This is a genomic window from Arenibacter sp. S6351L (assembly GCF_023016025.1).
GTDB classification, from domain to species: domain Bacteria; phylum Bacteroidota; class Bacteroidia; order Flavobacteriales; family Flavobacteriaceae; genus Arenibacter; species Arenibacter algicola_B.
Map to the genome: position 1 here is coordinate 230687 of NZ_JALKBB010000001.1, position 57671 is coordinate 288357.

The 57671-nt window shown below is 40.6% G+C and carries 50 protein-coding genes (2 of these 50 running past the window's edge); 23 read left to right on the forward strand and 27 right to left on the reverse strand.

Features of this window, described 5'->3' with window-relative positions:
• The 3 genes from MWU82_RS00940 to MWU82_RS00950 form a co-directional block, all read right to left on the reverse strand.
• Positions 1-600 carry the 5' portion of a TIM barrel protein gene (locus MWU82_RS00940; RefSeq protein ID WP_247094915.1) on the reverse strand. 315 nt of this gene lie to the left of the window's left edge, so the window shows 600 of its 915 coding nt (coding positions 1-600); it begins with the start codon at positions 598-600; the stop codon falls past the left edge of the window.
• Positions 601-715: 115 nt separating this feature from the next.
• Positions 716-1363 carry a gluconate 2-dehydrogenase subunit 3 family protein gene (locus MWU82_RS00945; RefSeq protein ID WP_247094916.1) on the reverse strand — a complete coding sequence of 216 codons (648 nt, stop codon included), beginning with the start codon at positions 1361-1363 and terminating at the stop codon, positions 716-718.
• Positions 1363-3075, reverse strand: coding sequence for a GMC family oxidoreductase (locus MWU82_RS00950; protein ID WP_215947695.1), 1713 nt, complete (start codon positions 3073-3075; stop codon positions 1363-1365). Before MWU82_RS00950 ends, MWU82_RS00945 begins: the two co-directional genes overlap by 1 nt.
• A gap of 136 nt (positions 3076-3211) precedes the next feature.
• On the opposite strand from MWU82_RS00950, the gene MWU82_RS00955 reads away from it, so the two are divergent.
• Genes MWU82_RS00955 through MWU82_RS00970 form a run of 4 tightly spaced genes read left to right on the forward strand, consistent with a single transcriptional unit; the run spans position 3212 to position 7057 of the window.
• Positions 3212-4201 carry a sugar phosphate isomerase/epimerase family protein gene (locus MWU82_RS00955; protein WP_215947696.1) on the forward strand — a complete coding sequence of 330 codons (990 nt, stop codon included), beginning with the start codon at positions 3212-3214 and terminating at the stop codon, positions 4199-4201.
• A gap of 11 nt (positions 4202-4212) precedes the next feature.
• Positions 4213-4656 (forward strand): DinB family protein, encoded by a 444-nt coding sequence (locus MWU82_RS00960; protein WP_215947697.1) that lies wholly within the window; start codon positions 4213-4215, stop codon positions 4654-4656.
• A 16-nt stretch (positions 4657-4672) separates the two neighbouring features.
• On the forward strand, positions 4673-5902 hold the full coding sequence (locus tag MWU82_RS00965; RefSeq protein ID WP_215947698.1) for a nucleoside permease: 1230 nt from the start codon (positions 4673-4675) through the stop codon (positions 5900-5902).
• A gap of 18 nt (positions 5903-5920) precedes the next feature.
• The gene (locus MWU82_RS00970) at positions 5921-7057 is read left to right on the forward strand and encodes a Gfo/Idh/MocA family oxidoreductase (protein WP_215947699.1); all 1137 of its coding nucleotides are present in this window, start codon (positions 5921-5923) and stop codon (positions 7055-7057) included.
• Positions 7058-7130: 73 nt separating this feature from the next.
• Here MWU82_RS00970 and MWU82_RS00975 read toward each other — a convergent pair whose 3' ends face one another.
• Together MWU82_RS00975 and MWU82_RS00980 are read right to left on the reverse strand one after the other, a co-directional pair.
• A complete protein-coding gene (locus tag MWU82_RS00975; protein WP_215947700.1) occupies positions 7131-7592 on the reverse strand; it encodes an ASCH domain-containing protein in 462 nt (153 codons plus the stop codon).
• 61 nt (positions 7593-7653) lie between these two features.
• A complete protein-coding gene (locus tag MWU82_RS00980) occupies positions 7654-9357 on the reverse strand; it encodes a GMC family oxidoreductase (RefSeq protein ID WP_247094917.1) in 1704 nt (567 codons plus the stop codon).
• Between the two features lie 144 nt (positions 9358-9501).
• On the opposite strand from MWU82_RS00980, the gene MWU82_RS00985 reads away from it, so the two are divergent.
• The 7 genes from MWU82_RS00985 to nadD all read left to right on the forward strand — a co-directional run bounded on the left by MWU82_RS00985 (position 9502) and on the right by nadD (position 14802).
• Positions 9502-10554, forward strand: coding sequence for a sugar phosphate isomerase/epimerase (locus MWU82_RS00985; RefSeq protein WP_031446297.1), 1053 nt, complete (start codon positions 9502-9504; stop codon positions 10552-10554).
• Positions 10555-10571: 17 nt separating this feature from the next.
• Positions 10572-11348, forward strand: coding sequence for a DUF1080 domain-containing protein (locus tag MWU82_RS00990; protein WP_247094918.1), 777 nt, complete (start codon positions 10572-10574; stop codon positions 11346-11348).
• A gap of 25 nt (positions 11349-11373) precedes the next feature.
• Positions 11374-12198, forward strand: coding sequence for a DUF1080 domain-containing protein (locus MWU82_RS00995; protein ID WP_247095027.1), 825 nt, complete (start codon positions 11374-11376; stop codon positions 12196-12198).
• Positions 12199-12570 carry an SdpI family protein gene (locus MWU82_RS01000; RefSeq protein ID WP_215947703.1) on the forward strand — a complete coding sequence of 124 codons (372 nt, stop codon included), beginning with the start codon at positions 12199-12201 and terminating at the stop codon, positions 12568-12570.
• A 114-nt stretch (positions 12571-12684) separates the two neighbouring features.
• A complete protein-coding gene (locus MWU82_RS01005; RefSeq protein WP_215947704.1) occupies positions 12685-13542 on the forward strand; it encodes a YicC/YloC family endoribonuclease in 858 nt (285 codons plus the stop codon).
• A complete protein-coding gene (gene gmk, locus MWU82_RS01010) occupies positions 13542-14132 on the forward strand; it encodes a guanylate kinase (RefSeq protein WP_215947705.1) in 591 nt (196 codons plus the stop codon). The genes MWU82_RS01005 and gmk overlap by 1 nt, the downstream gene beginning before the upstream one ends.
• Positions 14133-14214: 82 nt before the next feature.
• Positions 14215-14802 carry a nicotinate (nicotinamide) nucleotide adenylyltransferase gene (gene nadD, locus MWU82_RS01015; protein ID WP_247094919.1) on the forward strand — a complete coding sequence of 196 codons (588 nt, stop codon included), beginning with the start codon at positions 14215-14217 and terminating at the stop codon, positions 14800-14802.
• Position 14803: 1 nt separating this feature from the next.
• On the opposite strand, the gene MWU82_RS01020 is transcribed toward nadD, so the two are convergent.
• From MWU82_RS01020 to MWU82_RS01030, 3 genes are all read right to left on the reverse strand, one after another.
• On the reverse strand, positions 14804-15517 hold the full coding sequence (locus MWU82_RS01020) for a DUF6503 family protein (RefSeq protein WP_247094920.1): 714 nt from the start codon (positions 15515-15517) through the stop codon (positions 14804-14806).
• A 24-nt stretch (positions 15518-15541) separates the two neighbouring features.
• A complete protein-coding gene (locus MWU82_RS01025; protein WP_247094921.1) occupies positions 15542-17812 on the reverse strand; it encodes an inorganic phosphate transporter in 2271 nt (756 codons plus the stop codon).
• A gap of 73 nt (positions 17813-17885) precedes the next feature.
• Positions 17886-19091 carry a porin gene (locus MWU82_RS01030; RefSeq protein WP_247094922.1) on the reverse strand — a complete coding sequence of 402 codons (1206 nt, stop codon included), beginning with the start codon at positions 19089-19091 and terminating at the stop codon, positions 17886-17888.
• Positions 19092-19421: 330 nt separating this feature from the next.
• Between MWU82_RS01030 and dgt the strand changes: the two genes are divergently transcribed.
• Positions 19422-20765 (forward strand): dGTP triphosphohydrolase, encoded by a 1344-nt coding sequence (gene dgt, locus MWU82_RS01035; RefSeq protein WP_247094923.1) that lies wholly within the window; start codon positions 19422-19424, stop codon positions 20763-20765.
• Here dgt and MWU82_RS01040 read toward each other — a convergent pair.
• Positions 20762-21874, reverse strand: a complete 1113-nt coding sequence (locus tag MWU82_RS01040) for a DUF3078 domain-containing protein (protein ID WP_215947711.1) — start codon at positions 21872-21874, stop codon at positions 20762-20764. The genes dgt and MWU82_RS01040 overlap by 4 nt on opposite strands.
• 1 nt (position 21875) lies before the next feature.
• Positions 21876-23654, reverse strand: a complete 1779-nt coding sequence (locus tag MWU82_RS01045; protein ID WP_247095028.1) for a 1-deoxy-D-xylulose-5-phosphate synthase — start codon at positions 23652-23654, stop codon at positions 21876-21878.
• A 151-nt stretch (positions 23655-23805) separates the two neighbouring features.
• On the opposite strand from MWU82_RS01045, the gene MWU82_RS01050 reads away from it, so the two are divergent.
• Both MWU82_RS01050 and MWU82_RS01055 read left to right on the forward strand, forming a co-directional pair.
• Entirely contained in the window at positions 23806-24255 is a 450-nt protein-coding gene (locus tag MWU82_RS01050; RefSeq protein WP_215947712.1) for a nucleoside deaminase, read from the forward strand.
• A gap of 82 nt (positions 24256-24337) precedes the next feature.
• Positions 24338-24757 carry a hypothetical protein gene (locus tag MWU82_RS01055; protein ID WP_215947713.1) on the forward strand — a complete coding sequence of 140 codons (420 nt, stop codon included), beginning with the start codon at positions 24338-24340 and terminating at the stop codon, positions 24755-24757.
• Positions 24758-24838: 81 nt separating this feature from the next.
• On the opposite strand, the gene MWU82_RS01060 is transcribed toward MWU82_RS01055, so the two are convergent.
• From MWU82_RS01060 to aspS, 4 genes are all read right to left on the reverse strand, one after another.
• Positions 24839-25033: a cold shock domain-containing protein gene (locus MWU82_RS01060; protein WP_215947714.1), complete on the reverse strand. Its 195-nt coding sequence runs from the start codon at positions 25031-25033 to the stop codon at positions 24839-24841.
• Between the two features lie 90 nt (positions 25034-25123).
• On the reverse strand, positions 25124-25375 hold the full coding sequence (locus tag MWU82_RS01065; protein ID WP_215947715.1) for a hypothetical protein: 252 nt from the start codon (positions 25373-25375) through the stop codon (positions 25124-25126).
• Positions 25376-25389: 14 nt separating this feature from the next.
• The gene (locus MWU82_RS01070; protein ID WP_215947716.1) at positions 25390-27183 is read right to left on the reverse strand and encodes a chloride channel protein; all 1794 of its coding nucleotides are present in this window, start codon (positions 27181-27183) and stop codon (positions 25390-25392) included.
• A gap of 54 nt (positions 27184-27237) precedes the next feature.
• A complete protein-coding gene (gene aspS, locus MWU82_RS01075) occupies positions 27238-28986 on the reverse strand; it encodes an aspartate--tRNA ligase (protein ID WP_247094924.1) in 1749 nt (582 codons plus the stop codon).
• A gap of 175 nt (positions 28987-29161) precedes the next feature.
• Between aspS and MWU82_RS01080 the strand changes: the two genes are divergently transcribed.
• From MWU82_RS01080 to MWU82_RS01090, 3 genes are all read left to right on the forward strand, one after another.
• On the forward strand, positions 29162-32134 hold the full coding sequence (locus tag MWU82_RS01080; RefSeq protein WP_215947718.1) for a SusC/RagA family TonB-linked outer membrane protein: 2973 nt from the start codon (positions 29162-29164) through the stop codon (positions 32132-32134).
• An 18-nt stretch (positions 32135-32152) separates the two neighbouring features.
• Positions 32153-33433 (forward strand): RagB/SusD family nutrient uptake outer membrane protein, encoded by a 1281-nt coding sequence (locus tag MWU82_RS01085; protein WP_247094925.1) that lies wholly within the window; start codon positions 32153-32155, stop codon positions 33431-33433.
• Positions 33434-33634: 201 nt separating this feature from the next.
• Positions 33635-33985 carry a nicotinic acid mononucleotide adenyltransferase gene (locus MWU82_RS01090; protein WP_247094926.1) on the forward strand — a complete coding sequence of 117 codons (351 nt, stop codon included), beginning with the start codon at positions 33635-33637 and terminating at the stop codon, positions 33983-33985.
• Between the two features lie 318 nt (positions 33986-34303).
• Here MWU82_RS01090 and MWU82_RS01095 read toward each other — a convergent pair whose 3' ends face one another.
• The 4 genes from MWU82_RS01095 to MWU82_RS01110 are packed head-to-tail and all read right to left on the reverse strand — an operon-like array spanning position 34304 to position 40989.
• Positions 34304-37798: an efflux RND transporter permease subunit gene (locus MWU82_RS01095; protein ID WP_247094927.1), complete on the reverse strand. Its 3495-nt coding sequence runs from the start codon at positions 37796-37798 to the stop codon at positions 34304-34306.
• Between the two features lie 7 nt (positions 37799-37805).
• Positions 37806-38975 carry an efflux RND transporter periplasmic adaptor subunit gene (locus MWU82_RS01100; protein ID WP_215947722.1) on the reverse strand — a complete coding sequence of 390 codons (1170 nt, stop codon included), beginning with the start codon at positions 38973-38975 and terminating at the stop codon, positions 37806-37808.
• Between the two features lie 22 nt (positions 38976-38997).
• Positions 38998-40338, reverse strand: coding sequence for a TolC family protein (locus MWU82_RS01105; protein ID WP_215947723.1), 1341 nt, complete (start codon positions 40336-40338; stop codon positions 38998-39000).
• A 45-nt stretch (positions 40339-40383) separates the two neighbouring features.
• Positions 40384-40989 (reverse strand): TetR/AcrR family transcriptional regulator, encoded by a 606-nt coding sequence (locus MWU82_RS01110; RefSeq protein WP_215947724.1) that lies wholly within the window; start codon positions 40987-40989, stop codon positions 40384-40386.
• 160 nt (positions 40990-41149) lie between these two features.
• Between MWU82_RS01110 and MWU82_RS01115 the strand changes: the two genes are divergently transcribed.
• Positions 41150-42124, forward strand: coding sequence for a polyprenyl synthetase family protein (locus MWU82_RS01115; RefSeq protein ID WP_247094928.1), 975 nt, complete (start codon positions 41150-41152; stop codon positions 42122-42124).
• 40 nt (positions 42125-42164) lie between these two features.
• Here MWU82_RS01115 and MWU82_RS01120 read toward each other — a convergent pair whose 3' ends face one another.
• From MWU82_RS01120 to MWU82_RS01135, 4 genes are all read right to left on the reverse strand, one after another.
• Positions 42165-45575: a HEAT repeat domain-containing protein gene (locus MWU82_RS01120; protein ID WP_247094929.1), complete on the reverse strand. Its 3411-nt coding sequence runs from the start codon at positions 45573-45575 to the stop codon at positions 42165-42167.
• Between the two features lie 72 nt (positions 45576-45647).
• Positions 45648-46790, reverse strand: a complete 1143-nt coding sequence (locus MWU82_RS01125) for a lycopene cyclase family protein (protein WP_247094930.1) — start codon at positions 46788-46790, stop codon at positions 45648-45650.
• A gap of 135 nt (positions 46791-46925) precedes the next feature.
• Positions 46926-47414: a thioredoxin family protein gene (locus MWU82_RS01130; protein ID WP_247094931.1), complete on the reverse strand. Its 489-nt coding sequence runs from the start codon at positions 47412-47414 to the stop codon at positions 46926-46928.
• Between the two features lie 5 nt (positions 47415-47419).
• Positions 47420-49723 (reverse strand): TonB-dependent receptor, encoded by a 2304-nt coding sequence (locus MWU82_RS01135; RefSeq protein WP_247094932.1) that lies wholly within the window; start codon positions 49721-49723, stop codon positions 47420-47422.
• A 79-nt stretch (positions 49724-49802) separates the two neighbouring features.
• Between MWU82_RS01135 and MWU82_RS01140 the strand changes: the two genes are divergently transcribed.
• From MWU82_RS01140 to MWU82_RS01160, 5 genes are read left to right on the forward strand one after another with little or no spacing between them, the layout of a single operon-like run.
• Positions 49803-50465, forward strand: a complete 663-nt coding sequence (locus tag MWU82_RS01140; protein WP_215947730.1) for a metal-dependent transcriptional regulator — start codon at positions 49803-49805, stop codon at positions 50463-50465.
• A complete protein-coding gene (locus MWU82_RS01145; protein WP_142190254.1) occupies positions 50462-51283 on the forward strand; it encodes a ZIP family metal transporter in 822 nt (273 codons plus the stop codon). Before MWU82_RS01140 ends, MWU82_RS01145 begins: the two co-directional genes overlap by 4 nt.
• A 45-nt stretch (positions 51284-51328) precedes the next feature.
• Positions 51329-51760 (forward strand): hypothetical protein, encoded by a 432-nt coding sequence (locus tag MWU82_RS01150; protein ID WP_215947731.1) that lies wholly within the window; start codon positions 51329-51331, stop codon positions 51758-51760.
• 33 nt (positions 51761-51793) lie between these two features.
• Complete coding sequence (locus MWU82_RS01155) at positions 51794-52207, forward strand: DUF2141 domain-containing protein (RefSeq protein WP_215947732.1); 414 nt, start codon at positions 51794-51796, stop codon at positions 52205-52207.
• Positions 52208-52241: 34 nt separating this feature from the next.
• Positions 52242-52628: a DUF423 domain-containing protein gene (locus tag MWU82_RS01160; protein WP_215947733.1), complete on the forward strand. Its 387-nt coding sequence runs from the start codon at positions 52242-52244 to the stop codon at positions 52626-52628.
• Positions 52629-52631: 3 nt separating this feature from the next.
• Here the strand turns inward: MWU82_RS01160 and MWU82_RS01165 are convergent, their stop codons facing one another.
• The 5 genes from MWU82_RS01165 to MWU82_RS01185 form a co-directional block, all read right to left on the reverse strand.
• Complete coding sequence (locus MWU82_RS01165; RefSeq protein ID WP_215947734.1) at positions 52632-54164, reverse strand: carboxypeptidase-like regulatory domain-containing protein; 1533 nt, start codon at positions 54162-54164, stop codon at positions 52632-52634.
• Between the two features lie 138 nt (positions 54165-54302).
• On the reverse strand, positions 54303-54452 hold the full coding sequence (locus MWU82_RS01170) for a hypothetical protein (protein ID WP_178346947.1): 150 nt from the start codon (positions 54450-54452) through the stop codon (positions 54303-54305).
• A 105-nt stretch (positions 54453-54557) separates the two neighbouring features.
• Positions 54558-56795, reverse strand: coding sequence for a ferrous iron transport protein B (gene feoB / locus MWU82_RS01175; RefSeq protein WP_215947735.1), 2238 nt, complete (start codon positions 56793-56795; stop codon positions 54558-54560).
• The gene (locus tag MWU82_RS01180) at positions 56792-57034 is read right to left on the reverse strand and encodes a FeoA family protein (protein WP_103438986.1); all 243 of its coding nucleotides are present in this window, start codon (positions 57032-57034) and stop codon (positions 56792-56794) included. The genes feoB and MWU82_RS01180 overlap by 4 nt, the downstream gene beginning before the upstream one ends.
• 218 nt (positions 57035-57252) lie before the next feature.
• Positions 57253-57671 carry the 3' portion of an SCO family protein gene (locus MWU82_RS01185; RefSeq protein ID WP_215947736.1) on the reverse strand. 256 nt of this gene lie beyond the right edge of the window, so 419 of the gene's 675 nt are visible here — the last part of the coding sequence; its start codon lies off the right edge, out of view; it ends in the stop codon at positions 57253-57255.

The window sequence follows — 57671 nt, forward strand, 5'->3', positions numbered from 1 at the left end:
GGTCTGATCGGAATTCTGTAAATACAGATCGGGAGAGTCCGATAAAGGTTCAAGTACCATTACCAAGCCGTGCGGTTCCAGAATTTCGGCACCCCTTTTTAATGCTTCTATAACATTGCCATCCTGGATACCTATCGGCAGTTTCCTTTCGAATCCGCCAGGTACTACGGTCATCCATTTGGCGTTGACGCGCTTGGCCACGTCTACGGCTCTTCTACATCCGTCCAAAAAGATATCAATGTATTCCTGTTTGCCTGCCGCTAAGGTGTTGGCCATATTGCCTCCTTTGTCTATCACAAAAACCCCCATGGTCATATTGCGTTTGGCCAATACTTCTCCTATTTTGGTTTGGGTTGCTACATCCCTGCCCATCATACCGTTATCTTCAAATGCTGTAAACCCTTGGTCGGCCATGAAATTTATTTGGTCAATAAGGTCATCGCCTGCTAGGTTCTTGAACATTCCAAAATGCGGGGCATATTTTAAGTTGAACGTATGTTTCATATCTAAATTAGTGCTGGTCCCATATGCTAAAGAACCTCCTAAGGTAACCGCACCCCCGGTAAGGGCTGTTTTTTGTATAAAATCTCTTCTTTTCATTTTCATTTTTGGATATGGTTGGAATTTTGTAATAAAATAATGCTAAAAGAACCGAATTGCCAGTGGCTATCCCAGTCCTTTTAGCTTATTCTTAATTTAATATTAATATTATTCTTTATAGTGACCAGGCCTTTCCCCCTGTTAATTCCTGAAGGTCACCACAGGCAATATATTCACCAGGTACAGGTAAATAGGACAATACATTTTCTCCTACAAATTCGGATGATTTATATCCCCAGATCACCAGACCTCTTAAATTATTGGCGAAGGCAAATCTTGACACCTCTTCATCCAAGGTGGCTGTTTGGCCAGTCTTAACGGCTTCCGTATAAGTGTTTATTACCTTAAAATTTTTGGCCTGATCCTCTTTGGAAATTTTGAGGGCACTGGCAAGGACCGGTTCCAAATCTTCGGGGGTCAGGTCTGCAATTTCCTTTTTGCCGGAATCCTGTAAGGCCTTGTCCGTGAATTTCCCCATGGTCATCTTTAAAAGATCTTGCTGTTCTTTTTCCATTACCTGATCGGCAAAACGGTCTATGAAGATATGGACCTGTACTTCGGAGGCTGAAGGTGTATCCGTCTTAGGCATAATAATATCTACCAAATGGGTTAGTACAGATCCTTCGGCTGATGTTAAAAAATCCGGGGTCCATACTATTGCAGCATCTTTTTTACAACTCTGTACTATGCTGATCAAGGTTGGGGTGGCTACAGTGTATCCTAATGCCAGCCCCATATTTTTAAGTGCTTTTCTTCTATCCATTATATATTTCCTTTTTTAAGTTCTTTAACCGCATGGTCGGCGGCCCTAGCGGTGAAGGCCATGTAAGTCAATGATGGGTTAACACAACTTGCCGAGGTCATAAATGCCCCATCGGTAACATATACATTGGGTACATCGTGTATTTGGTTGTTGCCATTTAATACGGAGGTTTTTCTGTTTCGTCCCATTCTGGCCGTACCCATTTCATGAATGCCCAGTCCTAAACCGGTTGGACCATCATGTCCTTTAACATCTCGTAATCCGGCCTTTTCCAACATTTCTACTGCAGATTGCTGCATGTCCTTGCGCATGTTGAATTCGTTTTCCTGTAGATCGGCGTCAAAGGTTACTGTGGGCAATCCCCAGCTATCCAGTTTGTCGTAATCCAAGGTCATTCTGTTATCTTCATAAGGGAGTACTTCACCAAAACCGCCGATGCCCATTCTCCAACCGCCGGGTTTAAGCATACTTTCCTTAAAATCTTTGCCGTAAGAGAGTTCAGCAACCGTTTCCTCCCAATTACCTCTACTGGCGCCACCTTGATAACCGAAGCCACGCTTGTAGTCTTTTCTATCGGAAGCACCTCCTAGGTTCCTAAATCTAGGAATATATATCCCATTAGGTCTTCGGCCTTTGTAATATTTGTCCTCGAAGCCATCGAATTTACCGGAAGCGCCTACCCCCAAATGGTGGTCCATAATATTACGGCCCAATTGATCGGAGTCGTTGCCCATACCATTTGGGAAACGATCGGATTTGGATTGCATTAAAATAGCGGTAGAGGCTATGGCCGAGGCACACAAGAAAATGACTTTTGCCTTAAATTCATGTGTTTCCTTGGTCAACCTGTCTATAACCTTTACCCCTGTAGCTTTCTTGGTATTGGGATCGTACATTACTTCATGAACAATGGAGTCTGTACGCAACGTCATATTTCCTGTTGCTTCCGCAGCCGGAAGGGTAGATGACAAACTACTAAAATAGCCTCCAAAAGGACATCCTCTGATACATCTGTTTCTATACTGACATTTGGTACGTCCGTCAAAATTTTTGGTCCCCGTTATATGGGCAACCCGACCTATGGTAACGGCACGGTCGTCAAAACCTTCAGTTACTTTGTTCTTAAAATGTTCTTCCACACAATTCATTTCCATGGCAGGTAGAAAATCGCTATCAGGCAACTGTGGTAGGTTAAGTGCCTCCCCACTAACGCCGATAAAGTTTTCCACTTTTGAATACCACGGTGCAATATCCTTATACCGGACGGGCCAATCAACTGCAATGCCATCCTTTAGGTTGGCAGTAAAATCGATGTCGCTCCAACGGTAACTTTGACGTCCCCATTGTAAGGAACGCCCGCCCAAGTGGTAACCTCTCATCCAATCAAATCGTCTTATTTCATTATATGGATGTTCCAAATCATTTACAAACCACATTTTACTTGCGGCATTGGTGGTATATCCTGTTCTATTCTGTTTAGGCTGTTTTTCAATATCTTCCCTGGTAGGTTCACCGGCATTTGGAAAATCCCAAGGATCTAGATTGGCCGTCTCGTAATCTTCGATGTGTTTCACCATCCTTCCACGCTCCAGCACTAGGGTTTTGAGTCCTTTTTCGCATAATTCTTTGGCGGCCCATCCTCCGCTAATGCCTGTACCTACGACAATTGCATCATAAGAATCCTGCATTTCATTGTTATTGAACTTGCTCATTTATGAAATTGTTTATTTAATAAATTTATTAAATATAAAATTAATTTTTTACATTTAAACCCTATATACATTAATACTATGGCACTATAACGTTATAGTAATTGTTAATTCTTGGATTTAATCTCAAAACTTAAAAATGAATCAAAAAAATTTAAAAACCAAAGGGATCAAGGTGGTTTTGGTTTCCTTATTAATGGGTGTACTGTCTTGTAAAGAAGCCCCCAAGGAGCAGCCCAAAAATGTGGAGACCTCTGAAGTAAGCATGAAAGCCACGGAACCTTTTTTTAAATTGTCTTTGGCCCAATGGTCAATGCATAGAATGGTGCGTGAAGATGGCGTGGATCCTTACACATTTGCTGAAAAGGCCAAAAATTGGGGTTTTACAGGATTGGAGTATGTAAGTGGTTTGTATTATAAGGAATTGCAGGCTGCAAATTTTTCCAAGGAAGCTATGGCCGCTTTCGTGGAAAAAAGTAATGCGGAAAGCAAAAAACATGGTATGCAAAATGTGTTGATCATGATCGATGGTCAAGGAGATCTTGCTACCACGGATGCTAAAAAGAGAAAGGAAGCAGTTGAAAATCATTTTAAATGGGTAGATGCTGCTGCCGATATGGGGTGCCACGCTATTAGGGTAAACCTATCAGGAAGCAAGGTTCCCAATGAATGGGTTGCCAGTTCTGTGGATGGTCTAACCCAGTTGGCCACCTATGCCAAGGGAAAAAATATTGAAATTTTGGTAGAGAACCATGGGGGCTTGTCGTCCAATGCCGTTATGTTGGCAGAGGTTATGACCAAGGTAAATATGGATAATTGTGGTACCCTTCCAGATTTTGGCAACTTTTGTATAGAAAGAACCAAGGATGGCTGTGCCGAGGAATATGATATCTACAAAGGGATTAGCGAACTAATGCCACATGCCTTGGCCGTAAGTGCCAAATCTTACGATTTTGATGCCGACGGAAATGAAACCAAACTGGACTACCCTAGAATACTTAAAATAGTTAAGGATGCAGGTTATACCGGTTTTATAGGTGTGGAATACGAAGGTAGTCGTTTAAGTGAGGAGGAAGGAATTCTTGCCACTAGGGATCTATTGATAAAAGCTGGTAAGGAACTTAATTAGCACTATATTTTATGAAGGCTTTTTTCAATCAGCTGTTCGATTATAACTTTTACTGCAATAAGAAATTGATTGAAGAGTGCCAAAAGCTGGAAAATGTTCCAGAAAGGACTACGGAACTCTTCAGTCATATTTTAAATGCGCACCATATATGGAATGCCAGAATTCTTGGTAAAAAAGTGGAGTACGGTGTTTTTCAGTTGCAATCGTTAAAAGATTGGGGCGACCTGCATTATGAAAATCAAAGAAGTTCTTTTGAAATAATCACCAATGTGGATAGTTTTGAAAAGCGCTTGGATTATGAGAATTCCCAGGGTAGGTTGTTTACCAATACCATTCAGGATATGTTATTTCATATCATAAACCACTCAACCCATCACAGGGCTCAGATTTCCGTTGATTTTAGAAACAACTCCATTGAACCCTTGGTCTTGGATTATGCCACTTATAAGCGATAAATATACCTGCTAGACCGTGAATGTAAAGACCAAAGTTCAGTTGTCCTTAATGATGTTCCTCGAATTTTTTATTTGGGGAGGTTGGTTTGTAACACTTGGTACTTTTTTGGGACAGAATCTCAAGGCCACGGGAGCAGAATCGGCTATGGCATATTCAACCCAATCCTGGGGAGCCATAATTGCGCCTTTTATAATAGGTTTAATTGCGGACAGGTATTTCAACGCAGAGCGAATTTTAGGAGTTTTGCATCTTCTTGGTGCTATAATGATGTATCAAATGTATATGGCATTGGACTTTGCTGGTTTCTACCCATATGTACTTGGATACATGATTCTTTATATGCCAACTTTGGCCTTGGTGAATTCAATTTCCTTTAGCCAAATGAAAAATCCTGCCAAGGAGTTTTCTTTTGTGAGGGTTTTTGGCACTATAGGTTGGATAGTGGCCGGACTAGTAATTAGTTTTGTGTTCCTATGGGATTCCGAAAGCTCTAGGGAACAAGGCCTCTTGAAAAATACTTTTTTAATGGTGGCTATTGCATCAGCTGTTTTGGGGATTTTTAGTTTTACCTTGCCCAAAACACCACCAAAGGTAAGAACGGATGAAAAGGTATCCATTTCAGGCATTTTGGGGTTGGATGCCCTAAAACTCCTAAAGGATAGAAATTTCCTTATTTTCTTTCTTTCATCCATTCTAATTTGCATACCATTGGCCTTTTATTACCAAAATGCAAATCCATTTTTGTCAGAGATCGGAATGGAAAACCCCACAGGTAAAATGACCATTGGCCAAGGTTCGGAAGTTTTGTTTATGTTGTTATTGCCATATTTCTTCAAGAAATTTGGATTTAAGAATACCTTGATTGCCGGGATGCTCGCATGGACCATTAGATATCTCCTATTTGCATATGGAAATGCCGGAGATTTGGCCTTTATGCTAATATTGGGAATTGCCCTTCATGGTATTTGCTATGATTTTTTCTTTGTTTCCGGACAGATTTATACGGATTCAAAGGCAGGTGACAAATTTAAGAGTGCGGCCCAGGGGTTGATAACCTTGGCCACCTATGGCGTTGGAATGTTGATCGGTTTTTGGGTGGCAGGAAAAATAACGGATAGTTATATAATTGGCGATGGCGTACACAATTGGACGGATATTTGGACATTTCCTGCTATTTTTGCCTTAGGGGCCATGGTGCTGTTCGCAATATTTTTTAAAAACGAGGAAGTAGAGTATAAAGAGTAACTTACGAATAAATATATTATGAGCAAGAAAATTAGATTAGGAATTTTAGGGGGCGGAGGAGACTCCCTTATAGGGGTTTTGCACCGAGTGGCATCCCAAATTAATGATAATTACGAAATTGTTGGCGCAGTTTTTAACCCGGACTTTGAAGCGAATGTTGCTTTTGCCAAGGAAATAGATGTGCCTACCAATAGGATCTATAAGGATTTTGATACCTTGGTGGAAGAGGAATTAAAACTACCAAAGGAAGAGCGTATTCAGGTATGTTCTGTACTTACCCCTAACTTTTTGCATTTTCCTATGGCCAAAAAGTTATTGGAAAATGGGTTTCACGTAATTTGTGAAAAGCCCATGACCACTACCTACGAGGAGGCTAAAATATTACAGGCTACCTTGGAAAAGGCCAAGACCGTTTTTGCAGTTACCCACACTTATACAGGGTATCCTATGGTTAGGCAAATGAGGGAGATGATTAAGGCCGGTGCTATTGGGAAAATACATAAGGTAGATGCGGCATATTACCAAGGTTGGATCAACTCTATTATCCATGACAAGGCTAAGCGTTCAACGGTTTGGAGGTTAGATCCTAAAAAGGCAGGAATCAGTTCTTGTATGGGAGATATTGGGGTGCATGCCTTTAATATGATAGAATATACTACGGGATTGACCATAAAATCCATTTTGGCAGATTTCAACTATTTGTACGATGATAACCAAATGGATGTAGACGGTACGGTATTGATCCGAATGGATAAGCACGTGAAAGGTGTTATTCGCTCCAGTCAGGTTGCTACCGGGGAGGAAAACGGACTAACTATTGCCATTTATGGTGAGAAGGGTGGACTACGATGGGAGCAGGAAAATCCCAATTACCTTTATGTGCTTAGTGATGACAAGCCGCTTCAGGTATATAAGCCGGGCCATGCCTATAATTCCAAGTTGTCTTTGGATGGAACTAAATTACCTGCAGGGCATCCCGAAGGTATTTTTGATTCTATGGCTAATATTTATTTGGGTGTTGCAAGGGCAATTCGCGGCGAGAAATATAACGATGGTGAATTCCCTACTATGATGGATGGTGTTCGAGGACTCGATTTTATAGAGAGCACTGTTGAGTCCAACAAAAAGGGCAACGTTTGGATCAATTTGAAATAATACAGGATTTTGTTTATATAAAAAGGGCCGCAATTGCGGCCCTTTTCTATGGAAGTTGTTTAAGTACTGAAGACTATCCGTATACCTTGTCGAACTCTACACAGACCACGATCATACTATCCCTGGGAACACGTTTAAAGGGTGCCAATTCACGGGAAAAATATTCCCAGTGGAATTTTTTCCAATGTTCCAGACTTTTGTCCCCTAAGCCGTCCAGTTGAACATACTCTTTGGTAATACTGAAAAATGGTTTTAGTTTTACAGCGGTTGTCCTAATGATACATTTGGCCTTGCCGCTCCAATCCGTAAGGACTATAAAGGCACCTATTTTAGGGAGTGGCTCTTTTCTATATTGAAGGCCCAAAAGTGAAAAGGTGGCTGCTTTCTTAAGGTTTTTGATGACAAGATCCACTTCGTGGTCCGCATCTTGTTCATTGTCGCTAAATTGAAACACTTTAGGTGCTTCTACAAAAGCAAATTCCAGGTGGGCGTCCAAAAAATCACCCCACATATTTCTAGCCGAAGCATTGTCCATTCTAATTAGGTCTAATATTTAACAGTAACGGTAAAATACATTAATTATTTCTCGAAGGATGTTATGAAAATTTACCCGCTTTCAATTGTTTGGCTGCATGATTTGCCGCCCTGGCCGTAAATGCCATATAAGTCAATGATGGATTAACACAATTGGAAGAAGTCATAAAAGCACCATCTGTAACATATACATTGGGAACCAGGTGCACTTGATTATTTTTATTCAAGATTGAAGTTTTGGGATCATGCCCCATACGGGCGCCGCCCATTTCATGTATTCCCAATCCTGGCCAGGAAGATTCCTCATAGGATTGTACATCCTTAAACCCAGCCACTTCAAACATTTCTACGATAACTTTTTTGATATCCTTGCGCATATTCAACTCGTTCTCCTTAAACTCAACATCAAACGCCAATTGTGGAAGCCCCCATTTATCTTTTTCAGTAGGGCTTAAGGTAACCCTGTTGTCGTCATATGGCAGGAATTCTCCAAATCCGGTGACACCGATCGTCCAATGACCGGGTTTTAGGATACTTTCTTTAAGATCTTTTCCATATCCCAATTCCCCAATGGTTTCGGACCAATCGCCTCTACTGGCTGTGCCTTGAAATCCGAATCCACGGATATAATCATTACGTTTGGTCTTTTCGTCCATATTTACGAATCGCGGAATATAGAAACCATTGGCACGGCGGCCTTTATAATATTTGTCCAAATACCCATCAACTTTGGCTGTAGCCCCTAATTTATAATGATGGTCCATTATTCCTCTTCCCAAGGCGTCCGAGTCATTTCCAAGGCCGTTAGGAAAACGTTCACTTTTTGATTGCAATAATATACCTACAGAAGCCATGGCCGAAGCACAAAGAAAAATAACACGGGCCTTGAATTCTATTTTTTCGTTGGTCTCCGCATCTATGATTTTTACTCCGGTAGCTCTTTTTGTTTTATCATCATAGACGACTTCGTACACTATAGAATTGGGTCTGAGCGTCATATTACCAGTTCTTTCTGCGGCCGGCAAAGTGGATGAATTGCTGCTAAAATAGCCTCCGAAAGGGCAACCACGCCAGCATCTATCTCGATTTTGACACACTCCGCGACCTTCAAAATCTGCATTTGGATCTGTAATGTGTGCCGTACGACCAATGGTCACCAAACGACCATCATCAAATTTTTCTTCGATTGTTTTTTGAAAGTCTTCTTCTACGCAATTCAATTTCATGGGGGGTTGAAATTTGCCATCGGGCAATTGTTTTAACCCTAGGGCTTGTCCACTGACCCCTATATATTCTTCAACTTTGTCATACCATGGTGAAATGTCCTTATATCTAACAGGCCAATCAATACTAATGCCCTCTTTTTTATTGGCTTCAAAATCAATATCACTCCAACGGTAACTCTGTCTGCCCCATGTTAGGGAACGCCCGCCGACCTGATATCCTCGTATCCAATCAAATCGTTTGGTTTGGACATAAGGGTGCTCCAAATCATTTACAAAGAAATGTTTATTGCTCTCATCTGGCGCCCAATTTAACCTACTTTGTATGTGATATTTTTCCTTATCGGATTTAGACAATTCACCTTTTAATGGGTAATCCCAAGGGTCATCGTTCATTGTTGGGTAATCCTCGATATGCTTTACCATTGGTCCCCTTTCCAACACCAAAGTCTTTAACCCATTCTCGCAAAGTTCTTTAGCTGCCCAACCACCACTAATACCGGTACCTACAACAATGGCATCAAACATTTCACTCTGATTCATTCTATATTTCTTGTTTTAATTCTGATGCTTTTCCTATATTTATAACTTCGCATTTGTAGGTATGTGCTACAAACTTTAAATATAGGATTTTTATCCTAAATGTTAACAAAGGTTATTTTCAATTATACTTAATAAAAAATCAAAATGAAGACAATTAAAGGGCCGGCAGTATTTTTAGCACAATTTGTTGATGAAAAAGCACCATTCAATTCATTGGATGGCATGTGTAAATGGGCATCCGATTTAGGATATAAGGGAATACAAATACCTACTTGGGTAGATTTTCTTATCGATTTGGATAAGGCTGCCGAGAGTCAGACCTACTGTGATGAATTAAAAGGAAAGATAAATTCCTATGGACTGGAAATTACAGAGTTGTCCACGCATTTACAAGGACAATTGGTGGCAGTGAATCCGGCTTATGACCTTATGTTCGACAATTTTGCGCCGGACAAGGTGAAGAACAATCCAAAGGCACGTACCGAATGGGCCATTGATGTTGTTAAAAAAGGAGCCACGGCGAGTCGTAGGCTCGGGCTAAAAGCACATGCCACTTTCTCAGGCTCCCTACTATGGCATACCGCCCATCCATGGCCGCAGAGACCTGCGGGATTGGTAGAAATGGGCTTCGAAGAGCTGGCCAAAAGATGGTTGCCCATCCTAAATCACTTTGACAAGGAAGGTGTGGACGTATGTTACGAAATCCACCCTGGCGAAGATCTTCACGATGGGGATACTTTTGAACGTTTCTTGGCTGCTACCGGTAACCATAAACGAGTTAATATTTTGTACGATCCAAGTCATTTTGTACTTCAGCAGTTGGATTACATAGCTTACATAGACCATTACCATGAATTCATAAAATCTTTTCATGTTAAGGATTCGGAATTTAATCCCACAGGCAAAAAAGGAGCCTTTGGTGGTTTTAACGATTGGGGCGACAGGGCTGGAAGATATCGTTCGCTTGGGGATGGACAGATAGATTTTAAGTCCATCTTCTCCAAATTAACCCAGTACGGCTGTGATGTTTGGGCGGTTATGGAATGGGAATGCTGTATAAAGAGTCCGGAACAAGGAGCTAGGGAAGGTGCCAAGTTTATCCAAGACCATATAATTGAGGCCACTGAAAAAACCTTTGACGATTTTGCAGGGGCGGCTATAGATAAAGCAGTATTGAAGAAAATATTAGGACTATAAAATCAATCAATAGGAAAATGAAAAAATTAATTTTCAGTGCCCTAATAGCTGTCATGGTTATTGGCTGTAAGGATAAAACGGATAAAAAGAACATGGACTTAGACTCAGATCCCCTTGCCAATTCTGAGAAAACAACTCCACCTCCAACAGCCCTAATTGAAGGGGAATGGAAGGTGCTTTTTGACGGGACCAACTTCGATGCCTGGAAAAGGTATAAGGAAGATGGCGTTGGGGATGCATGGAAGATTGAGGACGGTGCCATGGTGTTCTATCCTCCCAAGGAAAGGGCAAAAGGGGAGAAATACAATTTAGTGACTAATGAAGAGTTTACCAACTTTGTACTTTCCATAGATTGGAAGATTTCGGAAGGCGGTAATAGCGGTATATTCTGGGGAGTGCAAGAAATTGAAAGTCTTCGTGAGGCTTACCACTCAGGACCTGAAATACAAGTATTGGATAATGAAAAACACCCTGACGCAAAAAATGGACCTGTTCGACAGGCAGGGGCTTTGTACGATATGGTTGGTCCTAGTGAGGACGTAACCAAACCTGTTGGGGAATGGAATACCTGTGTTATCACAGTAAACCATAAAACCAATAAGGGAAATGTAGTCCTAAATGGTACGGAAGTGGCTTCTTTCCCAGTACATGGAGAGGAATGGGAGGCTATGATCGACAAGTCTAAATTTAAGGGATCGGAGCATTTTGGAAAGTATAGAACTGGAAAAATAGGATTACAGGATCACGGGGACATAGTGTCCTACAGAAATATTAAGATAAAAACATTGGATTAAACCGTTATTGGATATTGTTATGAAAATGAGATCTGTTTATGTTCCGTTAATTTTGTTCTTGGCATTTGCGTGTAAGGAAAAGGTTAGCGTGGATCCATTGGAACCAAAAGACATAAAACCAACTGGGGAAGAGATTGTAGTACACGGGGAATACTCCGGTACGGAACCTACTACCCCGGAAGAGACCGAATTTTATAAACCGGTACCACCCGTAGTAAATCCACATGATCCCTTTAAAGGGGCTCCAAGTGATGCCATTATACTCTTTAATGGAGGGAATCTGGACAACTGGATCTCTTCTAGGGATAGTACCGCGGCCAAGTGGATCGTGAACAATGATGGTAGTATGACCGTTAACAACAAGACAGGTGATATACAGACGGTCCAAAATTTTGGAAGTATACAATTGCACTTGGAATGGAAATCTCCTGCAGAAGTTCAGGGAAAGGGTCAAAGCAGGGGCAATAGTGGGGTCTTTCTAAATGGGCTGTACGAGGTTCAGGTCTTGGATAACAATGATAACGATACCTATGTAAACGGCCAAGTGGGTTCTGTTTACAAGCAGCACGTACCGCTCGCAATGGCATCCGTACCCACAGGGGAATGGAATACCTATGACATTATTTATCATGCCCCGGTGTTCAATGATGAAGGAGATAAAATTAAATCTGGAACCATTACGGTTTTACATAATGGGGTACTGGTTCAGGACAATGTTGAAATTAAGGGAACCACCCCCTATATAGGCTGGCCCAAAAACCCGGCCCACGGCAAGGGTCCTTTAAAATTACAGGACCATGGGGACAATAGCCGGGTAAGTTACAGGAATATTTGGGTTAGGGAGCTTTAGATGCACTGGGAATTTTTCTTTGGAGCCACAGCGCCCAGTCTGCTATTAATTATTTTTGCTTGGTACTATAAAGCATTCCCTCCCAAAAGCATTAATTTTATTTATGGCTATCGCACCAGGAAAAGCATGAGGAACCAGGAGACTTGGGATTTCGGCAATAAAATTGGAGCCGAAATGATGTTTTACACGGGCATGGCCACCTTAGTGGTAGGGACTGTAGCTTATTTTATTTCTCCCACTTGGTCCTTAGGTATTTCCGGTTTTTTTCTAGTAGTAGCCTTGTTTGCAGGTATATTTTGGTGCGAACAGCAATTAGCGCATAATTTTGATAAAAATGGGAAACGAATAAATAAGGAGGGCAAACCCCATTAGGGAAGTGTTCAGAATAGTATTAAGGGCCTTAATGAATGACTTTGCACTGTACTTGACTATCGAGGAATACAAACCTCATTTTTATTTACCTTTGACAAAATTTAAAAATATTTTATGATCCAATCTATGACAGGGTTTGGGAAGCATGTTATTCAACTTCCTTCGAAAAAAATCACCATCGAAATCAAATCGCTAAATAGTAAAAGCCTTGATTTAAATGCCAGAATACCCTCCACCTATCGGGAAAAGGAATTAGAATTGCGTAGGACCATTGCGGGCTCCTTGGTTAGGGGAAAAATAGATTTTAGTCTTTACATTGAAAATACGGGTGCAGAGACCTCTTCGGAAGTTAATGAAGTAGTGGTAAGGCAATACATGAAGCAGTTGGGACATATTGTTTCGGGGAATGAAATGGGTCTGTTGGAAATTGCCATGCGTATGCCCGATACTATGAAAACGGAACGGGAGGACATTGATGAAGAGGAATATAAGGTCATAAAGGAATCATTGGAGGAAGCTCTAAAGGAAATAAATATTTTTAGAACGGAAGAGGGAACGGTTTTAGAAGCCGATTTTGAGGCCAGAATAAGCGTTTTAAAGAGTTTATTGGAACAGGTGGCACAAATGGATCCCGACAGGCTGCTAACGATCAGGGAGCGACTGGAAAAGGCTGTTGCGGACTTAAAAGCCGATCTTGATACAAACCGTTTTGAACAAGAGCTTATCTATTATCTTGAGAAATATGATATCACGGAAGAAAAAGTCCGGTTGCTCAATCACTTGGATTATTTTGCCGCAACCCTTAAATCTGACGACTCCAATGGTAAGAAGTTGGGCTTTATTAGTCAGGAAATAGGAAGGGAAATCAATACCATAGGTTCCAAGGCAAACTTTGCCCCTATGCAACAGTTGGTGGTGCAGATGAAGGATGAATTGGAAAAGATCAAAGAACAAATGCTTAACGTTTTATAATGAAAGGAGGAAAGCTAATTATTTTTTCTGCCCCTTCGGGCAGTGGAAAAACTACCATCGTCAAACATTTATTAAATCAGCCGGAACTCAATTTGGCTTTTTCCATTTCTGCAACCTCCAGGCCTAGGAGGGGTAAGGAAAAACACGGCGAACATTATTATTTCATGACCCTGTCCGAATTTAAGAGGCACATTAAGAACGATGACTTTTTGGAATGGGAGGAGGTCTACAGGGATAATTTCTACGGGACTTTAAAAAGTGAGGTAGACCGACTCTGGGCGGAGGGCAAGAACGTAATTTTTGATATAGACGTGGTAGGTGGATTGCGGATAAAAAAGAAGTTTCCTGATCAGACGCTTGCTGTCTTCGTTAAGCCACCAAGTGTTGATGAACTTAAAATTAGGTTGAAAAAGCGCAGTACGGAGTCTGAGGATAAAATAAATATGCGGATTGCCAAAGCTTCGGTAGAGTTGGCCACTGCTCCACAATTTGATGTGGTAATTAAGAATTATGATTTGGATACCGCATTGGACGAGGCGCATAAATTGGTGGCGGAATATGTGGGCGTTGAAATTAAAAGTAAAATTTAGGAAACCAAGGCCCGGTTCAGGTTGGCCCGCCCCATTAAATGTAAAGTACTTCATTGAAAAATGATACTGAATCAAATTTCGCATGAATAAAAAAATTGGACTTTATTTTGGCACCTTCAATCCGATCCATATAGGGCATTTGGTGATTGCCAATCATATGGTAGAGTTTTCTGATTTGGATGAGGTCTGGTTCGTGGTTACTCCACAAAGTCCATTTAAAACCAAAAAAAGCCTGCTGGACAATCATCATCGTTATCAACTGGTAGCCGAAGCTACCTTGGATTATCCCAAATTAAAGCCGAGCAAAATAGAGTTTGATCTTCCACAGCCGAATTATACGGTAAACACTTTGGCCCATTTGCTGGAAAAATATGATAACAAACATGATTTCTGTTTGATAATGGGGGAGGATAATTTAAAAGGGCTGCATAAATGGAAGAATTATGAGGTAATTCTGGAAAACCATTACATTTATGTCTATCCAAGAATTTCTGAAGGAGAGGTAGTGCATCGTTTTAGAAATCACGATAAGATTCAGCACGTGGAAGCCCCTATCATGGAAATATCCTCAACCTTTATTAGGGCCCAACATAAGTTGGGTAAAAATGTTAGACCTATGCTTCCGGAAAAAGTCTGGAAATATATGGATGAAATGAATTTTTATAGATAGGTCAATGCGGAGTTTTACTCAAAATATCGGTTCCTAAATATTGATCGTTTTTGTTGTAGAACCATGCCCTTTTCTTGGGCATTTTAACATTGCTGATGATCTCTTCCCCTGATAATACAATGTATTCACCGTCATTTTTGGATTCATCATGGAAGAATTGATAAGCCTTCATGGCATAGCTGGTTGGATCAAAATAGAAATACCAGGTATCCCTTCCCACATCCTCGGAATAAGTGACTTTTAGTGTCAAATATTTCTTGTCCTTAAAGGTTTTGGTCTCAACAAGCGGGTCCACAAGTGCCCCCGGGTCTTTTAATTTCATGGGAAGACCGTAGAGATAGGTGTAGTAGTCCCTCATTTTTTTGGCCCGTTCACAGGAGATGTTATGGGATGCCCTATCCTTTTCCGAAATAATGGCTGCACCATCAATTTTCAGAATGCATGTATCCTTGACCATAATCTGTTCTATGGTTTTTCCAGCCTTATTGGTGGTCAACTTAAAGGAGGATGCGGGCAAGTCAATGTTGATTCGGCTTTTTCTTTTATCCCCTTTGGGCGTTTCCATGATTACCGAAAAATCATTTTTAAAGGAGTGCCAATTGTCCTTGGGGTCATGATATTCAATAGCCTTGTCCAAGAGTTCAGATCCGGATATCCCCTGGCCCAAACATCCTGTAGCATGAACAAAACATACCAACATCAATAAGTATTTCATGCAAACTTCCAATTGTTATGCGCCCTATTGTATTTCCAATTTGGCAGGTTCCACCGTACTATCGTGCTCATTGTAATAAAGCTCCAAAAGATTCATGGTAGCGTTAATAAAATCTTTTGTTTCCAAAAGAAAGGTAAAGTACAAAGTGGTATTTTTTGGACTGGACTCTTCGGTACGTGTCCTAGCGATCTGTTTTTCTATTTTTTGTGAAACCATATCCAGTAGTTCCTGTTTGCTGGCAAAAATTACACCAATGCGTTCAAAGGAGCGGGTTTCAAATGCAGCCTTTGTGGCACTCAACAATTTCTGTAGTTCCAGGTCAATTTCCTTAAGCTCTTTAATCTGGTTGTATTTTAATTTTTTATGGTTATTGTGGATGTGCTTATGGCTTATCTTGTTCAGATATTCCAATGATTGGGCCATATCCTGTAAATACCCCAATATATTAATATAAAGATTACTGGCACCAACACTGGCCTCATCCAAATTCTTAATAAAATAGAATATATGATCTCTTAGTTCATCTATTTCAGCAGAAAGTTTAACAACCTGTTTTTTGTTCTTTTTTAGAAGCTCCAAATCCTGTTTGGCAAGTCCGTCGATGATGTGTGTGTAAATTTTGTTACTTCTTTTTGCCACATTGGAGATATTGTCCGCACTTTCCTCGATCACTCCTTGGATAGAGCTGCTTTCGGCCTTTCTTAAACTGTCTTCTGCTCTTATTTCCTTGGATTTTTTATTATGTGAAATGTAGTTTCTTACAAGCAATAAAACTGCTATCAATAATAGAATGGCCACCATAGAGGGAACATGTATATTGATAAGTGAAACTATAACCGCGGCAGAAACAAAGGCTATAATGGCTGTAAAGAACCAACCTCCAATGACATTCAATACCCCAGCAACCCGGTAAACGGCACTTTCTGCGCCCCAAGCCCTATCGGCCAAAGAGGTTCCCATTGCTACCATAAATGTTACATAAGTGGTAGATAATGGCAATTTGTATGAGGTGGCCACGGATATGAGCACCCCGGCAACCATCAAGTTAACGGAAGCCCTTACCATATCAAAAGCTGGCATTTCGAAAGTTTTATCTTTGGAAAGGGGTATAACGGGCTTTTTAAAATTGGAATCTATTTTTTCCTGTAAGGCTTTTGGCAAAAGGGCAGTGGTAACTGTAGATATCATCATGGCCGATCTAACTATTCCCCTTGATAGAAAATTAGGCTGAAAGCGTTCCTTGGATTCACCTTCCCTAGATAGGTTAATTTCTGTTTGTGTTACATAACGTGCCTTTTTGGAAAACCAGAGGGTAAGAACCATGACCATTCCTGCTACGAACAACAAAATAGTGGGGGTGGGAACCTTTTCGGCCAGCACCGTCATGCTAAATTCATTAGCTGGTATTCCAGAGGCCTGCCAGGCTTCAAAGGACTGCCACGCGGCGATGGGGACTCCAATAAAGTTAACAAGGTCGTTCCCTGCAAAGGCAAGTGCCAAAGCAAATGTTCCTACTATTATAATGAGTTTATACACGTCGTATTTGAATATTACCGAAATAATATAAGATGCCAGGGTCCAAAGAACAAGGCTTCCAACGGTAATGGTGCTGGTATTGTTTTTTATATAATTCAGGACATCCTCGCTTACAAAAGTAGCCCCTTTTAAACCTTTTATAAGAATGAAATAGGTGATTGCTGTCAGGGCAATACCTCCAAAAAGGGCCCCCAGAATCTTGGCTTTTTTTCGAAACTCGAAAGAAAGTAGAATACGGGAGAGATATTGTACCAAGGCCCCTATGGAAAAAGCAATTACAACGGAGAGCAATATGCCCAATATAATTTCAGTGGCTTTGGATGTGTTTATATAATTATATATATCAATATAATCACCCCCGCTTGAGGCTATTTTAATAAAGGACATTGCAACTGAGGCTCCCAAAAGTTCAAATACAATGGATACTGTGGTGGAGGTGGGCATCCCAACTGTATTGAAAAAATCCAGCAAAAGGATGTCGGTTATCATAACAGCCATGAAAATTATCATGATTTCGCTGAACATGAATTCTCCAGGGTGAAAGATTCCCTTTCGGGCTACCTCCATCATACCACTCGAAAAAATGGCACCTATGGCTATCCCCAAACTGGCGACGATCATAATGGTCCTAAACGAAATGGCTTTGGAACCAATTGCGGAATTTAAAAAGTTAACGGCATCATTGCTAACTCCCACTACTAAATCTGCTATTGCCAAGAAGGCAAGGGCAATGATCATTAATAAATATAAATTGTCCATTATCTTATAAAAATAGTTTGCAAATATCTAAAGTCTCTAGGTTCGTAACGTTATCTTAAGGTTATATTTTTTACTAAAAATGTACGTCCAATTGTAGTCTATACATCATCGCATCCATTCCACTTACCACGGAAAGATAACTAATGTCTGTTTGTATCTTCAATTTATGGCCTACAATATATTTGGAAAGTCCCAAAGTATATTGATTTTCTGGGTTTTCACCGGTAATATTTTTGTTCAGTACTACGTTTGTGTATCTTCCAGAAATCTCCCAATTGCTGGTAAAAAGATAACCGGTTTGGAGATTTAATCCATGGCCCACCTGAACCACTTCTCCGGTCAGGGAGCTGTCTATATTTCTAGCAAAGGGGTCTTGGGCATCCCTATGGGCGTATTCTCCCATGAAAGAGAATCCGTTATATTTGAAAACGGCATCGAGGAACAGGGTATTGATATTGGTTTTGTGAAACCCATAATCGGTTTCCATATAAGTCCCTTGACTCCCCCTGGTCTTTACTGCATTAAGATTAAGGTTGTAGGTAGCGGCCAACATCAGTTTTGGGGATTGTTCCCTTTTTAAATCGCTTCCGCTGTATTCGCCTCCGCCTTGGAATTCGCCAAATGGCAATAATTCCAAACGTCCGCTGTATTGATGCCCTCCTAGATTTCCTGTAGTGACGTTTCTACCTTCGCCTTGCGAAATGGAGACAATTTCCCGTATCAAAAAAGTATCCGTAAGATAGCTGTAGTGTCTAAGTTGTATGCCCATATCCCTGTCCAAGGTAAACTGGCCATTAAGAAGGGATCGATCTACCAATTGAAGGTTGCCTGAGGAAATAACCCGTTCAACATTTCCGGGAAGTTTGGTCTGACCTACCCAAAGTTCAAAATTTTGATAGAAATTCCACATTACTACGGCATCCAAGATATATCTTGGGGCGTCACTTGTGTATTTCGAGCCACCAGAAATATCCCTATTGGATAAACCTAATTCAAGTTTGTAGCTAAGTTTAGGCGAATATACAAAGCCATCAAATTTTAATCTGGCCCTTCTTATGAGCGCATTAAAATCTGGATCCGTATAATTTCCGTTCGCATTTTCAGTCCAAGTTGTGCTGCTCAAAAATTGCATTCTAGTTGCAATCTTGGCACTCCATGTACTGTCCTTGCCCATTAAATTAAAAAGTCCTTTGCCAAATTCCGGGGCATTGGGTTCCTGTGAATAGGATATAAAAATTGAGCACAATGCAAGCCCTAGGGCTAAGCATTTAATTTTCATAATGTATTAGTTTTTGTCGAGGACAAAGTACCAATATATATGTTAATTTAATGTTAACTTAGTAATATTATTACTTTAAATAAAAAGCTACCTTGGCCAGAGGTAGCTTCCGATTTCACATAAATAGTCGACAAAAACTAATAGTTAAAATGAAACCAAAATAGTCTTAAGACAAATGCTAAGATGGGGATAAGGATTAAATTCATTGTAATCTTAAGTTTAATTAATCGTTAAAATTGGGTTGCGGGTTTTGGTTTGTCCCAAGTGGTAGATGGTTTTATTATGTGTTGAATTCCTAAAAATGTATCTTGCGACCTCTAAAATTACATTATGCATTGGGAACAGCTTCTTTCCTTGAAACGTTTTGGTGATACCCACAAAAGAATTAGAAAGGAACAGGATGAAACCCGATTGGGTTTTGAGGTGGATTACGACAGGGTGATATTTTCTGCGGCTTTCAGGAGCCTACAGGACAAGACCCAGGTTATACCCCTTTCCAAAACCGATTTTGTGCACACCCGCCTTACCCATAGCTTGGAGGTCTCAGTGGTAGGTAGAAGCCTTGGAAGGATAGCCGGGAAGAAAATTTTGGAAAAGCATCCTCATTTGCGCGAGGTACATGGCTATCATTTTAACGATTTTGGCGCCATTGTCGCTGCCGCGGCCTTGGCACATGATATTGGGAACCCACCTTTTGGGCATAGTGGGGAGAAGGCCATAGGGGAATACTTTAAAACAGGCAGGGGCAAACAGTTTGAAGCGGTACTGACCCAAAAAGAGTATCAGGACATCATAGATTTCGAAGGGAATGCCAATGGATATAGATTATTAACAGAATCCCGCCAAGGTGTTGAAGGCGGATTGCGGCTTAGTTACGCCACCTTGGGAGCTTTTATGAAGTACCCAAAGGAATCCTTGCCCAAAAAGCCGACCAAGCATATTGCGGATAAGAAATTCGGGTTTTTTCAACAAGATGTGGCGTCTTTTCAGGAAGTGGCCGCCGAACTTGGGTTGGAATCCAGGGGAAAGGGCAAGGATGTTGGTTTTTGCAGACACCCGCTTACCTTTTTGGTGGAAGCTGCTGATGATATTTGTTATACCATTATCGATTTTGAGGATGGGATCAATTTGGGTCTTATTTCAGAAGATTATGCTTTGGAATATCTAATAAAGTTGGTTAAGGACAGTATCAACATAAAAAAGTATAATAATTTGGTCTATATGGAAGATCGTCTGAGCTATTTAAGGGCTCTGGCAATCAACACCTTGATTTCTGATGCCATTGCCATTTTTATTGAAAATGAGGGCGCCATCCTCCAGGGGGAATTTTCGGTATCCTTAATGGACAAAAGCAAGTTTAAGGCCCAGATAGAAGATATTATTACATTAAGTGTACAGAAGGTCTACCGGTCACAAGAGGTATTGGAAAAGGAAATAGCAGGATACAGGATCATCTCGGACATTTTGGATGTGTATACCACGGCTTTGATCAGGAATAAGGAAGGGAATAGTTCCAATTATGATCGACTTATGATTTCCACTTTGCCCGAAGCTTATAGGGAAACTAAAGGTTCCACATACGACATACTTTTGAGTACCTGCTGTTATGTTGCCAGCTTATCGGATAGTGCAGCGGTACATATCCATAATAAGATTATGGGGAAACAGCTTTAAAAATCATAGACCAAACCAACGCCCAGCAATTGTTTGAACTGTATTTTGCGTTTTCCTGGGGTGGTAATGGTGCCATCTGTAGCTTTTACCTCATCGAATATAATATCGTGGTCATATAAAACATGGGTGCCAATGGAAGCCTTAACATATTTGTTTACGGTCAAATCCACATTAAGTTCCCAGTCAACATCGATATTTCCGAAATTCTTTACGTAGTCTGAGTATAGTTGCAATCTGTGATTTAATTTCACATTTTCATAAACCATGGTTTCCCAGGAGTTGGATACCAGAAATCCAAATTCCAGATAAACGTTCTCGCCCTCCTTTATGATATTGCCATCCGTATCCACCAGTGCTTTTTGAACTCCAAAAGCTCCACCGTTTGCTAAGGTTTGGTCCAATACAAAGGTAGATTTAAAAGTAAGTGGCGCCAGACGTAGGTTGAATTTATTGCCTTCCGGAATATAGGATGTACCAGCTCCCAAAAGGGCATAGCCTGGAGCCATAAATCTAGAAATTGGTTTATCCCTATTGGGGTATTTGTAACCATTGGAGAACTGTGTCCTAAATTCTGCGCTGGCGGAATAGTACCAATTGCTTATGGTATCCCTTCGAAATGCAAAGGTGGAGGAAAACCGTAGTGCATCGTCCGATTTTCTTAACTTAAAGCCTTCTTGGGCATTAAGGCCATATCGTATGTCCAAATTGTTGTTGAGTTGAACGTATCTAAATTTATAATTTCGCACAAACTTGGCACTGGCCAATCCGGAAATGGAATTGTTTCCCCCCGCATTCCAGTTTACAAATGCTACCTCACTAAAATTAAATCCAAGTTTATTCTCCTTTTCCCAAAATGAAGGAATTCTAAAACGTCTATATTTTTCTTCCAAGGGCTTGGTGCGCTTAAAGGAAACAACAGGATTGGTCAGGTCTGCGCCCCGTGGAATGTATTTAATTTTGTCCTGTAAGGTCCGTATTACGATGGTGTCTATGCGCATCGAATCTATCTGGGTAGAGTCCGGGGCTTGTGGAGCAGGAATGGTATCTTGTGAGAATAAAAAATTAAAATTTAGGAACAGAAGGACAATAATAAATATTTTACCGTACATGCTAATCAGTATTCAAGAGGTTGTTAATATAATTTTTTAAGGTCGATATATCTATTTTAGCTATTTTATGGAGCTCTTCAACGGTTCCCTGCTCTATAAAAATATCTTCAATGCCAAAAATCTTTATGGGGACAAAACTATGCATCTCGTTGGCATATTCCAAAATTGCACTTCCAAAACCTCCCATTTTACAGCCATCCTCGATGGTGATCACATTTTCATAGGTCGAGAATATTTTCTGCAACATAATCGTGTCCAAAGGTTTTACAAAACGCATATTATAATGGCCAATTTGGTCCCTGTCATTCACGCTTTTTAGTAATTCACTGACCATATTCCCAATATGACCGATCGAAAGTACCGCAATTTTCGTTCCTTTTTTTAATTCTTGGGATATTCCTATTGGAATTTTATTAAATTTTTGTTTCCAATCCAATGTTACCCCTCTTCCTCTAGGGTACCTTATGGCTATGGGTTGCCCTAGGCCCAGTTGTGCGGTGAACATTATATCCCTAAGTTCAATTTCGTTCAAGGGTGCAAAAATAATAAGATTTGGAATACAGCGTAAATAAGCCATATCATATATTCCATGGTGAGTGGCACCGTCCTGCCCGACTATGCCGGCACGATCCAAACAGAATATAACGGGAAGATTCTGCAGTGCTACATCATGTATGATCTGGTCATAGGCACGTTGTAAAAAAGTAGAGTAGATGTTACAAAATGGAACCAGGCCTTCTGCGGCCATTCCGCCGGCCATGGTTACGGCATGTTGCTCAGCAATGCCCACATCAAATGCCCTTTCTGGGATTTGTTCCATCATATATTTTAGGGAGCTTCCGGTAGGCATAGCTGGGGTTATACCCACTATATTTTCATTGTTTTTGGCCAATTCCACGAGGGTGTGCCCAAATACATCCTGATATTTTGGAGGTTGTTTTTCAGAGGTTTTGGGCCAAAGGTCGCCCGTTTCCTTATTAAATTTTCCTGGAGCATGATACACTACTTGGTTCTCCTCCGCTTTTTTGAGCCCTTTGCCCTTGGTAGTTATGATATGCAGCAATTTGGGTCCCTCAATGTCCTTTAGTCTCTTTAGTTCCTTAATCAAGGTGGCCAGATCATGCCCATCCATAGGGCCTGAATAGTTAAAATTTAAACATTCAAATATGTTCTCGTCCTTGGCGGTACCTTTTTTAACATTGGTCAGGTATTTTTTTAAGGCACCCACGCTAGGATCAATTCCTATGGCATTGTCATTTAGGACAATTAGGATGTTGGCGTTGGTGTCCCCGGCATGGTTAAGCCCTTCAAAGGCCATGCCACTGGCAATGGAAGCATCACCGATGACTGCGATGTGCTGTATATTCTTTGCGCCCTTTATTTGTGAGGCCAAGGCCATGCCCAGGATTGCTGAAATGGAGGTAGAACTGTGTCCGGTGCCAAAGTCGTCATACCGGCTCTCTGTACGTTTGGGAAATCCGCTTATTCCTCCCAATTGTCTATTGGTATTGAATATATCCCTACGGCCTGTTAATATTTTATGGCCGTATGCCTGATGTCCAACATCCCATATTAGTTTGTCTTTTGGGGTGTTAAATACATAGTGAAGGGCGATCGTTAGTTCCACTACACCCAGACTGGCCCCCAAATGCCCTTCTTTGGTAGCTACAATGTCTATGATAAACCCCCTTAATTCTTGGGCAAGTTGTAATAGATCGACAATTTCTAAGGTTCGAATATCCTTAGGGTCGTTAATATGTTGTAGAATTCCCTTGGGCATATTAAAAATGTTACGCAAAACTAATGTATTTAAACATTGAATGGCATGTTTTTTAGTGTAGGATGGGCGGTTTTTCAGGATATTTTAAACAAATCGTATTTTTTTTGAACCTTCGCCAATATTGTTTACTATTGTGGCTTAATTGTTAGGTATGATAAACCCGTTTGACGACACTTATTTTATGAAAAAGGCCTTACAAGAGGCAGAAGCTGCTTTTGAAATAGGAGAGGTGCCCGTTGGGGCCGTAATTGTTGTTGAGAATAGGATCATAGCTAGGGCTCACAATTTAACTGAGCGTTTGAACGATGTAACGGCACATGCCGAAATGCAGGCCATAACTGCAGCGGCCAATTTTCTGGGGGGGAAATATCTTCATAATTGCACCCTATATGTAACCCTGGAACCCTGTCAAATGTGTGCAGGTGCCCTGTACTGGAGTCAAATTTCCAAAATTGTCTATGCGGCAAAGGACGTGGATAGGGGCTTTGTGGCCATGGGAACCAAAATACATCCCAAGACCGAATTGGTGAACGGGGTTTTGGAGGAGGAAGCATCAGAAATTTTGAAACGCTTTTTTATCCAAAAACGCAATTTAAATTAGATAGGGTCCATTTGGACATACCTAATACGCAACTTATTAACTGATTTTGCATCTATTTTTTAGTACAACAATCTTGGATAATATGAAAGTATATGGATTAATGCTGGCCTTGTGTCTGATTTTTGTCTTAAACGGATGTTCCACAGATAGTACACATGAAAAGAACGATAAGGTTAGCGGAACTTGGAACCTTATTAACGTTAGTGGCGGATTCGCTGGGATTGATGAAGACTTTGAAAAAGGTGAAATTGTTTGGAAATTCAACGCCAAGGATGGGACATTGATCGTTGCCAACAATGACGGGTCCAACCCAATTTATAATGGCTTTCCAACAGGTACTTATACCTATTCCGTCCTAGAGGAGAAAGATCAATTTTATTTGGAGATAAACGACAAAGAGATCGGGGGGATTGTGGTTGCCAAATCACAATTGGTCCTTGACCAAAACAGCACTACAGCGGGCAGTGGGGCCGATGGTTTTGTAATGGTATTGGTGAGATAGCCAAGGAATTTATAAGTAGGTTAAAAATAAAAACCCCTAGCGGTTACCAAGGGTTCACAATTTTTTCAAAATAAAATAGAATTAGCCAATTACCTGCACTTGTGCAGCAACTATTCCCTTTCGGCCTTCTTCTTCCTGGTATTCTACTTTGTCACCTTCGTTAAGTTCAGTGCCGTTTAATGAAGTTGCATGAACAAAAATGTCTTTACCCGTTTCGTCGTTGGTAATGAAGCCATATCCCTTGGATTCATTAAAAAATTTTACTGTTCCAGTCATTCCAATGAAATTAAAATAATAATGGTTTAGATTACTAATTTATGTTTTTTTGGGCAAAATTGGATATAATCAATTTAAAAAAAATCAAAATTACTGCTTGTCAGTGGGTTCTTTTTCCTTCCCCTGCATTTTCCTGATATTTTCTTCAGTGAGCATATAATCCTTCATTTTTTTGCCTTTACTTACTTTGATAAGAAAGAGAGGCATGGCTACCAGAAATATACCGACCGTACCAAAGCCTATGCATTTATTGGATAGGGGTATATTTTCCTCATTAATACTAAAACCATAAATGATGGAAGCAAAGGAAGCTAAGAGAATTAAAGAAATAATATACTTCATTCCTAACGTGGGTTTTAGGAGGTTAAATTTATTAATTTTCTTCTGTAGGCAGTCAATAGCTTGGATTTGGAAATAAATCCAATATATTTTTCATCCTTGATAACGGGCAGGTTCCATGCCCCGCTACTTTGAAACTTCTCCATGATATCCGTCATTTTATCTTTGTCCAATTCAATAATATCCGGGGGTGTGTTCATAATATCGGACGCCATCACTTCCTTGTACAATTTCTGATCGAACATAATGGGGCGTATGTCATCCAACAAAATAATCCCCAAAAGGGTATTGTCCTCCTTATCAATTACAGGAAATATATTTCTATTGGATTTTACCACTGCCTGATGTACAATATCCCCCAGATTCATCTCCGGATATATTGGGACAAAATTATCTTCAATAACTTTGTCTATATCCATCAAAGTTAAAACGGCATGGTCCTTATCATGCGTAATTAATTCGCCCTTTCTGCCCAATTCCATGTTGTAAACAGAATGTGGGTGTACATATTTGGTGATGGAAAAGGAGATAGTAGAGGTTATCATTAGCGGTATGAACAATTCATATCCCCCAGTAACCTCGGCTATAAGGAAGATTGCAGTGAGGGGGGCGTGAAGAACGCCGGCCATAAGTCCGGCCATACCGACCAGTGTAAAATTACTTTCAGAAATTTGGTTTGGTAAGATTCCTAAACTGTTAATTGCTTTGGCAATGCAATTACCCATTATGCTTCCCATAAAGAGTGTAGGGGCAAATATACCCCCAACGCCCCCGGCACCAAAAGTTAGGGCACAGGCAATAATTTTAAAAAAGACCAATCCGGCGAGTAAGCCTATTACCATCCAAACATTGGAAAGGTCCAATTGAAAAATGTTGTTTTCCAATACCTTTTCGGGGTTGCCTTTGATGAGGTTGTTGATAACATCAAAACCCTCACCGTATAAAGGAGGGACCAAATAAACCAATATTCCAATAGCAATTCCACCATAGAGCAACCTTTTAATGGGAGAACCTATTTTGTCGAATATTTTTTGGATCCGCTCATATACTTCTGTGAAATAGATGGAGGTTAGACCTGCAAACAAGCCTAGGATTATAAAGAAGGGAACGTCCGAAATAATAAAATCGTCCTCAATTTTAAAAGGCAAAAGTACATCGCTCCCAAAGAAAAAGTAGGAGGTTATAATTCCTGAAAGGGAAGCCAAGAGCAAGGGCAACATGGAGGCTATGGTGAGGTCCAGGCTAAATACCTCAATGGCAAAAATAATGGCTGCAATGGGGGCTTTAAATATGGAAGACATGGCTCCTGCTGCCGCACAGCCTATAAGTAAATTCCTCGTGGTCTGGTTAACGTGGAACATTCTTGAAATATTGGAGCTTATGGCTGCTCCTGTTGCCACCGTAGGGCCTTCCAGCCCAACAGAGCCCCCAAAACCTACAGTAATGGGCGCGGTAAGAATGGATCCGAACATCTGATATTTCCGCATTATTCCCTTCATTTTGGAAATGGCAAAGAGGGTAGAAGGAATACCATGGCTCACTTTGTTGCGGATCACGTATTTAATGATCAAATAAACAAGGGTAAGACCAATTATAGGAAAAACAAAATAAAAGGCATTGTGGTAATACCTTACCAAATTACCTTCCAATAGATGTTGAAAAAAGTGAGTTAAATTTTTAAGGACAACAGCGCCTATCCCAGAAGTAAACCCAACCAAAATACTAAGGATATAAATAAATTGCCTTTGGGAGATATGTTTTGCGCGCCAAACCAAAAAGTTGGTAAGCCATGATTTTTTTAGTGCTGTCATGATTTAGAAAAAAATCCCGCTAGTTACTCGACTAGCAGGATTTTAAAGATATGATTATAAATCCAATTTTAGGTGAAGTTCCTTCAACTGTAAATCGTCAATCGGGGCAGGGGCATCGATCATAACATCGCGTCCACTATTATTTTTTGGAAAAGCAATAAAGTCCCGTATAGTTTCCTGTCCGCCCAAAATGGCCACCAATCTATCGAGGCCAAATGCCAAACCACCATGGGGAGGTGCCCCATATTGAAAGGCGTCCATTAAAAATCCAAATTGTGCCTTGGCCTCCTCTGGACTAAAGCCAAGATGCCTGAACATTGTGGCCTGTATTTGTTTATCATGAATACGTATAGAACCACCTCCAATTTCATTGCCGTTCAACACCAAATCATAGGCATTGGCCTTTACTGCGCCGGGGTCGGTGTCCAACAACTCCAACTGACCGGGCTTCGGTGAGGTAAATGGATGGTGCATGGCGTGGTAATGACCTGTTTCCTCGTCCAGTTCCAATAATGGAAAATCTATTACCCAAAGCGGAGCAAACTCATCTTTTTTGCGTAATCCTAAACGCTGGGCAATTTCCATTCTAAGCGCACTTAACTGTGTGCGAGTTTTGTTGGCATCTCCGGACAGGACGCAGATTAAGTCGCCCGCCTTTGCTCCTGTGACTTCTGCCCATTTTGCAAGATCTTCCTGGTCATAAAACTTGTCGACCGAAGATTTAAAGCTGCCGTCGTCGTTGTATTTGGTATAGACCATTCCTTTGGCCCCTATTTGTGGCCTGCGTACCCAATCTACAAGTGCATCAATTTCTTTTCTGGTATACGCCGCTCCCCCAGGTATGGCAATACCCACGACCAATTCGGCCTCGTTAAATATTCCGAAGTCCTTATGTTGCGCAATAGCGTTAAGTTCACCGAATTCCATACCAAAACGGATATCCGGTTTATCGTTGCCATATTTTTTCATGGCGTCATCATAAGTCATTCTTGGGAACTTGTCAATGGAAACCCCTTTTATTTCTTTCAATAAATGCCTGGTTAGTCCCTCAAAAACATTTAAAATATCTTCTTGTTCCACAAAGGCCATCTCGCAATCAATCTGTGTAAATTCTGGTTGCCTGTCCGCCCTAAGGTCTTCGTCCCTAAAGCATTTAACGATCTGGAAGTATTTGTCCATACCACCAACCATCAATAATTGTTTAAATGTTTGGGGCGATTGTGGCAAGGCATAAAACTGACCTTCGTTCATTCTACTTGGAACTACAAAATCTCGGGCACCTTCCGGGGTAGATTTGATTAAATAGGGCGTTTCCACTTCAATAAAACCTTGGTCGGAGAGATATTTTCTAACCTCAATGGCTACTTTATGTCGAAAAATGAGGTTGTTCTTAACGGGATTTCTACGAATGTCCAGATACCGGAATTTCATTCGGATATCTTCGCCGCCATCGGTCTGGTCTTCAATAGTGAAGGGAGGAACCAGGGATTTGTTAAGTATTTTGATCTCTGAGACCAGTACTTCCACATTTCCGGTTGGTATGTTTGGGTTTTTGGAAGCTCTTTCAATAACGGTTCCTTTAACCTGTATCACAAATTCGCGACCTAAGGATTTTGCAATTTCCATAATCTCTTTTGAAGAGCGTTCCTCATCAAAAATGAGCTGGGTAATTCCATATCGGTCACGAAGATCGGCCCATATCACAAAACCTTTGTCCCTTACTGTTTGTACCCATCCTGACAAGGTAACCTGAGCCTGTTGATTGGCTTCCCTTAATTCACCGCAATTATGACTTCTATACATCTTTTTATATCATCTAAGAAAAGGCAAATGTAAGAAGTAATAGGGTAAGCTGAAAAAAATATCCGCAATTGGGAAATTATGAATATGTATTACAAAAATTTATCAAATTCTAATTTTTTTTAGAGAATATTAACAAAACTTACTTTGGTATATAATTCTAACGAAACTTACTAATATGAAACAGAAATTATTTAAGAAGAACATGTTCTTATTTTTCTTAATGGCGCCTCTGCTGTTATTGGCTCAGGATGTTGTTAAGGGAAAGGTAACAGACTCAGGTCTTGGAGATCCACTTCCTGGGGTAAATGTTGTTATTAAAGGTACTTCAACGGGTACTACTACGGATTTTGATGGTAATTACGAAATTTCAGTAAATAATTTTCCATCCATTCTTGTGTTTTCCTCCTTGGGGTATGCCTCAAAGGAAATGCAGGTAAGCAGTCCAACTACTTTAAATGTTACTTTGGACGAATCGGCAACGGGTTTGGAGGAGGTTGTGGTGACTGGTCTGGCCACCTCGGTAAAACGAAGTAATGCGGCCAACGCTGTAGCTTCCGTATCTGCCGACGAGCTAACGGGTAGGACGCCGCCTCAAACTTTGGATGGTGCCTTGGCCGGGAAATTTGCAGGTGCGCAAATTACTGCCGCATCTGGAGCACCTGGGGGCGGGATGTCCGTAAAATTAAGAGGTGTAACCTCCATAAATGGGCAGGGTCAACCGCTGTATATTATAGATGGTGTATATGTGAACAATAATAGCGTATATGCCGGAGGGTTAAACGAAATTTCCAACGCTGCAGGTGGTGGGGCTTCCTCCACCGATTCACAGGATAACGCATCTAACAGAATTGCTGACATTAATCCAGACGACATTCAAAATATCGAGATACTTAAAGGGGCTTCTGCTTCCGCTATTTACGGATCTAGGGCAGCGGCCGGTGTAATTATTATCACAACCAAGAAGGGGAAAGCTGGGAAAACAAAAATAAATGTTTCACAAGCCTTAGGGTGGAATGAGGCTGTAAACTTGCTTGGACAAAGAAATTGGACCTCCGCCTTGGCAGAGAGTGTTTTTGGAGAAGGGGCCTTATATACTGCTGCTGAATCTGCAGGGAGATTAAGGGATTATGAAAAGGAGATATATGGGGAAAAAGGATTTATCACCAATACTAATGTCAGTATTTCAGGTGGGAGCGAAAAGACCTCTTTTTTTGGGAGCTTTACCAATAATGAGGAGGATGGAATTGTTAAAAGAACTGGAGCCTCCAAACAATCTCTTAGGTTAAATGTTGACCATAGGATAACAGACGATATTAAATTATCCTTGACCGGAAATTACCTGAAGTCCAGTGCTGATAGGGGATTTTTTAACAATGACAACTCCAATACTACCATAGGGGTTTCCCTTTTGTTTACTAGACCTTGGGACTATTTGCTTCCCGATGCGGATGGTAATTATCCTGATCACCCTGCTAACTCTTCCAATCAAATTCATACCCGTGATGTCATGACAAATAATGAATCTGTAAGCCGTTTAATAGCAGGTGGGGCTTTGGATGTTAATTTATTTAGAAATGAAAATCAGAGTTTGAAAATGATTTTAAAGGCTGGTGTTGATACCTATACCCTAAAAACTACAGTTTTTTTTCCAAGGGAATTGCAGTTTATGAGTCCAGCCGTAGGGGGAGTGGATGGTTTGTCCTCAGACGGTACTACCCAGAATACCGATGCTAACTTTTCGGGTTTTTTGGTACACAATTTCCGGACAGATAATGAACTTAGCTTTACCACCCAAGCTGGTGTTACCAATGAACAATTTTCCCAAAATACTGTTAGGGTTACATCAACGGGCTTAATAGCTTCTGAACAAAACGTGGATCAGGCGGCCAATGTTAAAGTAGATCAATTTAGGTTGGAGCAGGAAGATGCCGGTTTTTTCGTTCAGGAGGAAATTAATTACCAAGATAAGATTGTTGGAACCTTTGGGGTAAGAGGGGATAAATCTTCCAACAATGGCGATGCCAATAAGTTGTTTTACTATCCAAAAGCATCGGTTGCAGCAAATATTCACAACTTTGATTTTTGGAATCTTGAGGCAATGAATCAATTGAAGTTGCGGGCAGCTTACGGGGAAGCAGGTAACTTTGCTCCAAATGGGGCGTTATTTACAACGTATATCAACTCTTTGATAAGTGGAAATGTAGGGATTATTACCCCTGCAACCCTTGGGGATCCCTCCATACAGCCAGAAAGACAAAAGGAGTTCGAAATTGGTTTGGATGCCGGATTCTTTAAAAACAAGGTAACCCTGGAATTTACTTGGTATAATAAAAAAGTTGAAGATCTTATTCTCCAAGCGGACAATGAACCATCCTCGGGTTATACCTTCCGATGGGCCAATGCCGGTGCCCTGCAAAATAAAGGAGCTGAAATTGGTTTAAACGTTAACGCTTTTGATTCGGAAAATTTTTCTTGGGATTCCGGTATAATTTGGTTTAGAAATAGATCGGAAATAACGAAATTAACTGTTGCTTCTTTTGATACCCAAGGTTTTGGTACTGGTTTGGGAACGTTTAGGATAGAAGAAGGTAAAAGTGCCACCCAGATTGTTGGTAATGACGAAAATGGTAACGTTGTGACATTGGGAGATGCCGAACCCGATTTTCAAATGTCCTTCAATAATAATTTCAAGTACAAAGATTTTACGCTATCATTTTTTTGGCACTGGAAGAAGGGGGGCGATAATGTAAACCTCAGTAGGCTGCTCTCGGATTTTGGTAACACTAGTGCCGATTACGATAAGATGAATTTGGATCCATCGGGTGCCTTGAACAATGGGGATTATAGAAAAAGTGCTTTTGGCGCGGGTTTTGCCGACCCTTTTGTGGAAGATGCATCTTATTTAAAACTAAGGGAGATAGGTTTGTATTATAACCTTCCGGAAAACACGCTCCAGAAACTATTTAATGGGAATGTTTCCAATGTAAAAGTTGGACTTTCCGGACACAATATCATCAATATTTTTGATTATAATAGCTATGATCCAGAAGTTTCCAATTTTGGTTCGGCTGCTGCAGGGATAGGAATTGAAGTAGCACCATTTCCATCGTCCAAACGATTTATGTTTCACTTGTCAATTGGACTTTAATAATTAAAAAAAAATAATATGAAAATCGCAATTAGAATAAAAGTTCTATTAATGACCATAATCGGATTTCTGGTTTTTGGTTGTACTATTGAAGATGGGAAAGATCTGAATGGACCGGAAACCGCATCTATTTCGGAGGGAGTATCCAGACCGGAACTGCCTCAGGTGGTATCTGGAATTTTAGCCGATATGAGAGATCGATTGAATACTCAGATAGATGTTATTTCTGTAGTAGGAAGGGATTATTGGAGACATCAGAGTTCCGACCCCAGATGGACCGGAGATCTTATGACTGGTGTATTGGATGACAATGCCTTTTATCTTACAACCCCATATGCCGCCAGATATGCGGTAGTGAAGGAATGTAACCTTTTGTTGGAAGGATTGGAGAACACTACAACAGATTTTTCCGAAGCCGAGAAAGGGGCTATTAGGGGATTTGCCAATACCATAAAAGCGCATGAATTGTTGACCGTGTTAAACATGTTATATCAAAATGGAATACGTACAGATGTTGCCGATCCTGATAATTTGGGAAGCTTTGAGGGCTATGATGCCGCTCTTACCTCCATTTTGGGATTGTTAAATAGTGCCGCCACTGATTTGGCAACTGGTGGGGATGTTTCCCCAAATACTTTGGGGGTATCCTATTTGGAATTTAATAGAGCGTTGACAGCTAGGGTAGCCGCTTATCAAGGAAATTATTCATTGGTACTAAGTGCTTTGGACGATTCTTTTATGGACTTCGGGGGAGACATGTACTTGGGAGCTTATTACCAATTTGCCGCAGCGGGTTCGGATGAGTTAAATCAGTTATTTTTTGCCAAGAATTCCACTGGGGCCAACGCTAGAATTGCACATCCAGATTTTGTTAATTCAGCGGAGGCAGGGGATAATAGGTTGGATAAGGCAGTTTTAAGAACGGATGGGCCACTTAATATTGCAGATTTAACTCCTGGTACCCACGATGTATATATTTATGAGTCCAACACGGATCCTGTGGCAATGATCAGAAATGAGGAGCTTATTCTTTTATATGCCGAGGCTAATATGACAGATAACCCCGGAGAAGCGGAAATGGCGATCAATGTTGTTAGAAATGCTGCTGGACTTGGCCCTGTTGTTCCTGGCAGTGTAGATGAGGACAGGCTTTTGTACGAACGAAGATATTCGTTATTTGCCGAGGGTCATCGCTGGATAGATTTAAGGAGGTTTGATAGACTGGATGAGTTGGTAATAGATAGGGCGGGAGACAATAGGGTAACCCAATTTCCTATACCACAGAATGAAGGCCAATAATTTGGTGATGTAACACAGCAATTTATAGATAAAAGCAGAAACTCCCTTTAATAGGGAGTTTCTTTGTTTTATAAACTTCTTAAACACAAGTGTTTAATGTTTCAATGTAAATTTAATGTTAACTAAAGGTTTCTTTTTCGTAAAATATATGTATCTTTAATTCGTTAAGAGATAATAGATAAACATAAAATCCCAAATAAAATGAAAGGAATAACACTAGTTTTTGCACTAATATTTGCGGTTGTAATCAACGCACAAGATAAAAAACCTGTTTTTGAACAAGATGGTGAAATGTTAAAAGCCACCTATTACCATGACAATGGGGTAGTTTCCCAAGAGGGACATTTCCTAAACGGAAAACTGCATGGGGAATGGAAGATGTTTGGTGAGGATGGAAAGAAAATAGCCATGGGTGAATATACCGAAGGAAAGAAAACTGGGAAATGGTTTTTCTGGGATGCTAAAAAATTAAAAGAAGTGGATTTTGTTGACAGTAAAATTGCCAATGTTACCGAATGGAATAGCGTAGGTCAGTTAGCGATCAATAAATAATGAAATTATTTTTTCAATAGGAAACCTGGCGAATATCGCCGGGTTTTTTTGTTTTGGATCATGGCGGAATTGGTTGTAGAGCGGATTGTTCATATATGGGAGGATGCTTTAGGGATTTAGCAGTACGTGCAAACCTAATACATTGGATTTGCCTTTAGACAAGTTTTGCCGAACAGCTACATGGGCCCATCATATTTAAGATAAGTTCTTGGGATATTTCCAAAACAGGACGGGTATAGTTAAATTAAGTAACGAATACTGAAAAAAAAAGGAGCCTGTTAATTCAACAGGCTCCTTTTTTTTTTGATTGCAAATAACCTAGGCAGCAGCTACTTCCTTAGTTTTTGTCTTACTACCACCACTGCCCCTAAGGGCTATTTTAATCCTGTAGGTAATATTAAATAATACAGGAACAATGATCAATGTTAGGAAGGTGGCCACTATCAACCCAAATATTACAGTCCAGGCCAAAGGACCCCAGAACACCACGTTGTCCCCTCCCACATATATGTGCGGATTAAATTCTGAAAATAAGGCAAAGAAATCGATATTTAAACCGATTGCCAAGGGGATCAATCCTAAAACAGTGGTGATTGCCGTTAGAAGAACCGGTCTAAGCCTGGCTTTTCCCCCCTTAATGATGGCTTCTGTTGCATCTTCCCTCGTTAATAGGGCTTTATCATCCATACCTAGCTTCACCTTCCTACGGTCAATAAGAATCTGGGTATAGTCCAAAAGAACCACTCCATTGTTCACCACAATACCGGCCAAGGAAATTATTCCCATCATCGTCATCATAATCACAAAAGACCATCCGGTAATCATTAGACCTCCAAATACCCCTATAAAACTTAGGAAAATAGCAATCATAATGATCAATGGCTTGGAAATACCGCCAAACTGAAATATCAATATCAACATAATAAGGCCTAAACCGGTGAAAAATGCACCGACCAAGAACATCATCTGTTTGTTTTGCTCTTCAATCTGTCCGGTATAGTCAATTTTAATATCGGTAGGAAGGTTTTTAAATTCTTCCATTTCCTTTTGTATCTCAGCTACAATGGCCGCCGCATCCGTAAAACCAGGTTGTAGTCCGGAATATACGGTAACCACACGCTTATTGTCCCTGTGCTTAATGGCACTAAAGGCCGAAGTATTTCTTTCGGTGGCCACGGCAGAAATAGGAATTTCCTTGATTTTACCCGTAGATTGGTCCCTAAAAATGATATTTTGGTTGAAAAGGGCGCTTTTATTATATCTTAAATCTTCACTAAAGCGGACATTGATATCGTAATCATCCCCATCTTCCTTAAAAACCCCAGCTTTTTCACCAAACAGAGCCCTTCGCAATTGGTTCCCCACCTGGCCTACAGAAACTCCTAGCTCACCAGCTTTCTTGCGGTCTACGTTAACCTGCATGGAGGGCTTGCTCTTGTTTACGTCAATTTTTATTTCTTCTATACCAGCGATATTTTTGGTATTGATAAAGTTTCTAATATCCTCAGCGGTATTGATCAATTGGTCGTAATCTTTCCCTTCCAATTCAATGTTAATAGGATAACCGGCTGGTGGGCCATTGGCCTCTTTTTCCACGGAAATGGCTACACCGGGATAAACACCGCTTAGTCCGGCCTGAACTTTGGCACGGATGTCCTCCGTGTTTATTCCTCGCCTATATTTAAATTCGCTGAAGTTGACCGTGATTTTGCCCTTATGGGGCATTTCGGCGGAAGAACCTCCATCGGCCAAGGGGTTACCGGCGCCTTCACCGACCTGGGATATGGCCGTGGTCACAATAAAGTTTTCCCCATTGTGAAAATAGGCCTCGTCATTGACAATGCTATAGACCTTTTTTTCAATATCAAGGGTAATTTCATTGGTCTTTTCTATGGCGGTACCTTCAGGGTACTCTATATAGACATATATTTCATTGGGAATATTGTCCGGGAAGAATTCTATTTTGGTTCTCCCACTACCTACAGACATGCCGAAAAGCATAAACACCACAACCAAAAGCATAGCCGTAATTCCAAAATACCAGTATACATTCTTTCCCCTTAAGGCATGTATCAATCTTTTTTCATACCAGTTTTCAAAACGGGTCATGGTATTTTTTTGAAAGCGAAGGGCCCATTTCTTCAGTACATATTTGTAAATCCAAAACATGGCTGCCGTTAAGATCATGACAGAGCCCAATCCCCTCATAGCTCCTCCGAACAACAGGATCAATAACCCAAGACCGCCCATAACAATACTGATGCGAACCAGCTGTTTTCTGGTCAATTCTTTTTCATCAGTATCCATAAAGTTAGATACCAGCATGGAGTTCATAAATATGGCTACAAACAGGGAAGATCCCAATACTACCGACAAGGTAATTGGAAAATAGATCATAAACTGTCCAAATATTCCGGGCCATAGTCCTAGGGGAACAAAGGCTGCAACAGTGGTAGCCGTAGAAATAATAATGGGAAAGGCAATTTCACCGATTCCTTTTTTCGCTGCTTCAATACGGGGCATTCCTTCATCCATTAGACGATACACGTTCTCTACCACAACGATACCATTATCCACCAACATTCCCAATCCCATAATCATTCCAAATAGAATCATGGTATTAAGCGTGTAGCCCAACCAGGACAGGATCATAAAGGACATAAACATGGACATGGGTATGGCAAAGCCAACGAAAAGGGCGTTGCGGAACCCTAAAAAGAACATAAGCACCCCTACCACCAGAATAATTCCGAAAATAATATTGTTGACCAAGTCATCTACCTGGTTAAGCGTTCTTGTAGAGGAATCATTGGCAATGGAAATGTGAAGATCGGGAGGGAAATAGTTGGCCTTGGTGGTCTTTACTATTTCCTTAATTTGATCTGATGCCGATATGGCATTTTGGCCTGCACGTTTTTTAACATCCAACATCACAACGCTTTCCCCAAATTCCCTGGCATAGGTAGTTTTATCCTTTTCGTCAAAATGAACGGTAGCGATATCTTTTAAATATACTGCCCCGTTATCCGATTTTACTACAAAATCGTTGAGTTGGCCGGGGTCTTCTATCTCTCCCAATATGCGTATGGTACGCCGTTGGCCACCAATCTTTAAATTCCCTGCGGACATGGTCATGTTACCATTGCCAATGGTCTGCATTACATCGTCAAAACTAACCTTGGCCGCCATCATTTTATAGACATCTACCGCAACCTCCACTTCTTTTTCCTGAGCTCCGCGAATGTCGGCTTTTTTTACTTCTGGGAGATTTTCAATTTCGTCCTGTAGGTATTCGGCATATTCCTTTAATTTTTCTACCGGATAATCGCCGGTAAAGTTGATGTTCATTATAGGAACTTCTTCGGAAAAATTTAGGTCGAACACATTGGGTTCCACTTTGGCTCCGTTAAAGGTGGGCCAGTCTTCACTTGCTTTTTCACCATCAACCTCATCCTTTACCTTTTGTTTTGCCGCTTCTACTGTAATTTCTTCGTCGAACTCAACGGTGATAATGGAATAATCTTCCTGTGAGGTGGAAATGATTTCCACAACATTGCTAATATTCTTTAATTCATCCTCCAAAGGATCTGTTATCAACCTTTCTATATCCTCCGCTGTATTACCGGGATAGGGGGTGCTTATATAAATCTTGGTCTCTATGATCTCTGGGAAGTCTTCCCTGGGCATTGCCAAATAGGAGGAAAAACCGATCCATAGGAAGATACCGATCATTACATAAATAACTGATGGGTTATCTATTGCCCAAGACGATAAACTAAATTCTTTGTCTGCGTTTTTTTGTAGTTTGCTCATGGACTTTTTAGTTTAATACTTTCACTTTTTGACCATCCTTGACGCTTCTAGCGCCTTCTTTAATAATGTGGTTTCCACTACTGATTCCTGAAAGAACTTCCACGAAACCATTTTGGGTCTTCCCTGTGGTGATGATTTTCTTCTTTACTATGGCCTCATTTTCGTCATTCAGTTCTTCGGCCACATAGGCATACTGCTCTCCATCGGCATTTTCGGAAACAATACTTTGTGGAATTAGAATGGCATTTTCACTGGTGTAGTCGTTCAATTGTACCTTGGCGCTCAAGTTGGGCTTAATGGTACCTGTCTTGTTGGGTACTGGAATTTCTACAGTAAATGATCTGTTGCCAGGATTAATAAAGTTTCCTGTTTGTCTAATATTGGTCATAATACTATCGCCTAAAACAGGGAAATATACTTTGGCTTCCTTGCCATTTTTTATGCTTCCCAAATAGGTTTCCGGTACTTCCACTACAATGTACATGTCGGAAAGGTTCACTATTCGGAAAACTTCGGATCCCGGACCAGGGGCAACCACTGTTCCTTGGTCTTTGATAACATCGTCTATTATTCCGGAAAAAGGGGCCCTAATAGTGGACTTTCCTAATTGACTTTCCATTTGTTTAACGGCATTTTCGGACGCTTCATAATTGGTCTTTGCCTGTAAATACTGAATTTCAGAACCTATTTTTTGTTCCCACAATCTTTTTTGACGTTCAAAGGTGGTTTTGGCCAATTGCGCCTGAGTTTTTAATTGCTCCAGTTGACTGCCCATACCGCCATCATCTATACTGGCCAGGATTTGACCCTTAGTTACTTCTTGTCCCTCTTTTACATAAACTTTATGCAGGACGCCTTGCATCTCCGGATAGATCAGCACATTTTGTTTCGTTTTTACGTCGCCCTGTAAATCCAAGAAATGGTCAAATTTTTTGGGATCGGCTATAATGGTGGTAACAAGGGGAAGGTTTTCATTTCCGCTCATTGATCCTATAACCGAATCCAGTTTTTTCATTTCAGTTTCCAATACTTTTTGTTGCTCGAAAAGTTCACTTTTTTTGGTGCGCAAAGCATTTAGGTCCCCTCCTGAGATAAGGTCGTCCACAGTTTTTTGGTTGTCGTTTCCGCAAGAAACCAATAGGGTCCCCAGTGCGATTATTTGAAATATTTTGTTCATAGTTATAAATTCTAGGTTGATGTTATAGTTTGCTGTTAAGTACCGTTTCCAAGGTTGTTTTGTTATTGATTACCTCTACCATGGATTGCAAGTATTCCTGCTGCGCATCATAGAGTTGTGTCTGTGCCTGCCTAAGCTCAAAGCTAGTGGCAAGTCCTTCGGAGTATTTTATTTCGTTTTTCTTTTCAATACGCTCGGCCAAGGCCAAATTATCGCTTGCCGTATTATACTGTTCAATAGAAAAGAGGTAGTTGCTCTTGGCTGTTTGGTGTTGTAGGCGAATATTTTGTTCCGTCTCGGATTTCTGTGTTCTTGCTTTTTCAAGCGCAATTTTTGCCCTTGCGGTCTTGGCGCTCCTTCCCAGGGAACTGAAAATAGGGATGCTCAGGTCAAATCCAAGAATAGAGGAATCAAACCATTCCGAGTCGTTGCCCAAAAAATTAAACTTATCACTATAAGAAGTGCTGCCATAATTTACAAAGGCATTTAAGGTTGGCAAGGCCAAACTTTTTTGCAGTTTAAGCTCCAATTCCCTTTGTTGGTTAAGATTGTCAACTATTTTAAAATCTATATTGTTGTCCAATACCAGTTCTTCTTCCAAAAGATCCAAACGTATTTGTGCCTGAGTCAAATCGGACAGATTCTCCTTTAGTTTGGTAGGAGTATCTATATCCAGTCCCATAATTAGATTTAACATTTGCAGGGTAATGGACTGAAGTCGCAAGGAGTTTTTTAACTGATTATCTACCGAGGATAGGGTAATCTGCAATTGCTCCACACTCTCCTCATCGCCTAGACCATTCTCGAAAAGCTTTTGGGTTTCAAATAAATTTTTCTCCAAATTCGCTTTGTTCTTTTCTAGAATGGATATGCTTTCCTGTGATAAAAGCACATTGCCATAGGCTTCCACAACAGATTTACGTACGTCCAATTCCGTCTTTTCCTTGTTATTGTCGCTGTAGGCAATAAAGGCTTTAGTGGCTTGAACGCCCACGATATAGGAGCCATCAAAAATTTGTTGTTTTAGGGTAGCGGTGGCACTGGCAGTTTGTGGCTGACTAAAGACTATAGGGATAAAGGTTCCCGGTTCCTGCCCTATCAATTCACCTGGTAACAGGGAGACAGGTTGCTTTAATTGGTTCTGATAACTAACGGCCCCGTTAATTTGGGGAAGTCCTGTGGCAATAGTTTCCCATTTTTGTTTTTGGGCATCCAAGAGATCTCTGTCCGCATTAATGGCTCCATAGTTATTTTCCAGGGCGAAATTAATGGCTTCCTCCAAGGTGAAGCTATAAGTTTGTTCCTGGGCGTAGGACCAAGTAGCTGTAAATAGCACCATTAGTGCTAAAAAACTATTTTTCATAAAATTGGGTTTAAATTTTTTTGATAGGGTCATTTAACTTCTTATTTAATCCTGTGTCGAATTGATTATATCATTTAGTATCTTTCTACCCTTTGGTGTTACAATTCCACGCAAATGATATTCAAGAAAATAATCCTGTAATTCTTTTGACGAGAAATTGCCTTGCGGGAAAAAGCGTTCATCCTTAATACAGGCCACACCAGAAATATAGATTCGAGACACGAATTCCACGTTTAAATTTTCCCTGTAAATTCCCAGTTCCAAACCTCTCTTAATATTGTTTACTGTACATTCCTGCATAAGCTCGTATTGCTTTTTTCCAAGGTTGTCAAATATTTTGGGATAGTATTTTTGCAATTGATATTGGGGGGAAGATTTTTCATCCTTCAATTGTGAAATGACAAACTTTTTAATGTCGTACAATTCCTCAATAGGATTCTTGCCACTTGAACATATAAAATCTATTCCTAAATTAATCTGATTCAAAAGGCCGAAAGTACATTCCTGTACCAACTTTGTCTTGTTTTCAAAATGAGTGTAGATCGTTTTTTTTGATATCCCCATTTCATTCGCCAAATCATCCATGGTAACACTTTTGAACCCAAGGGTCAAAAACATATCCGTTGCCTTTTCTAAAATTTTTTCCTTCATAGCGTCGGCAAAGATAATAGTGGAAACTTATAAAACAAAAAAAGTTTCCTAAGTTTTACGTTTTCTTAATATTTTAGTCCAAATCTTTCTTTTTGCCTCGGAATTTGTTTCCCTATGGTAAGTGATTGCTTTTAATGTATTTTTGAAGAAAATTGCCATTATGCATAGTATTGAACAATATAGGTCCGAGTTTTTGGCCCATATGGAGAAGAAAGTGAAAATTAAGGAACCTGTAAATCTTTATGAGCCAATTTCCTATATCCTAAATTTAGGGGGGAAACGGCTAAGACCGGTTTTAACATTGATGACCACTGATATTTTTGGAGGCGATTATAAAAAAGCTTTGGATGCTGCATTGGCCATAGAGGTATTTCACAATTTCTCTTTGGTTCATGACGATATTATGGATGAGGCACCCTTAAGGAGAGGGAAACAGACGTTGCATAAAAAATGGGACCTAAATACCGGCATTTTATCCGGGGATGCCATGTTGATATACAGTTATCAACTTTTGGAAAGTTATCCTGCCATGACTTTTAAGAAATTGTTGCAGGTCTTTAGTCAAACCGCTTTAGAGGTTTGTGAAGGGCAACAATACGATGTGGACTTTGAGAGCAGGGAAGATGTTACTATTCCGGAATACCTGATCATGATCCAGAATAAAACTGCGGTATTGGTGGCAGCTGCTATGAAAATGGGAGCCATTATTGCTGATAAGCCGAACGTTGTACAAGATTTAATATATGATTTTGGAAAGAACCTGGGTATTGCGTTTCAGTTGCAGGACGATTATTTGGACGCCTTTGGGGATCCCAAGAGTTTTGGCAAACAGGTTGGGGGCGATATTATTGAAAACAAAAAGACCTATTTGTATTTGAAAGCCTTGGAAATGGGAAATTCTACCCAAGCACAGGAGTTGGAACACTTGTTTTCCATTAAACCAAAAGATCCCACTGACAAAATATCCACAGTAAAGCAATTGTTTGAAGAAGCTGGAGCAGTATCCAGAACTATTGAAGAAATAAAAAGTTATACCGATAGGGCCTTCACAACCTTGGAAATGCTGAACCTGGAACCTGGGAAAAAGGAAAGATTAAGGCAGTTCGGTACTGCCTTAATGAATCGCGAGGTTTAAGGTGCCATAGAGACCATATGGGATCTACTTTGGTATTAGGTTAATCCTTTTTCAAGTTGGCCAAAAATTCGATCACATCCCTTATTTCCCTTTTAGACATTATTGTCCCCATGGGAGGCATCCCTGAAGCCATATTTTGTCTTTTGTCTATTCGGGACAAAGCAATTTCCATGGGTTCCGCATCCGAAGTTTTTAGTATAAGTTCATCTTCGGTTTCTTCCTCCAATATTCCCGTAACCAATTGTCCGTCCTTTAGGGTAACGGTAACCATTCCATATCCTGGCGATAAGCGTGCACTAGGATTTATCAAGGCCTCAAGAAGTTGTTCCCTGCTTAAAATGTTACCTATATTGTCCAAAGCCGGACCCACCGCTCCACCGGCACCGCCAAGGGCATGGCATCTAACGCACTGTCCGGCAGAATTGGTGTTGAAATACTGATAACCCGCTCTTCTATTTCCCCCGTTAAGAGTCTCGGTATAGGCTTCCAAACCGTCTCCATGGGCTTTTAGTTTGTCCAATTGCGCAATAAGCTCTTCGGATTGGGTAGCCTCAACAGCCTCTGTTAAATCCAAGATAACACTGTTGGAAAGCTTTTTATTATTCCCCTGTTTTATAAGGGAGATTAATACGTCCTTACTTTTTTCTAGGGGCATTTCTCCCAGGACACTCAACATCTTCTGTTGCTCCACAATGGATCCACTTTTAAATATAGGTTCTACAATGGCGGGAAGCTTTTCTTTGGGGAGATCTAACTGTGTTACCAATCCTACCGCTACAGTACGGACATCCCTATCTTTATCGGCCATGCCTATCTTCATAGCCTCCTCTATTTTGGTGTAATTTAGGTCCCCTAGCGCCGCCAACATGGCCGAACGTACCTCTGGAAAAGGATGGCTTTTCATAATCTGTGCCATTTGGGCATTATACCCTTCTATCTTCAATGAGCTTATGGCCTTGGCTGTAGCTACCAAAATGTCCGGGTTTTTATCTTTTAAGAAGTCGGGAATATACTTTTCTATCTTCTGCTTTACTACAATGGCATCCCTGTTGATCTCGCCCCTGTAGCGGCCATCTACCCTATCCAATACGGATGGGGAGGCCCAAGTACCAATGGCTGCCAATGCCTCGCCTCTAAGATTACTTGAAACGGATTCTCTTTTTGCAAAGTTGATAAGTAGGTCCAGTTCCTTCTCGCCACCAACCCTAAGAGCAGCATTGATACTTCTGCGCAACAATGGTTCAGAGGTAAATCTTTCCTCTTTCAACAAGGAGGCTAAAGCTGGCAAGGCTGGTTCAATAGACCAATCGTCGTTTATTGCCCTTGCGGCCTCGGTAACTATGTATTCATCCGAGTCCCTTAAAAATAGGGCTAACTGTTCATTCTGTAGTCGTCTCAATACCAATACCGCTGCAATGCGCAAACTTCTGTTTTTGCTGTCGGCCAAGGCAATTATCGGAGCAGTTTCCCCTATTCTTGCCAGCGCCAATACCCCGGCATGTCTTAAATATAGATCTTCGTCATTATTAGCTTCCAACATTGTTAAAAGCGGCTGAACCGCATTTTTTTCCGCAATTCTACCTAGGGCTTGGACGGCAAAGAAACGGACCCTGGCATTTTGGTGTCCTAGTAGAGCAATTAAATCGGGCCCTGCATTATTATATTTTACATCGCCCAAGGTTTTGGCAGCCTGTGCTATTATTTCCGCATCACTGTCATTTAAAAGACCCATTAGTGATTCGGCCCTTTGCAAATTTTTTCTTGCCAATTGCCCTATTCCCCAAATGCCGTGTACCCGGGCCAATTGGTTTTGCTTTTGTGAGATTGCCGCTGTAAAGGCTTTTAGACCCTTGTTGTCCCTATTGGCCAATTCGAACTGTGCCTTTTGTCGAATACGCATATCGGGATAGGATAGAAATTGGGTTAATTTATCCACGCTTTGATCCGTATAATCCAGGGTCATTAGTCGCTCTGTCTCTTTTCTTTCCGCCTTCAGGTCGTTTTTGTTCCCAGCCACATCCAACTTCCAGACCCGGCCGTAATTTTTGGTGTCCCAGCCGTTCATCCAATCTGCAATATATAGTGCCCCATCAGGAGCGAAACGAATTCCTGTGGGTAGAATTCCGCTTAAAATATCTTGTTCCTTATTCAGTTCAAAGGAGGCCCCTTTCGGTTTAAGGTCGAAACTCCATATGTGCGATCTACTTGGATTGCCAACAAACTCTACCAGAAAGAATTTATTTTTCCATTCCTTGCCCAATGCCGTGCCCGGGTTGTAGGCCATTCCTGTGGGACCATTATGAAAATTCATAATGGGCGGTATAATATAGGCGGCCTGACCTTCCCAATGTGGAACGAACAGTTTTTCATCCATCCAAACGTTGTACCCATTGTTTTTTGGATCGGTGTACTTGCCATATTGCCAGTTGGAGCGCCAACCTGCGTCCGATCCTTCCACAATATATACCAAGCGTTCGCTTTCTCCGCGGTGGTCCCCGTCATTATCCGCGGTAATAATATTGCCGTATTCGTCAAATACAAATTCGTGGGTATTGCGTACTCCCGCCGCAAAAACCTCAAAATCGCTTCCATCGGGATTGGACCTTACAATTACCCCTTGATTTGGATATTTATGATGTGTCCCGTCAGCGGTGGTAATATTAGCCCCTATATCGCCAATTCCCCAATATATTCTCCCGTCAGGACCTTCAATGGCGCCCGACATTCCATGCCCTCCAAAACCGATATGAACTCCATAACCATGGGAAATGGAAGTTTTATCGCTCATTATGCCATCTCCATCCTCATCGGTAATTCTCCACATATCCGGGGCTATACCTACGAACATATCATTTTTTCTAACCAATAATGCTCCGGCCACATCGGAGGTTTCTTTGTGAAAATCATTCAGAATTCTAGTGGCGACGTTAGCATAACCTCTAGCATTTTGGTCCTCCAATTTCCATATCTCCTCCTTTTGTACCGTAAGGTCTCTCCAATCGTGAATACTATCTTTATTTAGGTCTTTTAGCCATTCATTTTCTTTGCTTTTTTCGGTGGCGAAGGTTTCGTGTAAAAAGTTTTTTCTGTCTTCCACAGACTGCAGGGCAATGGACGGGGTCATCCAATGCCTAAAACCCCTGATATCGAATTCAGAATTTTTTTGGCGATTGGTCCTAGTCAAGTATATGTTGCCTTTGTCATCTACGGACATGGCCACTGGATCTGGAGCCAAAGAATCCGAAGCCCATAAGGTAAGGGTTAAGCCTTCGGCAACCTGTGCGGGAACGCTTTCCCTTATTTCCTTAAATCTGATCCGGGCGGTTGCCGTATCCTCTTTTATGACCAACAAAGGTTCCTTTGGTTGCTTGGGTTTTTTATCGCAGGAAATGGTAAAAATGCCAAAAAGAGAAACTATTAGGGCAATTCTGAGGGAGATATTGTTTCGCATGGGTTTAAATTGGTCTTAAAAAGAATAAAATATACGTGTATAAATCAATATTATAAAATATTGCTTGTTAAATTAAAATACCCGACGTATAAGGGCCTGGATAAATTCTTTTTTGGGGCAGGCCGCTATAATTTTTAAGTCTTCCCAAAGGCTGGTTTTTTCATCCAAAAATTTAAAGATATTTTGGGCTTTCCGTTGTTTGAACAGTTGTCCAAAAATTAACCTTCCCTTATTGTTGTTCCTATGGAGTATATCCAACAATAGTAGGTCATAAAACCAAAATCGGTCCTTTTTAAAAAAGGTATTTAGTGGTTTGTCTTTTTTCAAAAACGGGATTAAAGCTCCTGTTTTTTGATGTGTACGTATAAAGGTATAGCCCGAACTTGGCTTTGCCCATCCTCCGGCAATCCCAATATGCAAAATGTTTTTGCTGTTGTGGATGTTAAAATCATAACAGCTCATTGGGATGCTTCCTTTTTCCTTTTCTATTATTTCGTATTCTTTACAATTTAGATCATCCTTAAGATAGGATTTTATAGCCTCTTCATATTCTTGATCGGGAAGTACATTTTTGGAGAATAAGGTGTATTCCACCAAAGCTTCGGTTTCGGAAAATGGCAACACGTACATAAAGCGGGTGTTTCCTTTTTGAGGGATAGAAAAATCCATAAAAGTAGCCTGTTGACTATCAAAAACCGGTTTATCAGATTTTATAAACCACCCTATAAAATGTTGCTGTAGGACCGGGTATTTCTTTTGTTGCAACAGGGGCTTATAGTCGAATATGCTATTGAACACCTTTTTGCCGATAAAGGAATGGGAATCAGTGGTGACAATTACTTGGTTGTCCCTCTCCTCTATGTGGACAACATTCCCTTCCAAAAAAGTGATGTTGGGATGGTGATTTATTTTGTTGCGGTAAGTATGGTAAAAATCCTTTGCACGAAGCATCTTATATTTATAAGGTGCAATGGGAGTATGTTTGGAATATTCATTATCTCCTACAAAAATATGGTCCCAGATCTTATGTAGTATGGCATCAAAATTACCTTGGCCAATTTCCCAAAAACACCAGGTACGATCATTCTGTTTATTCCAATTTTTTTCCAACAACAGAATTGATTTCTGTGCGAAGAAATTATCTTTGCCCAAAGCATCTGCAAGTAACAAGCCAGAGGCCCCTGCGCCAATAATAATATAATCGTAGGTTGCCATGGAAATACGCTCTATTGTCTAGGAATTAAGCCGAGTTAATAAATGATATGACATCCATCATTAGGATGCAATCCAAAAGTACAAATTCTATTTATAGAACTTACATTTCCCTGAACGATATAAATTTAGCGGTGTTCAGGGCATTTTTTCCAGTATTGAGAGTAATTGTTCTGCATCCAGATACTGGAAATAGCGTGCTTGGGCAATAAATTTGGAATCCATCAAAACCATAGCGGGCAAGGTAAAGGGAGCATCTTTTCTACTGGCTAAAAGAAGCGGGATTTCGTGTATGGGATTGCGTTTATTGGCCCGCTTATTGATAAAACTTTGTTGCCCGAAAACTATGGTATCCGTTGTTTCCACATTCATCTTCACGGCATAATAGTCGTTGTTGAGTTTATGGATAACCTTAGGGTTTTTGAAAGCTACTTCATCCATTTTTAGACAGGGAGCGCACCAATCCGCATAAAAATCGATAAATACTTTTTTTGGATGCACCTTTAGGGAATCGTGCAATTGCTCAAAGCTGATCCATTGTATCCCATTCTTTACCTGGGCATATGTAATACCGGAGCCAACGTTAAATAGACAAACGAGTGTTAATAAGGTCAGCTTATTTTTCATGCCTATTACAATGATTTTATTCTTAGTCCAACAAAAACTGTCCTGGGTGCCCCCGGGCCATAAACGTAATTACTATCCCTATTTTTACCTAGGTCGAAATCGTCCTGATAAGCGTTGGTCAAGTTTTTTACCCCGCTGAAAACCTCCATACCGGTATCCATATTGGAAAATTCAAAATTGTACCCAAGCCTGAGACTCAGTTCCGTGAAAGACGGGGACCTGGTGTATTCATCCAGAGCCTGCCCGGTTCCTTCTCCACTAAAATGGACCAGTTCCATAGGACCTGTATATACTATATTGGCGCTGGCACTCAATTTTTTGGTGGGCGTATAGGTAAAGGTAGCGTAACCGTAATTATTGGGGGTTCTTAAAAATTCCCGTTTGGTTTCCAAGCCTTTAATATTCTCCAAGGCATCATCGAAGAGGCTGGATTGTAGGGTCAGGCCGGCATCGATCTGTAGCAAATAATCAAAATTAGCCCTTGTTTCCAGGGTAATGCCTTTTACGGTGGCACCGCTGCCATTTCTCTTTTCGAAACGTTCACCAAATTGGTCTTCCCCCAATGGGAAAAGATAAAAGGCATCATTTAGATGCGTATAAAATCCCTCCAAGGTGAACCCTGCAATAAAGTGTTCCCTTGCCTTGTCATAATTCACTGATGCCGTAAAACTGTTGGAGCGTTCTTCTTTTAGATTATCCGATAGGGATATGCGCGAAATGCCACCCCCGGCAAACGCAATGTGCAAATCGGTATCAAAGGCTTGAGGCGCCCTGAAACCTGTGCCCCAGCCCAGTCTTAATTGTGTCTCTTTCTTCCATTTGTACAGCAAGGAAAGCCTAGGGCTTAAAATGGCCTTGTCCAAGAGGTTGTGTTGGTCTATTCTAAATCCTGAAAGAAAATTTAAATCTGAAGTTATGTCCCAATCATTCTGTACAAAACCTCCAAGATTTCTTGTGGTCTGATCTATTTTGTAATTATAGGCTTCAATTATATCCAACACCTCGTCATATACATACTCGGAACCAAGGGTAAATACGGTCTTGCCCCCTAAAAAGGAGTTGAATCTATGATTGTACTGTGCCCCCCCTTGATGGGTGGTAACATTGGATATGCCATAGGGAGGGTCCGCATAAAACTGGCCCAATTGGGGTTCCTCGTCCGGTATGATGCCGGTATAATGATCGCGATCGGTATATTGACCCCCATAATAGAGTATCAAAGCACTTTTTTCTTCATTAAAATTAATCTGATAATCCAAACTGCCCATAAGCACGTTATGGGTCCTTTCTTCCGACTGCTGTGCCAAATGTGCGGGTTTATCCACTATCTCACCACCATATCGATATTCATTAATACTACTTATACTCGCTTCCAGTTTTTGGTTTTCTTGAGGGATATAAAAGAAATTGGTGCCAAAGGAATTGTTTTTTAGCTGTGGTAGCTCAGAAAAATTATCGCCGTTGGCATCATAGGTGTCACGGTCCCGCTTGCTGACAAAAAAGGTAGCTCCGGCATTTCTTTTGGTGTTGACTACAGTTGCATTTCCAACAAGAAGGTGGTCGTTACTGCTATTTCCCATATTTTGGTAAGTATAGGTGAGGGTATAATCGTTTTTCCTTGGAATCTTGGTCATCACGTTTACTGTCCCCCCAATGGCACTGGATCCATACAGGGCCGAGACGCCTCCTCGGACTATTTCAATGCGTTCTATCATATTGGTAGGAATTTGCTCCATGCCATATAAACCGGTAAGAGGGCTAAAAATGGGTCTCCCGTTGATAAGGATTTGGGAATAGCCTCCTTGTAGTCCGTTTATGCGCAATTGGGTGTAATTGCAGGTTTGGCAATCGGTTTCAATACGTAGGCCAGGTTGAAATCTTAGGCCTTCGGAAAGATTGGTTGCCACTACATTATCCAATGTTTTGCTATTGATCAAATTTACGATTACAGGAGAGTCCGTACGTCTTTTGTCTGTCCGGGTACCCGTTACCACTACTTGTTCCAACCCCATTACATCTTCATCCAATTGAAAATTTAGTTGCAAGGGAAGGGAGTTGTTTAGCGTAACTACTTTTTCCACGGATTTGTATCCTATGCTTTTACATACCACGGTATAGGTTCCAAAAGGGGCCTCAAGGATATACTTCCCGGCTTCATCAGTAGTGGTACCTAGCTGGGTGCCCTTAAGTTGTATTGTGGCCCAGGGCAAAACCTCCCCATCGGAAATGACCGTACCAACTAATGTTCCGGTTTGCGAATAAAGGTTTAAAAGGGGTAAAAGAAGACTTGCCAACAATATATTTTTCATCAATTTAAATTAAAATTTAGACAAATCTAAAAATTTGTTTTTATAAATAAAAATGTATTTTTGTGTAAATAAGTATTTAATGACACGTTCGGAAGAAAACTATATTAAGACTATTTTTCATTTAGGAAGAAAGGGCACCCAGGAAGTAGCCACCAATGCTATTGCTGAACTAATGGAAACCAAACCTTCTTCGGTTACGGATATGATCAAGAGACTGTCCGAAAAGGACCTGGTAAACTACAAGCGTTACCAAGGGGTTTCTTTGACTGCCTTAGGAAACAAAACGGCATTGAACATCATTAGAAAACATAGACTTTGGGAGGTATTTTTGGTGGAGAAGTTGGATTTTTCCTGGGATGAGGTGCACGAAGTGGCGGAACAGTTGGAGCATATTAAAAGTGATAAACTTATAGATAGTCTAGATCGGTTGTTGGCATATCCTAAGTTTGATCCACACGGAGATCCCATACCCGACAAGAACGGTGGATTTAAGGAAAGGGACAGGGAGTTATTGAGTGAAGTCCCCGTAAATACAGGAGGGGTATGTGTTGGCGTCAAGGATTCGTCCGCTACCTTTTTAAAATTCCTGGATAAGAACGGCATAGCTTTGGGGAACCAGATAAAGGTAATGGAGATAGAAGAGTTTGATGGTTCTTTGAATATTGAGATTGATGGCAGAAAAATGCAAATTTCACATGTCATTGCTTCTAATTTGTATATTAAAGCCAGTGATGAAATATGAAGGAGGTTATTGATTATTTTGAAGCAATTGACCCTATTTTGGCTGCTTTTTATGCCACCTTATTTACTTGGGGATTAACAGCTCTGGGAGCTGCACTGGTCTTTTTCTTTAAGACCATGAACCGTGCAGTGTTGGACGGGATGTTGGGTTTTACCGGAGGGGTTATGGTAGCCGCCAGCTTCTGGAGTCTTTTGGCACCGGGAATAGAAATGAGCCCTGGGGAGGGATTTGTAAAAGTAATTCCGGCGGCAGTTGGATTTTTATTGGGGGCATTATTTCTTTTTGGATTGGATAAGGTCTTGCCGCATTTGCATATCAACTTTAAGGAAAATGAAAAGGAGGGTATTAAAACACCATGGCATAAAACCACCTTGTTAACTTTGGCGATTACCTTGCACAATATTCCGGAGGGACTTGCCGTTGGGGTATTATTCGGGGGTGTGGCCGCAGGATTTGACGGGGCTACTATTGGCGGTGCCGTGGCTTTGGCCCTGGGGATAGGCCTCCAAAATTTCCCGGAGGGTTTTGCTGTTGCCATGCCATTGAGAAGACAGGGGCTAAGCCGAAGAAAGAGCTTTATGTTTGGTCAGGCCTCTGCTTTGGTAGAACCCATTGCCGCAGTGTTGGGGGCTTGGGCCGTTCTTACATTTCAGCCCATTTTGCCCTATGCACTTTCTTTTGCGGCCGGTGCAATGATATTTGTGGTGGTGGAAGAAGTAATTCCGGAAACGCAACAGGACAAGTATACGGACATTGCCACTATGGGTTTTATAGGAGGTTTTATAATAATGATGGCACTGGATGTTGGACTTAGTTGAAATGTTCTATTTTTTATAAATTAATCGTCTATCTTCACTAATAATATGGGAAAAACTGAAAAAAGACATTGGTTGCTCAACTTGCTTATTGTGGTCACAATAATTGTTGTGGCCCTAGCTTTTACGGCACATTACAAAAATTGGGTAAAGACAGAAAAGGAGGAGCTGGAAATATTGTCCGGAATATATTTCGTAAAAATACCATATGCCGATATGGATAGTGTTACTATGGTGGAAAAGATACCTTCTATGGAGCGCATCAATGGTTTCTCTGTTAAGGAAAGGGAAAAGGGCGTTTTTAAGGAGGATAGCCTAAGTACGAACAAAGTATATGTTTATGTAGATAAACTATCCCAACAAAAGATCAGGTTGGTCTATAAGGATTCCATGAAATTATTTTTAAACATGCCCGATAGTACCGAAACCGAGCTTATGTATCAGTTTTTGTCCAATAAAATTAATCCGCCCAAACAATAGATGTTGTATTTGGGTGTAGATTTTGCTGTAACCATGAAGAAATATAGTTGGCTATTGCTGTTTGCTTTTCCCTTTTTAGGGATGTCCCAACACAACCTTTCTGTAGAAGTACAGGGCGTGAAATCTTCTTTGGGGAATATAAATATTGCTATATATAATCGCTCCCAGGGATTTTTAAAATTCGAAGAGGTTTTTAAGGTAGACCGGATTGCAGCACAGGAGGCAACCACCAACTTCAAGATTATGGATCTTCCCAACGGGGAATACGCCGTTGCCATTTTTCATGACGAAAACGGAAACGACAAGTTGGATACAAATTGGTTGGGAATCCCCAAGGAATCCGTTGCCTTCTCCAACGCCAAGATCAAGGCATTTGGACCTCCCAGCTATAGGGAGTGTGCCTTTAATTTGAATAGGGACTTGGATTTGAAGATGCAGTTCAATTAGGAGATATAGTTTTAACCTTTGTAATAACAGTTTTATGGTACTTATAGCTCATGTAATGGGTTCCCTTTATGGTCTTTTAGCGGTGGTATTTGGTGCCTTTGGGGCGCACGCACTAAAAAAGACATTGAATGAACAACAGTTAAAAAGTTTTGAAACAGGTGTAAAGTATCAAATGTACCATGCCATTTTGTTGTTGGTTTTAGGATTTAACTTTAACCTGGAAACCGCCTTGGAACGTTATATGATTTATTGTTTTATTATTGGGATATTTCTTTTTTCCTTTAGTATTTATGGTCTTTCCATAAGTGCGGCCAAGGGGAAGAAGATCAGGATTCTGGGGCCTATTACGCCAATTGGAGGATTACTATTGGTAATGGGATGGGGCTTATTGCTCTATTCCTTTATCCAAAATTTAGTGTAGTATTCAATCAATCTCCACTTGGGCGGTAAAATCCTTAATAGCCTGGTTGGGTTCCAAAATGTTATATCCCTTCCAAAATTCTGGATCATAATTTGGCATATAGGTCGGAAGTACCGTGTTATTTTCCTTAATGGAATTGAATTCTTGTTCCGTGATATCCTCAGTATCAAAAAGGATAAGTTCGTGCTTATTTATGCCGCTGCTGGCCATATCCAATTTTAAGTGAAGTTCATTTTGTTTGTTCCTTCCTTTTACTCGCTTGTTCAGTTCAATTATCTTTAAAGGTCTTTTTATTCCCACTTTTGCGCCCAGTTCCTCTTCCAGATAGCGCAAATAATAAAATCCGTCTTCGTTTTTAGAGAAGATCATTTTGCCCCTGTCCAAATATTGATCCAAGGAAATACCTAAAAGTTTAAAGGTTCTTAATGATTTAACATTGTTGTAATCTAACCGGATAATGGCAAAATCATCGGCATTTATATATAGCCTTCCCTTGTAGTCCGCACCCCTTTTGGGCTCAAAATCCAAAATATACACCGCATCATCGCCCCAATAGGTAAAATCTATCATCTTAAAATCGTAGCGATTGTCTTTGTTGATAAAGTTGAGGTCGGAATCCTTGAGAAAGAACTGTTTTTCCATAATTTTCCCCAAACTTCCCTTTTTAAAGGAGGCAAAATTCTTCTTGCGCTCTTCTTCCTTTTTTTTCTTTTCTGCCAGTTCCTTCTTCAGGGCCTCGGCATCGGTAGAATCGGTTGCGAAGGTCATAAATTCGTCCGCGTCCACTTTAGTGCCAAATAGTCCCGATTTTATTTTGAAATAGGAATCGGGCTTAATATTTTTCTTTAGAATGTCATTGAATTTTTCCTCCAAGGAAGTCAGGTCCAATTCACTTTGCTTATCATAAAGGTCCGAAGCCTTTATTAGGGTCAGTTTTTGGTTGTCCTCTTCAAAATTGCCATAAAAGTCACCTAGGATCTCGGTGTATCGACTGGATTTTCTTGGGATGGAATTTAGTACACTGTCCAAGAATTTCTTGTTTAGGGCCTCTATAGTAGATTCCTTGAACGTATAGTTGCTTTTTGTGAGGGTTTGATGGTAGGAATCCCGGAAAAACACGCGTTTTTTAGTGAGATTGGTACTGTAATTTCTGTCGATATTGATTTTTACCTGTTCAATAAGTTCTTCCGCAGTATATTGTTTATTACTTACAATAACAGGATTTAACTCTATGGGTTTTGCACTTAAAAAAATGACACTTTCCTTGAATTCGTTCAATGGCTTGCCCAAGGCTTCATATCCCATGCATGAAATAAAAAGGGAGTCGGTTTCCTTGGTGTTTGGATCGATCTGTAAACTAAAACGGCCTTCTTCATTGGTAATCACCCCTTTTTTATTGGATAATTGTACGGTGGCGTAGGGTATAGGTTGTTGGGTTGCGGAGTCTTTTACAACAGAGGTAACAATTTGGGCCTGATTGTAGCAAAATCCAAATACAATTAGAAAAGTAGTAATTAAGGTTCTATTTAATAGCATAGAAGAGGTCTAAGGAACACCAAATTAAGGAATTGGAATTCTGAATCCAATGGACTTGTGATTATTTTAAGACACAATTCTACTTTTTCAGCTGGTCGTAATAGGTGTTGAGGGAATTAAATGGGTTGTAATACAAGATTAATGACAACCACAATCCCCATCACCACAGGCTTTGGAGTTTCGTTTTTTTCCTGCAAACAAAGATTTTGGCAATAGGAATTTCTTAACGAGATACCCGAATGCCAAGGCAACTGTGATATAGACCAGTATGTGTTGAAGAATACTCATTTTTATTATTCGTTTTGAACGTTGAACAGATAAAAGTTTAAAGCTGCTTATTTATCTATCGGAACCAAAGTCCGTTACTTTTTTTCCTTTTTTTGATCGTCCGGATTACTTTAAAATCTGGTATGCAATCAATGCTACAATATACGCAAAAAGACTCATAAAAACCAGCTGGGCTGCAGGCCATTTCCAAGTATTTGTCTCCCTTTTTACTATGGCGAGCGTACTCATGCATTGCATGGCGAAAGCATAGAAAAGCAACAAGGATATCCCTGAGGCCAGATTAAATAAAGGTTTTTTTGTTTTGGGATCGATTTCGGCGGCCATTCTGTTCTTTATAGTATCCTCTTCATCACTGCCCACGCTATAGATGGTAGCCAAGGTACCCACAAAGACCTCTCTTGCGGCAAAGGAAGTAAGGACGGCAATACCAATTTTCCAATCATACCCTAACGGGCGCACCACAGGTTCTATGGCCTTTCCCATGTATCCCATATAGGAATTTTCCAGTTTATAACTTGCAATTTCCTGGTGGGTAGCCTTTTCTTTTAAGGCCATTTCTTTTACGCTTAGGGAGTCCATTAGTGCTGTTTGGTCCAAAGCATAGGTTTTTTTCTCAATGCTATCCTGTAAGGCTAATTTATAGGAGGCCATTGTACTTTCAATATTGGTTTTATTAAAATCCGAAAATCCTTGTTTTTCAATTTGCTCTCTTACAATTTCGTCGGCATTTTCAAAATCATTGGAAAAGCCATTGGAGCCCAAAAACCATAGAATAATGGAGATGGCCAATATAATTTTTCCCGCACCCAGTACAAAACTTTTAGTCTTTTCCCACACAGTATACACCACATTCTTCACAAGTGGTAACTTATAATTGGGCATTTCCATGACAAAAAAGGTCTTGCTCTTGATCTTCATAATCTTGTTCAAGATCATCGCCGAAAATATAGCTGCGCCAAACCCCATTAGATACAGGAGCATTAAGGTCAAGGCCTGATAACTTAGGCCCAAAAATCTTCCTTCTGGGATTACCAGGGCAATAATGATCAGATAAACCGGTAAGCGCGCAGAACAGGTAGTAAAGGGGGTAACCAAAATGGTAATAAGTCGCTCCTTCCAGTTCTCAATGGTCCTTGTGGCCATGATGGCGGGAATTGCACAAGCCGTTCCCGAAATTAAAGGCACTACGCTCTTACCGCTTAAACCAAAGGGACGCATCAATTTGTCCATTAAAAAAACAACCCGGCTCATATAGCCAGATTCCTCCAAAAGGGCAATAAAAAAGAACAAAAAGGCTATTTGGGGAATAAAAATAACGATTCCACCTATTCCAGCGAGAATTCCTTCCGCTATCAAATTAGTAAATACCCCAGGGGGTAAAGTGTCCTTGACCCATTCACTGGCAGAAGCAAAGGATTCGTCAATAAAATCCATTGGGTAACTGCTCCAATCGTATATGGCTTGGAAAATAGTCAGTAGGATGACGAAAAATATAAGATATCCGAATATTTTGTGCGTCAAGATCTTGTCCAAGGTGGCCCTGAGACCTTTGGCTGCGTTAATATCTACCTTATAGGCCTGTTTTAGGATACCGTTTATAAATTGATACCTAAGAATGGTTTCCTTTTGTTGAAGTCGTTTTAATTCGGATTTGGATTTGGTGGCAAAAGAGGCGGCAATGTTGATCGGATTCTTTTCTATGGGCATAAAATTTACATCCTGTGTAATAACCAGCCATAGTTTGTAAAGATCTTCTTTGGGGAAAGTGGCCTTTAGTTTTTCAAAATACTCGGGCGCAATTACCGTAGTGTCTACATTGGGGGTAATGGACAGATTTTTATAATCGGCGATCAATTCTTTGATTCGGTCTATACCTGTCCCTTTTCTGGTACTTACCAATGCAATTTTGGTATCCAGCTTTTCTTCCAATAGTTCAATATCCAGGGAAATACCCGTTCTGGACATACGATCGGCCATATTGATGACCAAGATCACCGGAATTTTAAGGTCCTTGATCTGTGTAAAGAGAAGAAGATTTCTTTTTAGGTTTTCAACATCGCTTATTACGACCGCAACATCCGGAAAATCCTTGTCATTTTTGTTGAGCAATAGTTCTACAACTACGCTCTCGTCCAAGGAAGTAGTATTAAGGCTATAGGTACCTGGGAGATCCAGGATATGGGCCTTTACACCCCTGGGTAATTTACAGACCCCTTCCTTTTTTTCTACGGTAATCCCTGGGTAGTTCCCTACTTTTTGTTTTAATCCGGTAAGTTGGTTAAAGACCGAAGTTTTACCAGTATTGGGATTGCCTATAAGCGCAACCTTGATCTGTTTGCTCATAGTGGGGAATCTTCAATAATTTCTAACTCTATTAAGGCGGCCATGGAACGCCTAATAGCGATATGGGTGCCGTTAACGTTAATGTATATGGGGTCTTTAAGAGGGGCTACCTGTACCAATTCTATTTCGTTGCCCGGTAGACAACCTAGTTCCAATAGCTTAATGGGAAGAATTCCATCGGCAAATTCCTTGATGATTCCCTTTTGCCCTCGCCTTAAATGTGCTACAGTTGTAGTCAATTTTTATTTAGATTGATTTTAATTAAGCACAAAAATAAAAGAAAAAGATGAAGTAAGAGGGTAAAACTATAAAAAGTTGATGCTTTAATGGTCTGTTGCTTCGGAATGATGCCAAGTAGCTATTATTTTCAAAGAAACAGAGTTGGGACTTGGAGTTTTGGATTAGGAAAGGCAATCTAATATTTTGATCTTTTCATTTTCTTGAATAACTTGAACTATCACTCTTCATAGCTTGATTTCAATATTTTCAGATCGTTCAGTAATTTCTCCATTTCTTCCGTTTTGGTACCGTCGTAGAATCCCCTTATCCTACGTTCCTTGTCTACCAGAATAAAGTTTTCGGTGTGGATCATATCGTAAGGACCAGCATCGCCATCGGTCTTAACGGCCATGTAAGATTTTCTGGCTAGTTCATAGATCTGCTTCTTGTCGCCCGTAACCAGATTCCATTTGCTATCCTTGACCCCTTTTTCCAAGGCATATTTTTTTAGTTGGGGAACGGAATCAATGTCAGGGGTAACCGAATGGGAAAGCAGTAGAATGTCATTGTCGTTCATAATTTTGTCCTGAAGTCCGGCCATATTTTTTGTCATTATAGGACAAATAGTAGGGCAGGTGGTAAAGAAAAAATCGGCAA

What these genes read in the sequence shown, in the direction of transcription:
- MWU82_RS00945 (WP_247094916.1), bottom strand. Translation starts at nt 1,363, where the DNA reads ATGGATAGAAGAAAAGCACTTAAAAATATGGGGCTGGCATTAGGATAC.
- MWU82_RS00950 (WP_215947695.1), bottom strand. Translation starts at nt 3,075, where the DNA reads ATGAGCAAGTTCAATAACAATGAAATGCAGGATTCTTATGATGCAATT.
- MWU82_RS00955 (WP_215947696.1), top strand. Translation starts at nt 3,212, where the DNA reads ATGAATCAAAAAAATTTAAAAACCAAAGGGATCAAGGTGGTTTTGGTT.
- MWU82_RS00960 (WP_215947697.1), top strand. Translation starts at nt 4,213, where the DNA reads ATGAAGGCTTTTTTCAATCAGCTGTTCGATTATAACTTTTACTGCAAT.
- MWU82_RS00970 (WP_215947699.1), top strand. Translation starts at nt 5,921, where the DNA reads ATGAGCAAGAAAATTAGATTAGGAATTTTAGGGGGCGGAGGAGACTCC.
- MWU82_RS00975 (WP_215947700.1), bottom strand. Translation starts at nt 7,592, where the DNA reads ATGGACAATGCTTCGGCTAGAAATATGTGGGGTGATTTTTTGGACGCC.
- MWU82_RS00980 (WP_247094917.1), bottom strand. Translation starts at nt 9,357, where the DNA reads ATGAATCAGAGTGAAATGTTTGATGCCATTGTTGTAGGTACCGGTATT.
- MWU82_RS00985 (WP_031446297.1), top strand. Translation starts at nt 9,502, where the DNA reads ATGAAGACAATTAAAGGGCCGGCAGTATTTTTAGCACAATTTGTTGAT.
- MWU82_RS00990 (WP_247094918.1), top strand. Translation starts at nt 10,572, where the DNA reads ATGAAAAAATTAATTTTCAGTGCCCTAATAGCTGTCATGGTTATTGGC.
- MWU82_RS00995 (WP_247095027.1), top strand. Translation starts at nt 11,374, where the DNA reads ATGAGATCTGTTTATGTTCCGTTAATTTTGTTCTTGGCATTTGCGTGT.
- MWU82_RS01000 (WP_215947703.1), top strand. Translation starts at nt 12,199, where the DNA reads ATGCACTGGGAATTTTTCTTTGGAGCCACAGCGCCCAGTCTGCTATTA.
- MWU82_RS01005 (WP_215947704.1), top strand. Translation starts at nt 12,685, where the DNA reads ATGATCCAATCTATGACAGGGTTTGGGAAGCATGTTATTCAACTTCCT.
- gmk (WP_215947705.1), top strand. Translation starts at nt 13,542, where the DNA reads ATGAAAGGAGGAAAGCTAATTATTTTTTCTGCCCCTTCGGGCAGTGGA.
- nadD (WP_247094919.1), top strand. Translation starts at nt 14,215, where the DNA reads ATGAATAAAAAAATTGGACTTTATTTTGGCACCTTCAATCCGATCCAT.
- MWU82_RS01020 (WP_247094920.1), bottom strand. Translation starts at nt 15,517, where the DNA reads ATGAAATACTTATTGATGTTGGTATGTTTTGTTCATGCTACAGGATGT.
- MWU82_RS01025 (WP_247094921.1), bottom strand. Translation starts at nt 17,812, where the DNA reads ATGGACAATTTATATTTATTAATGATCATTGCCCTTGCCTTCTTGGCA.
- MWU82_RS01030 (WP_247094922.1), bottom strand. Translation starts at nt 19,091, where the DNA reads ATGAAAATTAAATGCTTAGCCCTAGGGCTTGCATTGTGCTCAATTTTT.
- dgt (WP_247094923.1), top strand. Translation starts at nt 19,422, where the DNA reads ATGCATTGGGAACAGCTTCTTTCCTTGAAACGTTTTGGTGATACCCAC.
- MWU82_RS01040 (WP_215947711.1), bottom strand. Translation starts at nt 21,874, where the DNA reads ATGTACGGTAAAATATTTATTATTGTCCTTCTGTTCCTAAATTTTAAT.
- MWU82_RS01045 (WP_247095028.1), bottom strand. Translation starts at nt 23,654, where the DNA reads ATGCCCAAGGGAATTCTACAACATATTAACGACCCTAAGGATATTCGA.
- MWU82_RS01050 (WP_215947712.1), top strand. Translation starts at nt 23,806, where the DNA reads ATGATAAACCCGTTTGACGACACTTATTTTATGAAAAAGGCCTTACAA.
- MWU82_RS01055 (WP_215947713.1), top strand. Translation starts at nt 24,338, where the DNA reads ATGAAAGTATATGGATTAATGCTGGCCTTGTGTCTGATTTTTGTCTTA.
- MWU82_RS01060 (WP_215947714.1), bottom strand. Translation starts at nt 25,033, where the DNA reads ATGACTGGAACAGTAAAATTTTTTAATGAATCCAAGGGATATGGCTTC.
- MWU82_RS01065 (WP_215947715.1), bottom strand. Translation starts at nt 25,375, where the DNA reads ATGAAGTATATTATTTCTTTAATTCTCTTAGCTTCCTTTGCTTCCATC.
- MWU82_RS01070 (WP_215947716.1), bottom strand. Translation starts at nt 27,183, where the DNA reads ATGACAGCACTAAAAAAATCATGGCTTACCAACTTTTTGGTTTGGCGC.
- aspS (WP_247094924.1), bottom strand. Translation starts at nt 28,986, where the DNA reads ATGTATAGAAGTCATAATTGCGGTGAATTAAGGGAAGCCAATCAACAG.
- MWU82_RS01080 (WP_215947718.1), top strand. Translation starts at nt 29,162, where the DNA reads ATGAAACAGAAATTATTTAAGAAGAACATGTTCTTATTTTTCTTAATG.
- MWU82_RS01085 (WP_247094925.1), top strand. Translation starts at nt 32,153, where the DNA reads ATGAAAATCGCAATTAGAATAAAAGTTCTATTAATGACCATAATCGGA.
- MWU82_RS01090 (WP_247094926.1), top strand. Translation starts at nt 33,635, where the DNA reads ATGAAAGGAATAACACTAGTTTTTGCACTAATATTTGCGGTTGTAATC.
- MWU82_RS01095 (WP_247094927.1), bottom strand. Translation starts at nt 37,798, where the DNA reads ATGAGCAAACTACAAAAAAACGCAGACAAAGAATTTAGTTTATCGTCT.
- MWU82_RS01100 (WP_215947722.1), bottom strand. Translation starts at nt 38,975, where the DNA reads ATGAACAAAATATTTCAAATAATCGCACTGGGGACCCTATTGGTTTCT.
- MWU82_RS01105 (WP_215947723.1), bottom strand. Translation starts at nt 40,338, where the DNA reads ATGAAAAATAGTTTTTTAGCACTAATGGTGCTATTTACAGCTACTTGG.
- MWU82_RS01110 (WP_215947724.1), bottom strand. Translation starts at nt 40,989, where the DNA reads ATGAAGGAAAAAATTTTAGAAAAGGCAACGGATATGTTTTTGACCCTT.
- MWU82_RS01115 (WP_247094928.1), top strand. Translation starts at nt 41,150, where the DNA reads ATGCATAGTATTGAACAATATAGGTCCGAGTTTTTGGCCCATATGGAG.
- MWU82_RS01120 (WP_247094929.1), bottom strand. Translation starts at nt 45,575, where the DNA reads ATGCGAAACAATATCTCCCTCAGAATTGCCCTAATAGTTTCTCTTTTT.
- MWU82_RS01125 (WP_247094930.1), bottom strand. Translation starts at nt 46,790, where the DNA reads ATGGCAACCTACGATTATATTATTATTGGCGCAGGGGCCTCTGGCTTG.
- MWU82_RS01130 (WP_247094931.1), bottom strand. Translation starts at nt 47,414, where the DNA reads ATGAAAAATAAGCTGACCTTATTAACACTCGTTTGTCTATTTAACGTT.
- MWU82_RS01135 (WP_247094932.1), bottom strand. Translation starts at nt 49,723, where the DNA reads ATGAAAAATATATTGTTGGCAAGTCTTCTTTTACCCCTTTTAAACCTT.
- MWU82_RS01140 (WP_215947730.1), top strand. Translation starts at nt 49,803, where the DNA reads ATGACACGTTCGGAAGAAAACTATATTAAGACTATTTTTCATTTAGGA.
- MWU82_RS01145 (WP_142190254.1), top strand. Translation starts at nt 50,462, where the DNA reads ATGAAGGAGGTTATTGATTATTTTGAAGCAATTGACCCTATTTTGGCT.
- MWU82_RS01150 (WP_215947731.1), top strand. Translation starts at nt 51,329, where the DNA reads ATGGGAAAAACTGAAAAAAGACATTGGTTGCTCAACTTGCTTATTGTG.
- MWU82_RS01155 (WP_215947732.1), top strand. Translation starts at nt 51,794, where the DNA reads ATGAAGAAATATAGTTGGCTATTGCTGTTTGCTTTTCCCTTTTTAGGG.
- MWU82_RS01160 (WP_215947733.1), top strand. Translation starts at nt 52,242, where the DNA reads ATGGTACTTATAGCTCATGTAATGGGTTCCCTTTATGGTCTTTTAGCG.
- MWU82_RS01165 (WP_215947734.1), bottom strand. Translation starts at nt 54,164, where the DNA reads ATGCTATTAAATAGAACCTTAATTACTACTTTTCTAATTGTATTTGGA.
- MWU82_RS01170 (WP_178346947.1), bottom strand. Translation starts at nt 54,452, where the DNA reads ATGAGTATTCTTCAACACATACTGGTCTATATCACAGTTGCCTTGGCA.
- feoB (WP_215947735.1), bottom strand. Translation starts at nt 56,795, where the DNA reads ATGAGCAAACAGATCAAGGTTGCGCTTATAGGCAATCCCAATACTGGT.